The following is a 49,571-nucleotide window of genomic DNA, read 5'->3' as shown; positions in this document are numbered from 1 at the left end:
ATCGGCGAGATCGGCGGCCCGCAGGAAGCCGAAGCCGCGATCTGGGCGCGCGACAATATGAGGAAGCCGCTGATCGCCTACATCGCCGGCCTCTCCGCCCCGAAAGGCCGCCGCATGGGCCATGCCGGCGCCATCATCTCCGCGTTCGGCGAGTCGGCGCAGGAAAAGGTCGAGATCCTCAAGGAAGCCGGCGTCGTCATCGTGCCGACCCCTGCGTCCTTCGGCGAAGTGGTGGCCGATACGCTGGCACGGACGAAGAAGGCGGCTTGACGGCCGACCAGGCGAAAGTCGGGGAAGCAGAAAGTGAAGCCAGTCTCGTGCCGGCGATCTTCGCGATCGCCGGCCCCCGATCGGCTCGCCTTGCGGTCGACGCCGCCTTGGCAAAAAAGCAATTCGAAGAAACTGCGCAGCAATTTTTGTCGGGAATTGCGAACACTTAGCGCGGCTACAGCGGCGATCGACGAACGTTCGGACCAGCGGCTTTGGAACAGAGCAAACCCATCAAGTTTCGTGAGGACGAGCGCAGCCTGCTGTTGCGCCTGCTGCTTCAGGTCGCGAGCGCACGCGAGCCCGAGATCGCCGCAGTCCTGAGCGGCCGCAGGTCGCTCGTCTCGCTGGCCCTCGAGCAGCGCATCCCGGCGCTTCAGGCGAGCGGCGTCTGGTTTCAGTTGCTGGCGATTGCCGACGAGTTGCTTGCCATGCGGGCGCGGCGCGAGCTCGAGCAAGGCGCGGGCGCCGACGAAGTGCCTGGGTCGTTCGCCAGCGTGATTGCCGAGATGGCAGCGAACGGCCACTCGGCGGCCGAAGCTCAGGCGGCGCTCGACGAACTTTGCGTCGGCCCGACCATGACCGCGCATCCGACGGAGGCAAAACGCGTCACCGTGCTGGAGATCCACCGCCGAATCTATCGCAAGCTGACCGAGCTCGACCAGCCGCGCTGGGCGCCGCGCGAACGCGATCTCCTGGTCGCCGACCTGGAGAGCGAGATCGAGCTTTTGTGGATGACGGGCGAGCTGCGGCTGGAGCGCCCGACGGTCGAGCGCGAGATCGCCTGGGGACTGCATTTCTTCCGCGAAGTCATCTTCGAGGCAACGCCGCAGCTCTATGGCAAGCTTCAGGACGCTTTCGAGCGTCACTATCCCGGCGAGCCAATCAAAATTCCCTCCTTCATGCGCTATGCCTCGTGGATCGGCGGCGACCGCGACGGCAATCCGAATGTGACGGCCGAAGTCACCGCCTACGCCATGGCCGAATACCGCAACACCGCCATAGGCTGGTATCTGGCGCAGCTGCAGCGGCTGGTGTCGGTGCTCAGCGCCAGCACGAACGTCATCGAGCTGCCGGCCAGTTTTAAGCAGGTGCTGCAATCAGCGCTTGAGAGGAGCGGAGAGTCGCAAGCGATCGCCGCGCGCAACCCTGACGAACCGCTCCGCCAGTTCGCTTCGGCCCTGCTTGCCCGACTGGTCGCCACGCGCGACGGCGGCAAGGCGGCGTACCTCTCGGCGGAGGCGTTTCGGGCCGATCTCAACGCGCTGTCTTCGGTTCTGGAAGCGATCGGAGGGCGCGCGGTGGCCAGGCGTTTCGTCCAGCCGCTGCTTTGGCAGGTCGGAAGCTTCGGTTTCCGCACGGTCGCGCTCGACATCCGGCAGAACTCCACGGTCGTCAACCGAGTGCTGGCCGAACTGTTCGCGCTGACCGATCCGGCCGATCCCGTCGCCCCCGGCACGCCGCAATGGTCGGCGCGTATTCGCGCGGCGCTGAGCCAGGGTGAGCGGCTGGAGATCGACGAAAGACGGCTCTCGCCCGAAGCAGCCGAGCTGCTTTCGACATTCTCGGTTATCGCCAAGCAGATCTCGGGCCCCGATGCCGATGCGGTCGGCTCTTTCGTGCTCAGCATGACCCGCTCGGCCGACGATCTGCTCGCGGTCTACCTGCTGGCGCAATATTGCGGACTGTCGACCGCGCCCGGTGGCGGCGGCACGATCAGGCTGCGGATCGTGCCGTTGTTCGAGACCATCGCCGATCTGCAGGCAGCCCCTGCCATCCTGAACGGGTTGCTCGGCGTCTCGCTGGTGCGGCGGACGGTGCGCGATTTCGGCGCGCGCCAGGAAATCATGCTTGGCTATTCGGATTCCAACAAGGATGGCGGCTTCCTCGCTTCGAATTGGGAGTTGGCCAAAGCGCAAAAGCGCCTCGCCGCCATCGGCCGCAAGCACAACACCAGGATCAGCTTCTTTCACGGCCGCGGCGGCTCCGTCAGCCGCGGCGGCGCGCCGACCGGCCGGGCGATCGCGGCGCAGCCGCAGGGCACCGTCGCCGGATCCATGCGGGTGACCGAGCAGGGCGAGGTCGTGTCGTCGAAATTCGCCAATCGCGGCACCGGCCTCAACCAGCTCGAGGTTCTCGCCGCCGCCGTGCTGGCGCATGGTGTCCGATCCACCGGCAATGCTAGGCCTAAGGAGACGCCGGAGTTCGACGAAGCGCTGGAAGCGCTGGCGGGCATGTCGCAGGCGTCCTACGCCGGATTGATGGCCGAGCCGGGCTTCCTCGACTATTTCAACCAGGCGAGCCCGGTCGCGGAACTGGCGCTCTTGAAAATGGGCTCACGCCCGGATCGTCGCTTCGGCGCCAGCGGCATTGCCGACCTACGCGCCATTCCATGGGTGTTCGCCTGGAGCCAGAACCGACATCTGCTGACCGGCTGGTATGGCATCGGCAGCGCGTTGAACGCCTTCGTCACGGTGCGCGGCGAGGCCGGGCGCGAGCTTCTGGCCCGCATGTTCGAGCACTCGCGCTTCTTCCGCCTGATCGTCGACGAGGCCGAGAAGACGCTCTACCAATCCGACATGGAAATCGCGCGGCTCTATGCCGGCCTGGTATCCGACGGCGATGCCGCGCGACGAATCCACGCCCGCATCGCCGCCGAATACGAGCTGACACGGCGCCTGATCGGCGACCTCACGGGAGGCGATCTTTCCGCCCGCTTCCCGATGTTCAAGCGGCGTTTCGACAATCTGCGCCGGCAGATGGACGATATTCACCGGCTGCAGATCGAGCTGCTGCGTGAGGTCCGGACAAGCACGGGCGCAGATCAGAAGCGGGCGACCGACGCCCTGCTGGTGTCGATCAACTGCATCTCGGCTGGACTGGGGTGGACGGGGTAGGCACCGTTTGCCGAGTTGCCGGGATCGCCTCGCGTCAAAGCCTTCGGCGGTGTGGTCTCATCGCCCGCCGCCGCTTGACTTTGATCCAATGAACCGCAGGCAGCAACGAGAACGGTCGCGCCGATGCCAATTCTACAGGGTCAGGGAGAATGGTGCGGTCGAGAAGACTCGAACTTCCACGGGTTGCCCCACAGCGACCTCAACGCTGCGCGTCTACCAATTCCGCCACGACCGCACGTGGTAGGAGCCGGAACCGTCCGGCCCGGGGCCTGTAGCAAATCGTTTCCGGCGAAACAAGTGCGCTGAGCGGAATATTCGCGAATGCGTATCACCCACAACTGCACAGCGGTTTTGGGAGGCCGACGTGCATCGGACACAGCGGCTGGCACAAGCCACCGTGGCCCGGCTTCACGTTGGCGGAACTGGACGTTTTGGCCGATTGCCGCCATATGAGAGCAGCATCGAGAAAGTTCCATGACAGAACGCAGCCAGATCGCCACGTCGTTCCTTCCCCTGCCTGGTTCGGCGCCGGTGGAATGGGTGATCGAACCCGGCCTTACGTCCTATCCGGATGCGCTCGCCTTCATGGAGGCACGCGCGGAGGCGATCCGCAGCGGTGCCGCCGGCGAGATGGTCTGGTTGGTCGAGCATCCGCCGCTCTACACCGCCGGAACCAGCGCGCGAATTGAAGACCTGATCGATCCCGACCGCTTTCCCGTCTTTGCCGCGGGCCGCGGCGGCGAATACACCTATCACGGTCCCGGCCAGCGCGTGGCCTATGTGATGCTCGACCTGAAGCGCCGGCGCGAGGATGTGCGCGCCTTCGTCGCGGCGCTGGAGCAATGGATCATCGCCACGCTCGCCGCCTTCAACGTGCGCGGCGAGCGGCGCGAGGATCGTGTCGGCGTCTGGGTGGTACGGCCGGACCGGCCGGCCCTGCCCGACGGCTCACCCGCCGAAGACAAGATCGCGGCCATCGGTATCCGGCTGCGGCGCTGGGTGAGCTTTCACGGCATCGCCATCAATGTCGAGCCGGATCTCGGCCATTTCAGCGGCATCGTGCCCTGCGGCGTCTCGGACCATGGCGTGACCAGCCTCGTCGATCTTGGCATTCCCGTCACCATGGCCGATCTCGACCTGGCGCTGAAATCCGCTTTCGAGGATCTGTTCGGGCCTGCCGCTGTTCCGGCTGCGGAGCCTGCTCGCAAGGTCGGCTGAGGCAACCCTCTCGCCAGGACAATCTGACCAGCGCCGTCCCTTCGCCGTCCAAGGGCTCGGCGGAGAGGATTTCGCCGGACCATCCCGCATTGCCGCCGAATGGCGTCAACCTTTCCTTAACCCTGCCCAAACGGATCGCCCGAAATCAATCTGGCGCACCCAGGCGGTCGTTGACATTCGAACAAAATTAGAACAAATTACGAACATTCCAACAACGGAGGCTGTTATGTCTGATCTGGTTCAGGATGTCGTCTCGCTGGTTTGCATGAGCACCTTTCTCGTTTCCATGGCGATTTGGATCGGCGCCATGTGATCGGGCGGCTTCGCCGCTACCGGGACGGGCAACGGCCCGCCCGTTGTTCGGGCCGGTAACAAGACCGCTCGTAGGACAGGCAAAGCCCGCCTGGGACGGGCAAGAGCCCGTCCATTATTGTTAAGTCTTTCTTGGCCGGGCTGACGCCAGGCTGCTCCTTCAAGACAGAGAGCCAAGGCAAGTGTCGGTCACCCTCGTGGCCGGCAATCTCGGACTGATCTTCCTTTTGATGACCGTGCCGCTCGGATTGCGCACGGTCACCGTCAGCCGCGTGATCAAGGCCGATCGCCAACGCCTCTGGCAGGCGCTGTGGCCGGCGGATTAGGCTCTTTGCGCAGAGCCAGGGCAAGCCAAGATTCGGATCAGGCTGAGCCGAGGACGGTAGTTTCCGAGAACCGGCCTACGCCGGCCGTAGCCTTCATAAAGCAAAGACACTTATGAGGGCTTCGGCCGGCGAAGGCCGGAACGGAGCGTACTTAAAGTACGTGAGTACCGGAAGCGCAGGAACCTGCCGTCCGCAGGCCAGCCTTATCCGAATATCGGTTTGGCCTTAGAGCGGCACGACCTTGCCCTCGGCCAACGTCACCCGCCGGTCCATGCGTCCGGCGAGCTCGTGGTTGTGGGTGGCGATCAGCGCCGCGAGGCCCGACTGCCTGACCAGCGCCTCCAGCGCATCGAAGACATAGGAAGCGGTGACCGGATCGAGATTGCCGGTCGGCTCGTCGGCCAGGAGCACCAGCGGCGCGTTGGCGACGGCGCGGGCAATGGCGACGCGCTGCTGCTCGCCGCCGGAAAGCTCGGCCGGCCGGTGCTGCGCGCGCTTGCCGATCTGCATATAGTCGAGAAGCTGCACCGCCCGCTCGGATGCTTCCTTGCGGCCGAGCCCCTTAATCAGCTGCGGCATCATGATGTTTTCGAGCGCGGAGAACTCCGGCAGCAAATGATGGAACTGATAGACGAAGCCGACATCGTTGAGGCGGATCGCGGTGCGCTCCTCGTCCGACAGCCGTCCGCAGGCACGGCCGGCAAGGATCACGTCACCCGCGTCGGGGCGCTCCAGCAGGCCGGCCGTGTGCAAAAGGGTCGACTTGCCGGTGCCCGACGGCGCCACCAGCGCCACCATCTCGCCGCGCCTGAGCGAAAAATCGGCGCCGTTCAGAATGGTAAGCTTGCGCGGCCCCTGGACATAGTGCCGCTCGACGCCCTTCAACTCGATAATGGCCTCGGCCATCATTCGTACCTCAAGGCTTCGACGGGATCGAGCCGGGCGGCACGCCAAGCCGGGAACACCGTCGCGAGGAACGACAGGCCAAGCGCCATGATGACGACATACGTCGTCTCGCGCGGATCCATCTTCGCCGGCAACTGGCTGAGGAAATAGAGCTCGGGATTGAACAGGATCCTGCCGGTCATCCAGGAGAAGAACTGGCGGATCGATTCGATGTTTAGGCAGATGACGACGCCGAGCAGAACGCCGGCGATCGTGCCGGTGACGCCGATCGCAGCGCCCGTCATCAGGAAGATGCGCAGGATCGCGCCGCGCGAGGCGCCCATCGTGCGCAGGATGGCGATGTCGTGGCCCTTGTCCTTCACCAGCATGATGAGGCCGGAAATGATGTTGAGCGCCGCCACCAGCACGATCAGCGTGAGAATCATGAACATGACGTTGCGCTCGACCTGCAGCGCCGAGAAGAAGGTCTCGTTGCGCTGGCGCCAGTCGACGAGCTCGACCGGCCGCTGCGCCGCCTGCTCGACCAGCGGCTTCAGCGCATCGACATTGTCGGGATTGTCGACATAGATCTCGATGGTCTGCGCGCGCCCGTCCATGTTTAAATAGAGCTGCGCTTCCGAAAACGGCATGTAGACGATCGAGCTGTCATATTCCGACATGCCGACCTCGAAGATCGCCGCCACCTTATAGCCCTTCATGCGCGGCGTGGTGCCGAGCGGCGTCACGTCGCCGTCCGGCGAGATCAGCGTGATGGTGTCGCCGAGCACCAGCCCGAGGCTTTCGGCCATGCGCTTGCCGATCGCCACGCCGTCGCCGGTGTCGAAACCGTCAAGCGTGCCCTGCTTGATGTTGCTGGCGACGATCGAAATCTTGCCGAGGTCCTCGCCGCGGATGCCCCGCACCAAGGCGCCCGTGCCGCCGCCGACATTGCCTTGCGCCAGGACCTGGCCGTCGATCAGCGGGATGGCGTATTTGACGCCCGCGACGCCGTTGATGCGGTTCGCCACCTGGGCGTAATCCTCCAGGGGCGAATCGAGCGGCTGCACGATGAGATGGCCGTTGACGCCGAGGATGCGGGTCAGCAATTCGGCGCGGAACCCGTTCATTACGGCCATGACGACGATCAGCGTCGCGACGCCGAGCATGATGCCGAGGAAAGAGATCGAGGCGATGACCGAGATCACCGTCTCCTTGCGGCGCGAGCGCAGGTAACGCCACGCCACCATGCGCTCGAAGCCGGAGAAAGCGCCTGCCGCTGATCTGGCCGCTGCCGCCGGCTTACTCATGCGGCGATACCCAGACGCTTCTTGGCCTCGGCGATCGGCAGCGTCTCGCGCTCGCCCGATTTGCGGTTCTTGATCTCGACCTCGCCGGCGGCCACGCCGCGCGGGCCGACGATCACCTGCCACGGCAGGCCGATCAGGTCGGCGGTGGCGAATTTGCCGCCGGGACGCTGGTCGGTGTCGTCATAAAGCACGTCCTTGCCCGCCGAAGTCAGAGCCGTATAGAGCTCGGCGCAGACGCGGTCGCATTCGCCGTCGCCGACCTTCATGTTGATCAAGCCGATATCGAAGGGCGCCACCGCTTCCGGCCAGATGATGCCGTTCTCGTCATGGCTCGCCTCGATGATCGCCGCGACCAGCCGCGACGGACCGATGCCGTAGGAGCCGCCAGAGGCGAAGTGATCCTTGCCGTCGGGTCCGGTCACCTTGGCGTTCATCGGCTTGGAGTATTTCTCGCCGAAATGGAAGATGTGGCCGACCTCGATGCCGCGCGCCGAGACCTGCTCGCTTGGCGGAACGTTCGCCCAGGCCGCCTCGTCATGCATCTCGTCGGTGGCGGCATAAGGCGTCGTCCACTTCTTCACGATATCGCCGATCTCGGCGTCGTTTGAGAAGTTCGTTCCGGCGCCCGGCACGTCGAGCGTGAGATAGGCGCGGTCGCAGAACACCTGGCTCTCGCCGGTTTCGGCCAGGATGATGAACTCATGGCTGAGGTCGCCGCCGATCGGACCGGTATCGGCCCGCATTGGAATGGCCTGCAGGCCCATGCGTGTGAACGTCCTGAGGTAGGAGACGAACATACGGTTGTAGGCGGCCTTGGCGCCCTCGAAATCGAGGTCGAACGAATAGGCGTCCTTCATCAGGAATTCTCTGCTGCGCATGACGCCGAAACGCGGACGCACCTCGTCGCGGAACTTCCACTGGATGTGGTAAAGATTGAGCGGCAGGTCCTTATAGGACTTCACGTAAGCGCGAAAAATCTCGGTGACCATCTCTTCGTTGGTCGGCCCGTAGAGCATGTCGCGGTCCTGGCGGTCCTTGATGCGCAGCATCTCCTTGCCGTAGTCGTTGTAGCGGCCGCTTTCGCGCCACAGATCCGCCGACTGGATGGTCGGCATCAGGATTTCCAGCGCGCCGGCGCGGTTCTGTTCCTCGCGGATGATCTGGCAGACCTTGTCCAGCACGCGCTTGCCCAACGGCAGCCACGAAAAGCTGCCCTGCCCCTGCTGGCGGATCATGCCGGCGCGCAGCATCAGCCGGTGCGAGACGATCTCGGCCTCGCGGGGATTTTCTTTGAGAATGGGCAGGAAGTAGCGCGACAAACGCATGAACTGGTCCGTGAGTGAAATGGCGGCGCGGGGAATCGGCGCGCCTCAGGCTGCTTGCCCGGGCTTCATAGCCATTTCAAGGCCGAATGGAAACCCGAGTGCCCCAAAGTATCGGGCCTTCTGCACCTTACCAAAAAGGCGATTTTGGCCGCGAAGTGCCGCAAATCGCTATTTGATCGATTCACAAGCAAGCCCTGCCGCACTATTGTGCAGTGCAGCACGATATTGCCCGTTTCGGGGCAAAATTCTTCGTGACATTTTCACCTGCCCTGGTCTAGTGTGCGCCGATAACCGAGAGGGCGGAGAAAAATCTGCTCTCCTACGCGGTCAAAGTCTTGGGAGGATGCGATCTAGGCGCGGTAACTCGCTGCCGCCGGACACCGGAAACGGATCGGACGCGTTTAAATTGCAAGGCCTCGTGCCTTGCATTTTTTTTGTGCAATCATCTGCTTAGCACGACCATCTGCCAAACAGCATCGCCATTCGTTAGCCACCGAATTCGGAAGCCGGCTTCCGAATTCAACTTTGGCGCGCGTATGCTGCTTAATACTTCGGGAGACTGTATTCTCGGCGTCAGTGATGGGCATTCGGACTAAAGTCCGGCATGATCCGCATGATGTCGTCGAAGCTGAATCCCAGCCCTATCGTAAGACCGTAGAGAATGCCCATGACGACCACCGTCACGATCGTCGCGCGGGTGAAAGCGCGCAACATGTGCGGTCCGCGCGGAGCGCTGGAAACGGTGCCCAGCGTGACATCCTGATCGTCGTCCTGCGTGCGCAGGCTGAACGGCAGAACAACGAACAGAACCAGCCACCAGGTGACGAAGAACAGCGCGGCGAACAGGATCCAGTTCATGCCTGCTCCAGTTCGACCAGCGTGCCGAAGAAATCCTTGGGATGCAGGAACAGCACCGGCTTGCCATGCGCGCCGATCTTCGGATTGCCGTCGCCCAGCACGCGCGCGCCGCTTGCTTTCAAATGATCCCGGGCAGCCATGATATCGTCGACCTCATAGCAGACGTGATGCATGCCGCCCGAAGGGTTCTTCTCGAGGAAAGCCGCGATGGGCGACGTCTCGCCCAGCGGCTCCAGCAACTCGATCTTGGTGTTGCCGACATCGACGAACACCACGGTCACGCCATGCTCCGGCAGCGCCTGCGGCTCGCTCAGCCGCGCGCCCAGCACATCGCGATAGGCAGCCACCGCCGCGGCCAGATCCGGCACGGCAAGCGCGACATGGTTCAGGCGTCCAAGCATCAAGCGCTCCGCTTTAGGGGAATAGGGGAGTAGGGCAGTAGGGGAATAGGGGAAAAATAGGCAATTGCTCGTCCTTCGCTACTGCCCTACTGCCCTACTCCTCATTCGTCACCGCGTGACGAATACCGTCACCAGCGGCTTCTTGCCCCAGGCTTCGTTGGCGGCGCCGCGCACGGCGCGACGCACCGCCTCCTGCACCAGGTCGAGGTCTTTTCGGCGCTGGCGCGGAATGGAGTCCACCGCGCCGATTGCCGCATCGAGCATCAGGTCCTCCAGCGTCTCGCCGCGGGCATCCGCCTCCGCGACGCCGATCGCCACCAGATCAGGGTCACCGGCAAGCTCATATTTGTCGTCGAGCACGACGTTGACCGCGACATGCCCGGCGAAGGAAAGCTTGCGGCGGTCGCGTATCCCCATCGCCTGGTCGGTGCCGATCAACAGGCCGTCCTTGTAGAGCCGGCCGAACGGCACCTGGTCGATGATCGTCGCAGGACCAGGCCATAGCCTCAGCATGTCGCCGTCGCGCACCTGCGCCACCTGGCCGATGCCCGACATCGACATAAGCGAGCCCTGCGCCACCAGATGCGCCGCCTCGCCATGCACGGGAACGCCGATCTGCGGCCGGACCCATTCATACATCTTGCGCAATTCGCTGCGGCGCGGGTGGCCGGAGACATGCACCAGCGCGTCGCCGTCCTCGATGATCTTCATGCCGAGATCGATCAGCCGGTTCTTGATCTCGAGAATTCCTTTTTCGTTGCCGGGAATGGTGCGCGAGGAAAACACCACCGTGTCGCCGGCCGTCAGCGCCACCGACTTCATCTCGTCACGCGAAAGCTTGGCAAGGGCAGCCAGCGGCTCGCCCTGGCTGCCGGTGCAGATGATCACCAGGTTCTCGCGCGGGATATAGCCATAGTCCTCCTCGGCGATGAACTCCGGCAGCCCGTCCATGTAGCCGAGCTCGCCCGCCACATCGATAACGCGCTTCAGCGAACGGCCGAGCACCAGGCACTGCCGGCCGGCATCGCGTGCCGCCCTGGCGATCGAGACGATGCGCCCGACATTGGAGGAGAAGGTGGTGACCGCGACGCGTCCCTTCGCACTCTCGATGACGCCCTTGAGACCCTCGCCGACAGCGACTTCCGACGGCGACTCCCCTTCCCTCAGCGCGTTGGTGGAATCGCAGATCAGCGCCAGCACGCCCTTGTCGCCATAGGCGCGGAAGCGTGCCTCGTCGGTCTTCGGGCCGATCGTCGGCGCCGGGTCGATCTTCCAGTCGCCGGTGTGGATGACGGTGCCGGCGGGCGTGGTGATCGCCAGCGACATCGGCTCGGGGATCGAGTGCGCCACCGGAATGGCCTCGATCTCGAAAGGCCCGATGGTGAATTTCTCGCCGGCCCGATAGATCGACGCCGGGATCTTCGGCGCGCCCTGTTCGCCCTGCCGCTTGGCCTCGAGCAGGCCGGCGGTGAACGGCGTCATCCAGACCGGCGCCTTGAGCTTCGGCCAGATATCGAGCAGCGCGCCGTAATGGTCTTCATGCGCGTGGGTGATGACGATGCCGCGCAGCCCGTCGATATTCTCCTCGATGAAGCGCGTATCGGGCAGGATCAGGTCGACGCCGGGATGCGCGCTGTCGGGGAAGGTCACGCCTACATCGACGATGATCCATTCGCGTGCGTCGGCAGGCCCATAGCCATAAAGGGCGAAGTTCATGCCGATCTCGCCGACGCCGCCCAGCGGCGCGAAGACGAGCTCGGCGTTTTCTCTATTCGCCATCAATTCTTTCCTTCCTGGCCGCTTTGGCCAAGCCGTTGGCGCAATTCCGGGAAAAGCGCGTCACGGCTTTCCGTCCGGAATTGCACAAAAACAAAATTATACCCGGGCCGAGGCAACCGCGCCGAAATGCACGTCGCCGGCCGCGATCGTCAAAACCGATCCATCATCGTCGCGGATCACAAAACGGCAGTCCTCGTCAATGGTTTCGAAGACGCCGCGCACCACATTGCCGTCAATTCTGACAGCAACCTCGCCGCCGAGCCCTGCCGCGCGGGCAAGCCAGCGCTTTCTGATGGCATCGAGCCCGCGCCCATCATCCCACAGCCTGGCATTCTCGCTCCAGGCATCCGAAAGCGCCAGGAACAGCGTTTCGGCATCGCAAGTGGCGCCGAGCGCCTGCAGCGACGTCGCCGGATAAGGCAAATCCTCAGGATAAGCCACGACATTGACGCCGATGCCGATAGCGACGGCAAAGCGCCCGCCATCGAGCATCGCCGACTCCAACAGGATGCCGGCAAGCTTGGCGCCAGAGGCCAGCACGTCGTTCGGCCATTTCAATTCGAAGCGGTTGCGGCCCTGGCCTGCGCCATCCAGGGCGACGGCGATCCGGCCTTTCGGCACGACGGCGTCGAGCGTGTCGGCCAGCGCAAGCCCCGCGACGAAGCCGAGCGTCGCGGCCAGCCGAAGCTCGCCGCCGGGAACCAGGAGCAGCGTCGCCGCGAGATTGCCTTCCGGCGTCGCCCAGGCACGGCCACGCCGGCCGCGACCGCTCTCCTGCTTCTTCGAAACGACCCAGAGCTTGCCGGGATCGCCGGCGCGCGCGTGTTCCAGCGCCAGCGCATTGGTGGAGCCGACGCTGTCATGCGCCTCGAGCCGGAACCCCTCCGACGCCGCCGTTGGAGCCAGTCGAAACGCCATCCCGTCAGAAGAAGGTCTTCGCGGCGGCTTCGGCATAATTGCCGATCGGCCCGCCGATCAGCACATAGAACAGCACGAAGGCGCCGCTGACGCCGAGCACCAGGCGCAGCTCGCTCGCCATCGGCACGAAGCCGCCGACGGGCTCGTCAAACCACATGATCTTGATGATGCGCAGGTAATAATAGGCGCCCACCACCGAGGCCAGCACGCCGATGATCGCCAACGCGTAGAGATGCGCGTTGATGGCGGCCAGGAACACGTACCACTTCCCCCAGAAGCCGGCGAGCGGCGGGATGCCGGCCAGCGAGAACATCAGGATGGTGAGGATGGTGGCCATGATCGGGTTGGTCGAGGCGAGACCGGAGAGATCGCTGATCTGCTCGACATTGCCTTCCTTGCGCCGCATGGCGAGGATGAAGGCGAAGGTGCCGAGCGTCATCACCAGATAGATCAGCATGTAGATGGCGACGCCGCGCACGCCGGCCTGGCTGTTGGCGGCAAGGCCGACCAGCGCGTAGCCCATATGGCCGATCGAGGAATAGGCCATCAGGCGCTTGATGTTGGTCTGGCCAATGGCCGCGAAAGCGCCAAGCGCCATCGAGGCGATCGAGATGAAGACGACGATCTGCTGCCAGTCCGAGGCGATCGGCTTGAAGGCGCCCATGGTGACGCGCACGATCAGCGCCATCGCCGCCATCTTCGGCGCGGCGGCTAAGAAGGCGGTGATCGGCGTCGGCGCGCCCTCATACACGTCCGGCGTCCACATATGGAACGGCACGGCCGAAATCTTGAAGGCGAGGCCGGCAAGCACGAACACCAGGCCGAAGACCAGGCCGAGCTGACGCTCGCCGCTGCCAAGCGCCGTTGCGATCTCCTGGAAGCCGGTGTTGCCGGTGTAGCCGTAGACGAGGCTGATGCCGTAAAGCAGCATGCCCGACGACAGCGCGCCGAGGACGAAATATTTCAGACCCGCCTCGGTCGAACGCAGATTGTCGCGGTTGATCGCCGCCAGCACATAGATCGCCAGCGACTGCAGCTCAAGCCCGAGATAGAGCCCGATCATGCCGTTGGCCGAGATCATCAGCATCATGCCGAGCGTGCACAAGAGCACCAGAACCGGGAATTCGAACTTGTCGAAATGTTCTTGGCGCGCAAAGCGCATCGACATGACCAGCGTCACCGCCGAGCCGATCAGCGCCAGCATCTTCATGAAGGCGCTGAAGGAATCCTGCACGAAGGCGCCGCCATAAGCAGCGCCCTGCGTGCCGGAGAAGGCGAGCCACAGGCCGGTCACCACCAGCACGATGACGGCCAGGCCGGTCACGGTCATGGTGCTGTTGGAGCGCGAATAGGCCCCGATCATCAGGAGCACCAGCGCACCGACGGCGAGGATCAGTTCCGGCGTCGAGAGCGAAAGGCTGGAGAGAAGGTCCGGCGTCATGTCTATTCCCCAGTCAGTTCGCCGCCGCGGTCTGCGCGGAATTGATGGATGCGGTGACGTTGGTGACGAGCGTCTTGACCGATTGGGCCGTCGCGTCGAACACCGGCGCCGGATAGACGCCGAAGAAGATGACCAGCACCACCAGCGGATAGACGATCGCCTTCTCGCGCGGCGAGAGATCCAGCAGGTTCTTCAAGCTGTCCTTGGTCAGCGCGCCGAAGATCACCCGGCGGTAAAGCCACAGCGCGTAGGCCGCCGACAGGATGACGCCGGTGGCGGCGAAGAACGCCACCCAGGTGTTGACCTTGAACACGCCGAGCATAGTCAGGAACTCGCCCACGAACCCGCTGGTGCCGGGAAGACCGACATTGGCCATGGTGAAGATCATGAACACCGTGGCGTATTTCGGCATGTTGTTGACGAGGCCGCCATAGGCGTCGATCTCGCGCGTATGCATGCGGTCATAGATGACGCCGACGCACAGGAACAGCGCGCCCGAGACGAGGCCGTGGCTGAGCATCTGGAAGATCGCGCCCTGCACGCCTTCCTGGTTCATCGCGAAGATGCCCATGGTGACGAAGCCCATATGGGCGACCGACGAATACGCGATCAGCTTCTTCATGTCCTCCTGCATCAGCGCCACCAGCGAGGTGTAGATGATGGCAACGACCGAGAGCGTGAACACGAGCGGCGCAAACATCGCCGACGCTTCCGGGAACATCGGCAGCGAGAACCGTAGGAAACCGTACCCGCCCATCTTCAGGAGGATGCCGGCCAGGATGACGGAGCCCGCGGTCGGCGCCTCGACATGCGCGTCGGGCAGCCAGGTATGCACCGGCCACATCGGCATCTTCACCGCGAAGGAGGCGAAGAAGGCGAGCCATAACCAGGTCTGCATGTTGGCCGGGAAGTGATGCGTCAACAGCGTCGGTATATCGGTCGTACCCGACTGGAAGAACATCGCCATGATGGCGAGCAGCATCAGCACCGAGCCGGCGAGCGTATAGAGGAAGAACTTGAACGAGGCATAGACGCGCCGCTTGCCGCCCCAGACGCCGATGATGATGAACATCGGGATCAGGCCGGCCTCGAAGAAGACGTAGAACAGGACGATGTCGAGCGCGCAGAACACGCCGATCATCAGCGTCTCGAGGATCAGGAAGGCGATCATATAGGCCTTGACCCGCTTCTCGATCGCATCCCACGAGGCCAGGATGCAGAGCGGCATCAGGAAGGTGGTCAGGATGACGAACAGCATCGATATGCCGTCGACGCCCATATGGTAGGAAATGCCCGAATCCAGCCAGGCGTGCTTCTCGACGAACTGGAAGCCGGCCTGCGAATTGTCGAAGCCCGTCCAGATGAACAGCGAGACGACGAAGGTGAACGCTGTCGTGATGAAGGCGATGGCGCGGATGTTGCGGCGCGCGTTTTCGCTGTCGTCGCTGATGAACAGGATGAGCAGAACACCAACCAGCGGCAGGAAGGTGACCAGCGAGAGAATTGGCCAGTCGGTCATCAGAGCATCATCCAGGTGACGAGAGCGGCAACGCCGATCAGCATGGCGAAGGCATAGTGATAGAGATAACCGGTCTGCAGCTTGACGACGCGGTTGGTGACGTCGACGACGCGCGCCGAGATGCCGTCGGGGCCGAGGCCGTCGATGACGGCGCCGTCTCCGGTCTTCCACAGGAACCTGCCGAGGCGCTTCGCCGGCCGCACGAACAGGAAGTCGTACAGCTCGTCGAAATACCACTTGTTGAGCAGGAAAGCATAAAGCAGCCGATGATTGGCGGCGACGCTTCGGGGAAGTTCTGGCGAGCGGATGTAGAATTTCCAGGCCACCGCGAGGCCGATCACCATGGCGACGAAGGGCGCCAGTTCCACCCAGAGCGGCAGCTCGTGGATCTCGTGCAGGATGTGATTGTCAGGCAGCGTGAACAGCGACGCCTTCCAGAATTCAGCATAGCCCTCGCCGATGAAGGCACCGTGGAAGAGAACGCCCGCGAATAGCGCGCCGGCGGCCAGCACATAGAGCGGCACCAGCATCACCGGCGGCGATTCATGGACATGGTGCATGACCTCGTGGCTGGCGCGCGGCTCGCCGTGGAAGGTCATGAAGATCAGCCGCCAGGAATAGAAGCTGGTGAAGCAGGCGGCGACCACCAGCAGGATGAAGGCGAAGCCGGCGACCGCATTGTGGCTGGCAAAGGAGGTCGCGATGATGGCATCCTTGGAGAAGAAGCCGGCGGTGCCGATCACCGTTGCCGGAATGCCGACGCCGGTCAGCGCCAGCGTGCCGACGATCATCATCCAGTAGGTCGCCGGGATGAGCCTGCGCAGGCCGCCCATCTTGCGCATGTCCTGCTCGTCGGACACGGCGTGGATGACCGAGCCGGAGCCGAGGAACAGCAGCGCCTTGAAGAAGGCATGCGTGAACAAATGGAAGATCGCCGCGCCATAAGCGCCGACGCCGAGCGCCACGAACATGTAGCCGAGCTGCGAGCAGGTCGAATAGGCGATGACGCGCTTGATGTCGTTCTGGACGAGGCCGACGGTCGCCGCGAAGAAGGCGGTGAAGGCGCCGATGAAGGTGACGACGGTCAGCGCCGTATGCGAAAGCTCGAACAGCGGCGACAGCCTCGCCAGCATGAAGACGCCGGCGGTCACCATAGTCGCCGCGTGGATGAGCGCGGAGACCGGTGTCGGGCCTTCCATGGCGTCGGGCAGCCAGGTGTGCAGCGGCACCTGCGCCGACTTGCCCATGGCGCCCATGAAGAGCAGCAGGCAGACCACCGTCAACGCCGTCTGCTTGTCGAGCGCATGGCCAAGGAAGGTAAGCACGGCAACACCCGCCGGCGCGCCTTCTGCGGGCACGAACGAGGCCGCATTGGCGAAGACGGTGCTCAGATTGACCGAGCCGAACAGCACGAACACGCCGAAGATGCCGAGCGCGAAGCCGAAGTCGCCGACGCGGTTGACGACGAAAGCCTTGATCGCCGCGGCATTGGCCGACGGCTTCTTGTACCAGAAGCCGATCAGCAGATAGGAAGCAAGACCGACGCCTTCCCAGCCGAAGAACATCTGGATGAGGTTGTCGGCCGTCACTAGCATCAGCATGGCGAAGGTGAAAAGCGACAGATAGGCGAAGAAGCGCGGCCGGTTCGGATCGTGGTGCATGTAGCCGATCGAATAGATGTGGACCAGCGCCGATACGGTGTTGACGACGATCAGCATCACCACCGTCAGCGTGTCGATCCTGAGCGCCCAGGACGCGTCGATGCCGCCCGATTGAATCCAGCGCAGCACCGGCACGGTGAACACCTCGCCATGGCCGAAGCCGACGGTGAAGAAGGCAACCCACGACAGCACCGCCGCGATCACTAGGAAGCCGGAGGTGATGTATTCGGAAGCCTTGGCGCCGAGCGAATTGCCGAACAGACCGACGATCAGGAAGCCAAGCAGCGGAAGGAAGACGATAGCCTGATACATGATGGTTCCCGTCAACCCTTCATCGCGCTCACGTCTTCGACCGCGATCGAGCCGCGGTTGCGGAAGAAGACGACAAGAATGGCAAGACCGATCGCGGCTTCAGCGGCCGCGACCGTCAGCACGAACAGGGCGAAGACCTGTCCGACGAGGTCATGCAGCGCCGCCGAGAACGCGACGAAATTGATGTTGACCGCAAGCAGGATGAGCTCGACCGACATCAGGATGACGATGATGTTGCGGCGGTTCAGGAAGATGCCGAACACGCCGAGCGTGAACAGGATCGCCGATACGGTCAGGTAATGTGCAATGCCGACGACCATCTCAGATGCCCTCGCCCGATTTGACTTTGCGGATTTCCATGCCCGTCGCCGGCGTGCGGGCGACCTGCGCGGCGATCGACTGCCTCTTGACGCCTTCCTTGTGGCGCAGCGTCAGCACGATGGCGCCGATCATGGCGACCAGCAGCACAAGGCCGGAAATCTGGAAATAATAGAGGTAGTCAGTATAGAGGATGTCGCCGAGCGCCGCCGTGTTGGAGCGGGTGGCGAGATCCGGCGTTGCCTTGGCCACCGTCGAGGCAAGCTGCGGCGCGAATGTGTAGCCGCCGAGCACGACGATCAGCTCGGCCGCCAGGATCAGCCCGACCAGCGCGCCGATCGGCGCGTATTGCAGCGCACCCTCTTTCATCTCGGCGAAGTCGACGTCGAGCATCATGACGACGAACAGGAACAGCACCATCACCGCGCCGACATAGACCACGAGCAGGATCATCGCCAGGAACTCGGCGCCGGTCAGCATGAAGAGGCCCGCGGCGTTGAAGAAGGTGAGGATCAGGAAGAGCACCGAATGCACGGGGTTGCGCGACGAAATGACCATGAAGGCCGACGCCACGGCGATAAAGGCGAAGAGGTAGAAAAAGGCCGCCTCTAGTCCACTCAGCATGGGTTCCCCCGGGGTTCCTGTCCGGACATTGGGCCCTGAGCCCTTGTCCGATATTCGCCGCCGCCTCCGGCTGGCAAAGTTGCGTGTTCCTAGCGCATGTTCCGATCGGGTTGAAAGACCCGATCGAAAGAAACATGCGCCACTTTTTCATTCCGGAGGATGATCTTGTCCGAAAAGTCTGCAACTTTTCGGGATCGTCCTCTGGACGAAGCCCCTCGCCCCGTCCATGCGTCAAATGTCAGCGATAGGGCGCATCCAGCGCGATGTTGCGCACCAGCTCACGCTCCCAGCGATCGCCGTTCGCGAGCAGCTTTTCCTTGTTGTAGTAAAGCTCCTCGCGCGTCTCGGTCGCGAATTCGAAATTCGGCCCCTCGACGATGGCATCGACCGGGCAGGCTTCCTGGCAGAAGCCGCAATAGATGCACTTCACCATGTCGATGTCGTAGCGCACGGTGCGGCGGGTGCCGTCATTGCGGCGCGGGCCAGCCTCGATGGTGATCGCCTGCGCCGGGCAGATCGCCTCGCAAAGCTTGCAGGCGATGCAGCGTTCCTCGCCGTTCGGATAGCGGCGCAGCGCATGCTCACCGCGGAAACGCGGGCTGGTCGGCCCCTTCTCATGCGGATAGTTGATCGTTTCCTTCGGCGCGAAAAACTGGCGCATCGACAGGAAGAAGGCGCTGACGAAATCCTTCAGCAGCAGCGATTTTGCGGCCTGGGCCAGAGCGGACATCACGCAAACCCCGTGATCTTGAGGAAGGCCGCGGTGGCGACGACCATGAACAGCGAAATCGGCAGGAAGACTTTCCAGCCCAGCCGCATCAGCTGGTCGTAGCGGTAGCGCGGCACAAAAGCCTTCACCATTGAGAACATGAAGAACATCAAGCAGATCTTCAGCACGAACCAGATCACCCCCGGTACCCAGGTGAAGGGCGCGAAGTTGAACGGCGGCAGCCAGCCGCCGAGAAACAGGATTGTCGCCAGCGCGCACATCAGCACGACGGCGACATATTCGCCGAGGAAGAAGAGCAGGAACGGCGTCGACGAATATTCAACCATATGGCCGGCGACGAGTTCCGATTCTGCTTCCACCAGGTCGAAAGGCGGGCGGTTCGTCTCGGCAAGCGAGGAGATGAAGAACACCACGAACATCGGCAACAGCGACAGCCAGTGCCAGTCGAGGAAGGTATTGGGCAGGCCGAGCCTGGTGCCGAGACCGTCCTGCTGCGACATGACGATGTCGGAGAGGTTGAGCGAGCCGACGGTGAGCAGCACGGTGACGATGACAAAGCCGATCGAGACTTCGTAGGACACCATCTGCGCGGCCGAGCGCAGGGCGCCGAGGAACGGGTATTTCGAGTTCGACGCCCAGCCACCCATGATCACGCCGTAGACCTCGAGCGAGGAGATGGCGAAGACATAGAGGATGCCGACATTGATGTTGGCGATCGCCCAGCCCTCATTGACCGGAACCACCGCCCAAGCCGAGATCGCCAGCACCGCGGACACCAGCGGCGCCAGAAGGAACACGCCCTTGTTGGCGCCCGACGGGATCACCGGCTCCTTGAAGACGAATTTCAGAAGGTCGGCAAAGGCTTGCAGCGTACCCCACGGACCGACGACGTTCGGGCCGCGACGCAGCTGCACTGCTGCCCAGATCTTGCGGTCGGCATAGAGCAGGTAGGCGACGCCGATCAGCAGCACGACGATCAGCACGACCGACTTCAGAAGGATCAGCAGCGCCGGCAGCACATAGATTGAGAGGAAGGTGTCCATGCTTATTCCGCCGCCTGCTTGAAGCCGCTCTTGGCCAGCGCCGAGCATTCGGCCATCACGGCCGACGCCCGCGCGATCGGGTTGGTGAGATAGAAGTCCTTCACCGGCGAGGTGAAGGTGCCCTTGTTCAGCCGGCCGCCGAGCTTCGCCACCTTGGCGATATCGTCGCCACTGCCGGCCTGCACCTGGTCGATGCGGGCGAGATGCGGGAATTCGCCATAGAGCTTGGCGCGCAGCTGCGCCAGCGAATCGAAGGGCAGCTTCTTGCCGAGCACATCCGAAAGTGCCCGCAGGATCGCCCAGTCCTCGCGCGCCTCGCCAGGGGCGAAGCCGGCGCGATTGGTCTGCTGCACGCGGCCTTCCGTGTTGACATAGGTGCCCGACTTCTCGGTGTAGGCCGCGGCCGGCAGGATGACATTGGCGCGGTGCGCGCCGGCATCGCCATGCGTGCCGATATAGACGACGAAGGCGCCGCCGGTCTTGGCCATGTCGATCTCGTCGGCGCCGAGCAGAAAGAGCACATCGGTGTCACCCAGCATGCCGGCGACGTCCTTGCCGCCCTCACCCGGCACGAAGCCGACATCGAGGCCGCCAACTCTTGCCGCGGCGTTGTGCAGCACCGCAAAGCCGTTCCATTCGGCCGTGACCGCGTTGACGGCAGCCGCGAGCTTCGCCGCCAGACCGAGCACGGCCGCGCCATCGGAGCGCGCCAGCGCGCCCTGGCCGACGATGATCAGCGGATGCGTGGCCTTGCTCAGCACCTCGAAGAACTTGCCGTTGCCGTCGGCAATGTCCTTCAGCGATTCCGGGCCGGCGCCGATCAGCTCATAGTCGTAGCGTGTGTCGCCGATCTCGCCGATGACGCCGACCGGCAGATTGCCGACGCGCCAGCGCTTGCGGATGCGAGCGTTGAGCACCGAAGCCTCGAAGCGCGGATTGGCGCCGATGATCAGCACCGCATCGGCCTGCTCGATGCCTTCGATCGTCGGGTTGAAGATGTAGCTGGCGCGGCCGAGCGAGGGATCGAGCGCTGCGCCATCCTGGCGGCAGTCGATGTTCTTCGAGCCGAGCGCGGCCATCAGCTGCTTGAGCGCGTAGATTTCCTCGACTGCGGCGAGGTCGCCGGCGATCGCGCCAATCCGCTCGGGCGCGGTCTTTGCAACCTCGTCCCTGATCGCGGTGAAGGCTTCCCCCCAGCTCGCCGAAACAAACCTGCCGTTCTTGCGCACATAGGGGCGGTCGAGGCGCTGCGTGCGCAGGCCATCCCAGATGAAGCGGGTCTTGTCGGAAATCCACTCCTCGTTCACCGCCTCGTTGACGCGCGGCAGGATGCGCATCACCTCCCGGCCTCTGGAGTCGACGCGGATCGCCGAGCCGACGGCATCCATGACGTCGATCGATTCCGTCTTAGTCAGCTCCCACGGCCGCGCCTGGAAGGCGAACGGCTTGGAGGTCAGCGCGCCGACCGGGCACAAATCGATGACGTTGCCCTGCAGCTCCGACGTCATCGCCTGTTCGAGATAGGTGGTGATCTCGGCATCCTCGCCGCGGCCGATCAGGCCGAGCTCGGAAATGCCGGCGACCTCGGTGGTGAAGCGGACGCAGCGCGTGCAATGGATGCAGCGGTTCATCACCGTCTTGACCAGCGGGCCGATATACTTGTCCTCGACCGCGCGCTTGTTCTCGTGATAGCGCGAGGAATCGACGCCGAAGGCCATCGCCTGGTCCTGCAGGTCGCATTCGCCGCCCTGGTCGCAGATCGGGCAATCGAGCGGATGGTTGATCAGCAGGAACTCCATCACGCCTTCGCGGGCCTTCTTGACCATCGGCGTGTTGGTGAAGATTTCCGGCGGCTCGCCATTCGGGCCCGGGCGCAGGTCGCGCACGCCCATGGCGCAGGAGGCCTGTGGCTTGGGCGGACCGCCCTTCACCTCGATCAGGCACATGCGGCAATTGCCGGCGATCGACAGCCGCTCGTGGAAGCAGAAGCGCGGCACTTCCGCGCCGGCGTCCTCGGCCGCCTGCAGCAGCGTGTAATGGTCGGGTACCGTGATCTCTTTCCCGTCGACCTTCAGCTTTGCCATTCGCCTCAAACCTCTGCGGATGTCCCGCAATCTATCCTTCCGGGCGCGACTGAAGCCGCGCCCGGCATTTCAATTCACATCTTCGCGGCGAGTGCCGCGGCCTGGGCAGTCCAGTTGTCGCGGCCGATGCGGCCGGCGAGCGACAGGTAATCTTCCACCCAGGCGATCTCTTCCGACGTCCAGGCGGCGATCTGGCCATAGGTCCAGATGCCGAGACCGTTGAGCACCTTTTCCAGCTTCGGTCCGATACCCGAAATCGCCTTCAGGTCCGACGGCTTCGCCGGCTTGTCGATTGCCTTCGGCTGCCTGAAATCCTCGGGCATCAGCCCCGTTGCGGCCGGTTGGGCGACAATATCGGCCCCGGTCGCGTCGAGCGCCTTCTCGGTCGCGTTCGCCGCTATATCGGTCACATCCTGGGCGAAGGTCTGAGCTCTGGCGATCAACGTCTCGGTCGCCTTGCGCGCCTTGGAGGCGTTGGCGGCCGCTTCGTGCTGCGCCTCGAGATCGCCGAGGAAAGGCTGGAACATGCGCTGCGAAGCCTCCAGCGCGCCGGTGAACGCGCCCATCCACATGCCGACGGCGTGGTTGGCCAGACCGATGCCGAGCGCCGACATCGCGGCGGCACCCGCGACCGGATGCGCCAGAAGGTTGACGGCGCTGGCCATCTCCTTCGGCATCATCTTGGTCAGGTCCTGGTTCATTTTCTCGAGTTGGTCCAAATCAGGCATGAACGGGTAAGGTATCGAATACAGCGCCATAGAGATCTCCTGGTCGTTTCTTCGTATGCCCCGCCCCTGCTTTTTAGTCTTCGGGCCAAGCCCGTATTTCGAAATTCTTATTCCGCCGCCACCATCACCGGCTCGACCCGGTGCGCGTTGCGCGAAAACTCGTCGATGCGACGTTCCACCTCGCCGCGGAAATGCCGCATCAGGCCTTGGATCGGCCAGGCCGCCGCGTCGCCCAGAGCGCAGATCGTGTGACCCTCGACCTGCTTGGTGACGTCGAGCAGCATGTCGATCTCGCGCTTCTGCGCCTCGCCGCGCACCAGCCGCTCCATCACCCGCCACATCCAGCCGGTGCCTTCGCGGCACGGCGTGCACTGGCCGCAGCTCTCATGCTTGTAGAAGTAGGAAAGCCTGGCGATCGCCTTCACGATATCCGTCGACTTGTCCATGACGATGACAGCCGCCGTGCCGAGGCCGGATTTCAAGTCGCGCAGCGCGTCGAAATCCATCGGCGCATCGATGATCTGCTCGGCCGGCACCAGCGGCACCGAAGCGCCGCCCGGAATGACCGCGAGCAGATTGTCCCAGCCGCCGCGAATGCCGCCGCAATGCGTCTCGATCAGCTCGCGGAACGGGATCGACATCGCTTCTTCGAAAGTGCACGGATTGTTGACGTGGCCGGACACGCAGAACAGCTTGGTGCCGGCATTGTTCGGGCGGCCGAAGGACGAGAACCAGGCGGCGCCCCGGCGCAGGATGGTCGGCGCCACCGCGATCGATTCGACGTTGTTGACGGTGGTCGGGCAGCCATAGAGGCCGACATTGGCCGGGAATGGCGGCTTCAGCCGCGGCTGGCCCTTCTTGCCTTCGAGGCTTTCGAGCAGCGCAGTCTCCTCGCCGCAGATATAGGCGCCGGCGCCATGATGCATGTAGATGTCGAAATCGTAGCCGGACGTGTTGTTCTTGCCGATCAGCTTGGCTGCATAAGCCTCGTCGATGGCGCGCTGCAGCGCCTCGCGCTCGCGGATGAACTCGCCGCGCACATAGATGTAGGCGGCGATCGCGCCCATGGCGAAGCCGGCGACCAGCGCGCCTTCGACCAGCGTGTGCGGATCGTTGCGCAGGATATCGCGGTCCTTGCAGGTGCCGGGCTCGGATTCGTCGGCATTGATGACCAGATAGCTCGGGCGCCCGTCGCTCTGCTTCGGCATGAACGACCATTTCAATCCGGTCGGGAAGCCGGCGCCGCCGCGCCCGCGCAGGCCCGACGCCTTCATCTCGTTGACGATCCAGTCGCGGCCCTTGGCGATGAGGCCCGGCGTATCGTCCCAAATGCCGCGCGACTGCGCGCCGGCCAACGACTTGTCGAAGAGGCCGTAGATGTTGGTGAAGATGCGGTCTTTGTCCTGAAGCATTTATCGTCCCTCAGACCGGCTTCTTACCGAAGACACGGATGTATTCGGCGACGCCGCCCTTGGCGAGCGCCTTGGCCTGCTTCACCCAGTCGTCGCGCTCGATGCCGCCGCGGAAATTGAGATAGCCGTCGACCCATTCGCGCTCGGCCTTCTTCCAGGAGGCGACCTGCGCGAAGGTGTAGATGCCCAGCGAATGCAGGGTTCCTTCGATCTTCGGGCCGACGCCGGAGATCAGCTTGAGATCGTCGACGGTGGCAGGTCGCTCGATGCCGGCCGGCCGGTTCTTGTCGTCCAGCGAAGGCTTCGCCGTCTTGGCGACGGGCTGCTTGGTTTCCGGCACCTTGAAAGCCGTGGCCGGTTCGGCCTTCGTCTTCGGCCCGCTGCGCGGCTTGGAAACGGCCTCGACTTCCGGAGAAGCCTGATTGGCGTTGGCAGCCGAATGGCGCGGCGCCCTGACGCTGGCGCCGTTCTCGGTGGCCGAGGCGACCTTGACCGGCGACGGCGTGTTGAGCGCCGGGCTGGTTTCAGCCGCATGGGTCTTCGGCTTGCTGGATTTTGACGGTCCGACCGGGCCTGAGGCGGCCGGAGCCGGCGCCGAACTTGCAGGCGCAGCGGGTGCCGGGGCTACCGCGGGAGCAGCAGCCGGCGCCGACGCGAGAGCTTCCTTGGCCGCTTTCGCCGCCGCCTTGGCTTCCTTGTCGCGCGTCGACTTCAGGATCGCCTTTTCGCTGGTCAGCGTCGTCAGCCCGGTAGCCGGCTCGGACCCGTGGCGGCCGTTCTGCGGGCCAGGCTTCACCTCGGCGCCCTTGCCGGCATCGTAGAGATCGATGATCTCGGCCAGCCGCTCAGGCGTCAGGTCCTCGAAAGTGTCCTTGAAGATCATGACCATCGGCGCGTTGACGCAGGCGCCGAGGCATTCGACCTCCTCCCACGACAGCGTGCCCTTGTCGTTGGTATGGAACTGGTCGTGATGGATTTTCGAACGGCACACATCCATCAGCGCTTCGGAGCCGCGCAGCATGCAGGGTGTGGTGCCGCAGACCTGGATATGGGCGCGCGTGCCGACCGGATTGAGCTGGTACTGCGTGTAGAAGGTCGCGACTTCGAGGCCACGGATGCGCGGCATGCCAAGCATGTCCGAAATCGTCTCGATCGCCGCTTTGGTGACCCAGCCTTCCTGCTCCTGCGCGATCATCAGCAGCGGGATGATGGCCGACTGCTCGCGCCCCTTCGGGTATTTAGCGATCCACTGCTGGGCGGCTGCCGCGTTCGCCTCGCTGAAGGCGAACGAGGCTGGCTGGAGGCTGGCTTCTGCAAGACGGCGGACTGACATTTAGCGATCGACCTCACCAAACACGATGTCGAGGGAGCCAAGCACGGCGGTGACGTCGGCCAGCATGTGGCCGCGGCACAGGAAATCCATGGCTTGCAGATGCGCGAAACCAGGCGCGCGCAGCTTGCAGCGGTAGGGCTTATTGGTGCCGTCGGAGACCAGGTAGACGCCGAACTCGCCTTTCGGCGCCTCGACGGCCGCATAGACCTCGCCGGCCGGCACGCGATAGCCCTCGGTATAGAGCTTGAAGTGATGGATCAGCGCTTCCATCGAGCGCTTCATCGCGGCGCGCTTCGGTGGCACCACCTTGCCGTCGAGATTCGACACCGGGCCGGCGCTTTCCTTGCCGAGCAAGAGATCGACGCACTGGCGCATGATCTTGGCCGACTGGCGCATCTCTTCCATGCGCACAAGGTAACGGTCGAAGCAGTCGCCGTTCTTGCCGATCGGAATGTCGAAATCCATCTCGGAATAGCATTCATAGGGCTGCGATTTGCGCAGGTCCCAGGCGGCGCCCGAGCCGCGCACCATCACGCCCGAAAAGCCCCAGGCCCAGGCGTCGGCCAGCGACACCGTGCCGATATCGACATTGCGCTGCTTGAAAATGCGGTTGCCGGTCAAGAGCGCGTCGAGATCGTCGATCGACTTCAGGAACGGGTCGATCCACTTGCCGATGTCCTCGACCAGCTTCTGCGGCAGGTCCTGGTGCACTCCGCCCGGCCGGAAATAGGCCGCATGCATGCGCGAGCCCGAGGCGCGCTCGTAGAACACCATCAGCTTTTCGCGCTCGACGAAGCCCCAAAGCGGCGGCGTCAGCGCGCCGACATCCATCGCCTGCGTCGTCACATTCAAGATGTGCGACATGATGCGGCCCATCTCGGAATAGAGCACGCGGATCAGTTGGCCCCGCTTCGGCACCTCGACGCCGAGCAGGCGCTCGGCCGCAAGCGCGAAGGCATGCTCCTGGTTCATCGGCGCGCAATAATCGAGCCGGTCGAGATAAGGCACGGCCTGCAGATAGGTCTTGGCCTCCATCAGCTTCTCGGTGCCGCGATGCAGCAGGCCGATATGCGGGTCGACGCGGTCGACCACCTCGCCATCCAGCTCCAGCACCAGGCGCAAAACGCCATGCGCCGCAGGATGCTGCGGACCGAAGTTGATGTTGAAGTTGCGGACGGAGGTTTCAGCCATGGGTCGCCCTACTACTTCGCCTTCTCATCCCCGGGAAGGACGTAATCCGTTCCTTCCCACGGGCTCAAGAAGTCGAAGTTTCTGAATTCCTGCTTCAATTCCACCGGCTCATAGATGACCCGCTTGGCCTCGTCGTCGTAGCGAACCTCGACGAAACCGGTCAGCGGGAAATCCTTGCGCAGCGGATGGCCTTCGAAACCATAGTCGGTGAGAATGCGGCGCAGGTCCGGATGGCCCGAAAACAACACGCCGTAAAGGTCGTAAGTCTCGCGCTCGAACCAGTCGGCACCGGGATAGACGCCGGTCAGCGACGGCACCAGCGTCTCCTCGTCGGCCTGGACCTTGAGCCGGATGCGCACATTCTGCTTCGGCGACAGAAGGTGATAGACGACATCGAAGCGCTTGGCGCGCGAGGGATAGTCGGCGCCGCAAATGTCGACGATCGAGATGAACTGGCAGCGCGGATCGTCGCGCAGGAAGGTGGCCACCTCGATAAGATTGCCCGGCTCGACCGGCACCGTCAGCTCGCCATAGGCAAGCACGGCTTCGCCGATGCGGCCGGAGAGCTTCTCGCCGAGATAGGTGGAGAGTTCGTTCAACGCCAGGGTCATCGGCTCACCGCTCGATCGTGCCGGTGCGGCGGATCTTCTTCTGCAGAAGGAGAATGCCGTAGAGCAGCGCTTCCGCGCTCGGCGGGCAGCCGGGCACATAGATGTCGACCGGCACGACGCGGTCGCAGCCGCGCACCACCGAATACGAATAGTGGTAGTAGCCGCCGCCATTGGCGCAGGAGCCCATCGAGATGACGTAGCGTGGCTCCGGCATCTGGTCATAAACCTTGCGCAGCGCCGGCGCCATCTTGTTGGTCAGCGTGCCGGCGACGATCATGATGTCGGACTGGCGCGGCGACGCGCGCGGCGCGACGCCGAAACGCTCCGAGTCATAGCGCGGCATCGAGGTGTGGATCATTTCGACCGCGCAGCAGGCGAGGCCGAAGGTCATGAACATCAGCGAGCCGCTGCGCGCCCAGGTGATCAGCGCTTCGGTCGAGGTGACAAGAAAACCCTTGTCGGCCAGCTCATTGTTGATTTCGAGGAAGAAGGGATCGTCTTCCCCTACCGGCCTGCCGGTGTTGGGGTCGATGATGCCCTTGGGCTTCGGCGCGACGAGGGTGCCTGAACTGTCGTTCAATCCCATTCCAGCGCTCCTTTTTTCCATTCATAGGCAAAACCGATGGTCAGCACCGCCAAGAAGACCATCATCGACCAGAAGCCGAGCATGCCGAGCTTCGAGAAGGACACCGCCCACGGGAACAGGAAGGCGACCTCGAGATCGAAGATGATGAACAGGATCGACACCAAGTAGAAGCGGATGTCGAACTTCATGCGGGCGTCGTCGAACGAGTTGAACCCGCATTCATAGGCGGAAAGCTTTTCCGGGTCGGGATTGCGGTAGGCCACCAGGAACGGAGCAACGATGAGTGCCAGACCGACGATCATCGCCACGGCGATGAACAGCACGATAGGCAGGTACGAACTTAGGAGTGCGCTCATGCGGCGACTTTCCTTCGGTGGGGGCAGTTCATTTTGATTACAGCAACGAACTCTAATGCGGAAGCGTGACAGATTAACCGCTGAACCGTTTTAACGGGCCCATGCTGCAACGCGGCGAGGGTTAGCGCAGCGGTTTCGGTGACGCAAGTCAAACCTTGTTCAAATCGCGGCCCTGGACGGCTTATCGGAAGAAACTGGTCCGATCCGCTCCTGTTTGATTTCCTTCGCTTTTTACTCCACTTTTCTCTCCTGACATATCTCCCGCCATTTGCCTGCTAGCATGGCCGGAATCACGGCTGAAGATCTAACGGACGATCGGGGCAAGGACACCTGATGAAGGACAAGATTTCGCTGGCCATGGCGAGGCGCATTGCGCTCGGCGCGCAAGGGTTCAACGACCCTCGCCCCGCAGGAGTTCCGGATCGCCGGCACCTTGCCCGGGTGCTTTCGCGAACCGGCCTTCTGCAGATCGATTCCGTGAGCGCGGTGGTGCGCGCGCATTATATGCCGCTCTATTCGCGTCTCGGCCCCTACCCGCTTACGCTGCTCGACAATGCCGCGGTCACCCGCAAGCGCGCCGTGTTCGAATACTGGGCGCATGAGGCGTCGTTCCTGCCCGTCGAGACCTATCCTCTGATGCGCTGGCGCATGCAGCGCGCCGAGCAGGGCGACGAGATGTATCTCGGCCTGGCGAAATGGGGCCGTGAACGCAAGGAAATGATCGACGAGATATATAGAGAGGTCGCTGATCGCGGTCCGATCGCCGCCTCCGATATCGATGGCCACAAGGGCAATGGCGGCTGGTGGGGCTGGAGCGAGGCCAAACACGCGTTCGAATGGCTGTTCTGGGCCGGACGCATTACGACCGCCTACCGCCGCGGCTTCGAACGCTATTACGACCTGCCCGAGCGCGTTTTGCCGCAGGCGGTGCTCGACCTTCCCGTACCCTCGGTCGAGGACGCGCATCGCGAATTGCTGCGCATCTCAGCCCGCGCCCACGGTATCGCCACCTATGGCGACCTGCGCGACTATTTTCGACTCGCGCCGGGCGACACGAAGGACCGCATCGAGGATTTGGTCGATGCCGGCGAATTGCTGCCGGTGAAGGTCGAAGGCTGGGACAAGACCGCCTATCTCCACAAGGACGCCCGTTCCCCGCGCCGGATAGAGGCGCGCGCCCTGCTCGCCCCCTTCGATCCCGTCGTCTTCGAACGCACCAGGACGGAGAAACTCTTCAATTTCCGCTACCGCATCGAGATCTACACGCCGGCCGAAAAACGCCAATATGGCTACTACGTTCTGCCCTTCCTGCTCGGCGATCGGATCGTCGCCCGCGTCGATCTGAGAGCTGACCGCCCGGCCAGCATCTTGCGCGTCCACGCCGCCTATGCCGAGGCCGGCGCCCCGCCCGAAACGGCCGCCCAGCTTTTCGATGAGCTGAAGCAGATGCAGGGCTGGCTCGGCCTGGAGTCGATCGAAGTGACGCCGGCCGGCGACCTCGGACCGGCGCTGGCCGACATCAAGGTGTCGTAGCTGCGCGTTGACAGGGACCTAACCGTAAGCCTAAATCCTGACCCAGACGGTCTTCTCCCGGCAAAGGGAGGAGCCAAGAGGGAATGCGGTGCGGGCCAACACCCAAATCCGCGGCTGTCCCCGCAACTGTAAGCGACGAGCCTCTGCCGAAAACCACTGGGATGTTCCCGGGAAGGCGGCATTCAGGGCGACGACCCGTGAGCCAGGAGACCTGCCGTCTGAGACTTTAAGTATCCGAATACCCGGCGGGTTTTCCGGGCAAGGAGCATGGTTTTGGATCGCAACGGCAGTTTCCCGGCAAACAGTGCGGATAATCCGTCCGAGCCCGACGCTTTGGCCGGTGTGACCGTCATCGTCTGCTCATCCTGCCGCGACGAGACGGGTTCGGATGCGCATCCGCGCGCCGGTGCACTGCTTGCCGAAGACACGCGTCGGGCTGCCTCCGGCGAAAAGATCAGCATCCGTACCGTCGAATGCCTCGGCAACTGCAAACGCCGGCTGAGCGCCGTGCTGCTGCGCGACGGCTGCTGGAGCTACGTCTTCGGCGATCTGAACACGACCAGCGGCGCTGATCTCGTCGCCGGCGCAAAGCTCTTCGCCACCTCGACCGATGGCCTCATCCCCTGGCGCGGCCGGCCCGATTCCCTCAAGCGCGGCCTGGTTGCCCGCATCCCCCCTCTCGACATGCTGAAGGACTGACCATGACCGCATCCGTTTCCCGTGTTCCCTGCACCGTCGTCACCGGCTTCCTCGGCGCCGGCAAGACGACGCTGATCCGCAATCTGCTCGAGAACGCCAAGGGCAAGCGGCTGGCGATCATCGTCAACGAGTTCGGCGATGTCGGCATCGACGGCGAGATCCTGAAAGGCTGCGGCGTCGACTCTTGTCCGGAAGAAAACATCGTCGAGCTCGCCAATGGCTGCATCTGCTGCACGGTTGCCGACGATTTCGTGCCGGCGCTCGACCAGATCCTGTCGCTCAACCCCAAGGTAGACCATATCCTGATCGAGACCTCGGGCCTCGCTCTGCCGAAGCCGCTGGTGCAGGCATTCCAGTGGCCGACGGTGAAGAGCCGCGTGACGGTCGACGGCGTCATCGCCGTGGTCGACGGCCCGGCGCTCGCCGACGGCCGCGTCGCCTCCGATATGGATGCGTTGCAGGCGCAGCGTGCAGCGGACGATTCCCTCGACCATGACGATCCGGTCGAGGAGGTGTTCGAGGACCAGATCGCCTGCGCCGACCTGATCATCCTGTCGAAGAGCGACCTGATGGATGCGGCGGGCTCCGCCCGCGCCAACGCCGTCATCGGCGAGCATGTCGCGCGCGCCGTCAAGGTCGTGCCGACAGCGCAGGGCAAGGTTGACCCGTCCGTGCTGCTCGGCCTCGGCCTTGCGGTGGAGGACGACATCGAGAACCGCAAGACCCATCACGACGACGAGCTCGACCATGAGCATGATGATTTCGATTCCTTCGTCCTCGACATTCCGTCGATCGCCAATCCCGACGAGCTGGCCAAGCGCGTCGCCATTGCCGCCGAGCAGGAAAACGTGCTGCGCGTTAAAGGCTTCGTCGAGGTCGGCGGCAAGCCGATGCGGCTTCTGCTGCAGGCCGTCGGCCCACGCGTGAACCACTATTACGACCGCGCCTGGACAGCCGATGACGACCGCCGCTCGCGGCTCGTCGTCATCGGCCTCAAGGGGCTGAACCGCCCGGCGATCGAGCGTATCCTCGCCGGCTGAGGCAAATCCGGACTCCGATGCACATCCTCGCCACCACATCCGCTTCGCTCGACGATCTCGCCGAGCCGATCGACCTCAGGCAGACGCCTGCGGATGTCGTGGCATTGTCTTTCACCGACAGCGATCTCGCCGGCCTTGCCACGGCCTGGAAGGCGGATGCGGCGCGGCTGCCTTCGATGCGGTTGGCGGCGCTGCGCGACCTTCGCCACCCGATGTCGGTGGACCTGTGGATCGACAGCGTCGCCCGCCACGCCCGGGTCATCCTCGTCCGCATCCTCGGCGGCTATGACTGGTGGCGCTATGGCTGCGACCAACTCGCCGCGGTGGCGCGCGAACGCGGCATCAAGCTGGCATTGCTGCCCGGCGAAAGCCATGACGAGGACCTGCGGCTGATCGAAGGCTCAACCCTACCGCGCGCCGAGCTCGACGCCCTGCTCGGCTATTTCCGCGAAGGCGGCCTGCCCAATATGCGCGCGCTGGTGCAAAGGCTGGCAAGGTTGGCGGGGTCGGATGCGGCCGTGGCCGAACCGGTCAGCGTGCCGAAGGCGGGGCATTATGAGCCGGGATTGGGAGTTGTCGAAAAGCCTACACTTTCAAAGGTCGGCGATCCTTCGCACCCCCCTCTGTCCTGCCGGCCCCCGCAAGGGGGAAGATCAGCCGTCATCGACCGTGGCGCCTCTTCTGCTAACTCAACAATAGAACACATTGCAGCATCCGCGATTGGCGAAACCATCGACGGCAGCTCAATCTCCCCCCTTGCGGGGGAGATGTCCGGCAGGACAGAGGGGGGGGCGACAGAACTCGACGCTGACAACCTCAGCACCCCGGTCATCCCCATCCTCTTCTACCGCTCGATGCTGCTTGCCGCCGACGTAGGGCCCATCGACGCACTCGTTGACGCCCTGTGTTCGCAAGGCCTGGCCCCCATACCGATCTTCGTCTCCAGCCTCAAAGATCCGGCATCGCTGGCCTTCGTCGAGAATGCCGTCGCAACATTGAACCCCGCCGCCATCGTCACCGCCACCGCTTTCGCCTCCGGCGCGGAACCCGGCGCCGAGACCCTGTTCGACCGCGCCGGCGTGCCCGTCTTCCAGGTCATCGTCGCCACCACCAGGCGCGAGGTCTGGGAAAAGAACCAGCGCGGCCTGGCGCCCGCCGACCTCGCCATGCATGTCGTGCTGCCCGAGCTCGACGGCCGCATCCTCGCCGGCGCGATCTCCTTTAAGGGCGAGGTCGAGACCGATCCGGCGCTGGCCTTCCGCGCCTTCGCCAACCGGCCCGAGGCGGACCGCGTGGCGCAGGTGGCCAAGCGGATCGCCGCGTTTATCCGCCTGCAGCGGACGAAGCGGGCGGAGCGCAAGCTCGCGATCCTGATCCCTGATTATCCGAGCGCGCCCGGACGTACAGGTTATGCCGTCGGGCTGGATGTGCCCTCCAGCGTGCTTGCGATGCTGCATGACCTGAAGGAACAGGGCTATGCGGTTAAGGGGATTCCGCAATCGCCGCGCACGTTGCTGGATGCGCTGCAGGTGGGTGGGCACTGCCTCTCGGGAGGGGACTACTCCGCCTTTTCAGCCGAACTGCCGGAAGCAGCGCGAGCTTCTGTTGAGGCCGCGTGGGGCAAGGCAGACGGGATCGGTTCGCGCGAGGCACCCCCCTCTGGGCCAGAGGGGGGTGTTCAAGCGCCGACCTCGGTAACCTTCCCCTTCCGCGCCGCGACATTCGGCAACGTCACCGTGGCGCTGGCCCCCGACCGCGGCCGCTCGGCCGACCGCCGCGCCGACTATCACGACCCGACGCTGCCGCCGCGCCACGAGCTGATCGCTTTCGGCCTCTGGCTGCAGAAATCGCTCGGCGTGCATGCCATCATCCATGTCGGCGCGCATGGCACGCTGGAATGGCTGCCGGGCAAGACGGTGGCCCTCTCCGGAACCTGCTTCCCGGAGATCGTCACCGGATCGCTGCCCGTCATCTATCCATTCATCGTCTCCAATCCGGGCGAGGCGGCGCAGGCCAAGCGCCGCATTTCGGCCGTCACCCTCGGCCATCTGCCGCCGCCGCTGACCGGCGCCGGCCTCGACGAGGCGCAACAGAAACTCGAGCGGTTGGTCGACGAATATGCGCAGGCCGACGGCCTCGACCGCCGCCGTCGCGACCGTCTGGCCAAATTGATTGTCGAGACGGCGCAAAAGACTGGCCTTGCGTCCGAAGCCGGCGTTGCCGGCACAGACGCTCCTGACGAAGCGCTGCGCCGCATCGACGCCTGGCTCTGCGACCTCAAGGATTTCGCCGTCAAGGACGGGCTGCATGTCTATGGCCGCGCGCCGGAAGACGAAGCCGACCCGCTGCGCCGGCAAAGCGCGGCGGCCGAAAAATCCAACCTGCTCGCCGCGCTCGATGGCCGCCATATCAAGGCCGGCCCTGCCGGCGCCCCGGCGCGCGGTCGCTCCGATGTGCTCCCCACCGGCCGCAACCTCTTCACCTCCGATCCGCGCACAATGCCGACGCCAACCGCCTATGACCTCGGCCAGGCGGCGGCGGAGGAAGTGGTGCGCAGCTATATGCAAAGCCATGGCGACTGGCCGCGCTCGCTGGTCATCGACCTCTGGGGTTCCGCCTCGTTGCGCACCGGCGGCGAGGAGATCGCGCAAGGTCTGGCGCTGATGGGCTGCCGGCCGCAATGGGATGCCGCCACCGGCCGCGTCACCGGCATCGAGGTGCTGCCGCCGGCCACGCTCGGCCGCCCGCGCGTCGACGTCACCTGGCGCATCTCCGGCCTGTTCCGCGACATGTTCCCGACCCAGATCGCGTTGATCGACGCCGCTGCCAACGCGGTCGCCAGCCGCGACGAGGACGATACCGAGAACCCGCTCGCCGCAGCGACGCGCGCTCAGGGGAAGATCAGCCCGCGCATTTTCGGCACCTCGCCCGGCACCTATGGCGCCGGCGTCGAGGACCTGCTGTCGCGCGGCGAATGGGGCGCGCGCGAAGAGATCGGCCGCGCCTATCTCGACGCCACCTCGCACGCCTATGCCGGCGCCGATGGCGAAGCGATCTCGGCGCCCGGCGCTTTCGAAGGCCGCATCGCCGAAGCCGATCTCCTCGTCCACACCGGCGATGACCCTGGCCGCGACATCCTTGAAGGTTCGGCCGACGTCGCCTTCATCGGCGGCTTTTCGGCCGCCCTTGCAGCACTTGGCAGGAATGCCGACGTCATCGTGCTCGACACGACCGACCCGAAAAAGCCGAAGCCGCGTTCGGTCGGCGAAGCGGTATCGCGCGTGGTTCGCGCCCGCGCGGTCAACCCGCGCTTCATCGCCGGCCAGATGCGCCACGGCCCGCGCGGCGCCTCCGAATTCGCCGAGACGGTCGACCGTCTGGTCGGCTTCGCGGAGACTACCCATGCCATTTCGGGCGCGCTGATCGAGGCCGTTCACGACGCCTATGTTGGCGATCCGGACGTCCGTGCCTTCCTGCTGCGCGAGAATCCGGCGGCTGCCAAGGTCATCGCCGAACGGTTCCTCGCCGCCCGTCGGCGCGGCCTGTGGCACCCGCTGCGCAACTCCATCGACGACGACCTCGCGGCCTTGATTGCCGAGGCCCAGGCAGGTGGAGTGGCGGCATGAACGCGTTTTCGCGCCGTGGCGCTTGCCCTGCTCTAAGCGCGCCGATGCAGACCGGCGACGGGCTGCTGGTGCGGCTCAACCCAGTCGCTGGAGGAATTTCGCCCAAGTCGATGATCGGTCTCGGCGAATCCGCCTTGCGCCACGGCAACGGCATCATGGAGGTGACGGCGCGCGGCAGCCTGCAGATTCGTGGTTTGACGGCCGAAAGCGCCCGGTTGCTGGCGGACGAAGTGGATGCGCTGGGCATCGCGGTGCGCACCGGAGTGCCGGTCGAGACGGGGCCGCTGGCTGGGATCGATCCGGAAGAGAACGCCGATCCGCGCCCGCTGGCTGAGCAGATCAGGGCGGCGATCGGGGAAGCCGGGCTGACGGCAAGGCTGGGGCCGAAGGTGTCCGTGGTTGTCGATGGCGGCGGACAGCTTACGATGGATGCCGTGACGGCCGATGTAAGGCTGAAGGCTGTATGGGCTGGCGATGATGTTCTTTGGAGCCTGTCGGTTGCCGGCGACGAGCGCAGTGCAAGGCCGCTCGCGACGGTCGATGCTGATGCTTCCCGCGACATTGCTGTGGCGGCGTTGAGGATGGTGGCTGAGCGAGGTCGTGAGGCCCACACAAGAGATTTGTCTGAGAGACAACTCAATTCACTCGCACGATGGCATTCCGTCACACCCCCCTCTGTCCTGCCGGACATCTCCCCCGCAAGGACAGAGGGGGGTGTGAAGAAACGCCAGCCTAAGATCCATCCCATTGACACCTTCGCTCTCACGGGCGGCGACGCCCTCGGCATCGCCCTGCCCTACGGCAGCATGCCGGCGCAAAACCTCATTGACCTCGCCGCGCAATCCGCAAACCTCGGCGCCACCGAAATCCGCCTTGCCCCAGGTCGCGCCTTGCTCTTCCTCGGCCTCTCCGCCTCCTCCTTGCTCAAAGCCTCCGCCGCCGCGCTCGGCTTCGTCACCGACCCGGCCGACCCGCGCACCCGCATCGCCGCCTGCCCAGGCGCGCCGGCCTGCGCGTCCGGCCGCATCGCCACCCGCGCCATCGCCGAAACCATCGCAAAGGAAAGCGCGGACCTTCTCGATGCCTCGTTGACCCTACACATCTCCGGCTGCGCCAAGGGCTGCGCGCATCCCGGCACCGCCGCGCTCACCCTGGTCGGCGACGAAAACGGAGCCGGACTTGTCGTGGACGGGACGGCAAAGGCTCTTCCTGCCGCGTACAGGCCGGGCTATGACGCCGCGCGCGGGGTCGCCGGCATTCTTGCCGCGATCCGCGACGGACGACATCAGGGCGAAACCGCCGCCTGCCTGAAAAGACTTGGCGCGGCCAGCATCGCCGAACTCTATCGACGGAACCAGTGAATGGCCGCCTACGACTATATCCATGACGGGACGGCGATCTACGAGCGCTCTTTCGCCATCATCCGCGCCGAGGCGGATCTGTCTCGCTTCTCGGAAGCGGAGGCCGATGTCGCGATCCGCATGATCCATGCCTGCGGCCAGGTCGAAGCCGCCAGCCATTTCGTTTTCTCCGATGGTTTCGTCGACGCCGCCCGCACCGCGCTCGCCGCCGGCGCGCCGATCTTCTGCGATGCCGAGATGGTGGCGCACGGCATCACCCGCGCCCGGCTGCCCGCCGGCAACGAGGTGATCTGCACGCTGCGCGATCCGCGCACGCACGACATCGCCAAGCAAATCGGCAACACGCGCTCGGCCGCCGCGATCGACCTCTGGGGCGAGCTCATGGCCGGCTCTGTCGTTGCCATCGGCAACGCGCCGACCGCGCTCTTCTATCTGCTTGAGAAGCTGCGCGACGGCGCGCCGAAGCCGGCCGCGATCATCGGCATGCCGGTCGGCTTCGTCGGCGCCGCCGAATCCAAGGATGCGCTGGCCGAGAACTCCTATGGCGTGCCCTACGCCATCGTGCGCGGCAGGCTGGGCGGCAGCGCCATGACCGCCGCCGCGCTCAATTCTCTGGCGAGGCCCGGCCTGTGAACGCGATCATGAAAGGCCGTCTGGTCGGCGTCGGCACCGGCCCCGGCGATCCGGAGCTTCTGACGCTGAAGGCAGCGCGCGCGCTGGCCGAGGCCGACGTCGTCGCCTATTTCGCCAAGCGCGGCAACAACAGCAATGCGCGCGCCATCGTCGAGGCGCGCTTCCGGCCGGACATGATCGAGCTGCCGCTGCTCTATCCGGTGACGACGGAAATCGACAAGGATGACGACGACTACCGCTCGCAGATCACCGATTTCTACGAGCAGTCGGCCGAGCAGGTGGCCGACCATCTCGGCGCCGGCAGGATGGTGGCGGTGCTGTCGGAGGGCGATCCGCTCTTCTACGGCTCCTACATGCATCTGCATGTGCGCCTGGCGCATCGTTTTCCGACCGAGGTCATCCCCGGCATAACCGCCATGTCCGGCTGCTGGTCGGCCACCGGCCTGCCGATCGTCCAGGGCGACGACGTGCTGAGTGTGCTGCCCGGCACGATGAGCGAGTTCGAGCTGACCCGTCGCCTCGCCGACACCGACGCCGCCGTTATCATGAAGGTCGGCCGCAACCTGCCAAAGATCCGCCGCGCGCTGGAAGCCACCGGCAAGCTGGCCAAGGCCGTCTATGTCGAGCGCGGCACCATGCCGGGCAGCGTCTCGATGCGGCTCGCCGAAAAATCGGACGACAGGGCGCCCTATTTCGCCATCGTGCTGGTTGCCGGCTGGTCGGCCCGCCCAGGGGCCCCTGGGGCAAAGCCATGAGCGGCCGCCTTACCGTCATCGGTCTCGGACCCGGCAATGCCGATCAGGTCACGCCGCAGGCTGCCACTGCCGTCGCCGAGGCTTCCTTCTTCTATGGCTACAAGCCCTATCTCGACCGGCTGGAGCTGCGGCCGGACCAGACCCGCATCGCCTCCGACAACCGTGAGGAACTCGCCCGCTCGAACGAGGCGCTGGCCAAGGCTGCCGAGGGACACAACGTCGCCGTCGTCTCCGGCGGGGATCCGGGCGTTTTTGCCATGGCCGCCGCCGTATGCGAGGCGATCGAAGCCGGCCCTGAAGAATGGCGTGCCATCGACATCTCGGTTGTCCCGGGCGTGACTGCGATGCTGGCCGTAGCCGCCCGCATCGGCGCGCCGCTCGGCCATGATTTCTGCGCCATCTCGCTCTCCGACAATCTGAAGCCGTGGGAGCTGATCGAGCTGCGCTTGTTGGCGGCGGCCGGGGCCGGCTTCGTCATCGCGCTCTACAATCCCATCAGCAAGGCTCGCCCCTGGCAGCTTGGCCGCGCCTTCCAATGCCTGAAGGCGGTGCTGCCCGGCACCACGCCGGTGATCTTCGGCCGCGCCGCCGGCCGGCCCGACGAGCGTATCGAAGTCTCTCTGCTGGCGGATGCCGATGCGGCAAAAGCCGACATGGCGACCTGCATCATCATCGGCTCGCCGGAAACCCGCATCATCAAGCGCGGCGAAAAACCAGCGCTGGTCTACACCCCGCGTTCTGCAACGGGGTCGAAATGATGATCGACCTTTGCCGCCAGCGCATCGACGGTCTCAGTCGAAGGAACGTCCGGCAAAGACGGTCGGCGGATCATGATCACCTCGATACCAAGCGCCCGCGCAGCGGCGACCTTGCCATAGGTCGCCTCGCCGCCGCTGTTCTTCGAAACGACGGCATCGATGCCGTATCTCTCGAGCAATGCCCTTTCGTCCGCTTCCGGAAACGGTCCGCGCGCCAGCAAGTAGAGCGCATCGGGCACGCCAAGCTCCGGCTCGACCGGATCGACGCTGCGGATCAGGTAGCGGTGCTGCGGAGCGGCCTCGAACGCGCCCGCCTCCTGCCGGCCGATCGCCAGGAAGACGCGACGCGGCGCCGTGCCGAGCGCACGTGCCGCCTCGGTGACATTGTCAACCAGCGTCCAGCGATCACCCGTCACGGGTTCCCAGCCGGGACGGCGCAGCGCCAGGATCGGCACGTCCGTCTGCCTGGCCGCTTCGGCGGCATTGGTCGAAATACGCGCGGCGTATGGATGCGTGGCGTCGATCAGCAGATCGATATGTTCCTCGCGAAGATGGGCAGCCAGCCCATCTGCGCCGCCAAAGCCGCCGACACGCACCGGCACGCCTTGCGCGACCGGGCTTTCAGTGCGGCCGGCCAGCGACAGCCTGACCGAAAAATCGTCGCGACGGGCGAGCTTCCCGGCCAATTGCCGGGCTTCCGTCGTTCCGCCGAGGATCAGAATATGGTGGGTCATCATGCCTGCTAAGGGTCCGCGCGCCGCCAAGCCAGCCTCAAAATGGCTCACCATCGTCGGCATCGGCGAGGACGGTGTAGCGGGTCTCGGCGACGAGGCCAAGCAGCGGATTGCCGAGGCCGAGATCGTCTTCGGCGGCAAGCGGCATCTCAGCCTTGTCGCGTCGCTGGCCAAGGGCGAAGCGCGCCCGTGGCCGACGCCCTTCGATGCCGAAATGCGCGACGTGCTGGCGATCGCGGGCAAAAAGGTCTGCGTGCTGGCGTCCGGCGACCCGTTTTTCCATGGTGTCGGCGCCACGCTGGCCCGCAAGGTCAAGCCGGAGCAAATGCTCGTCCTGCCGGCGCCCTCGTCTCTGTCGCTGGCCGCGTCCCGTCTCGGCTGGGCATTGCATGACGTGGAGACAATCTCGCTGCACGGCCATTCGATCGACCTGATCCGGCCTCTGCTCCATTCCGGCGCGCGTATCCTGGCGCTCACCTCCGACGCCGACGCGCCGGCGGCCATCGCCGCACTGCTCGACGAGCTCGGTTTCGGCCCTTCGCGACTGACGGTCCTCGAAGCACTCGGTGGGCAGGATGAGGCACGCCGCACCGCTCGCGCCGAAGCCTTCGATCTCGAAAACGTCAATCCGCTCAACGTGCTGGCGATTGAAATTGAATCAACACCGGATGCCCGCGTCCTGCCTCTGACCGTCGGCCTTGCCGATCATCTGTTCGAGCATGACGGCCAGATCACCAAGCGCGAGATCCGCGCTATCACGCTGTCGGCACTGGCGCCGCGGCGCGGCGAATTGCTCTGGGATATCGGCGCCGGCTCGGGCTCGATCGGTATTGAATGGATGCTGGCGCATTCCTCGCTGCGCGCCATCGCCATCGAGGCTAACGCAGAACGCGCCGCCCGCATCGCCCGCAACGCCGCGCATTGCGGCGTGCCCGGCCTCGTCGTGATCGAGGGCGCCGCGCCTAAGGCGCTGGCAAAATTGGAGACGCCCGATGCCATCTTCATCGGCGGCGGCGGCAGCGATGCCGGCGTGCTGGAGAAGGCAATCAAGGCGCTCCGTCCCGGCGGCCGGCTCGTCGCCAATGCGGTGACGCTGGAGATGGAGGCGCTGCTGCTCGACCAGCACAACAGACGCGGCGGCGACCTGACCCGCATCGCCCTGTCACGCGCGGCGCCTGTCGGCTCGATGCAGGCGTGGCGACCGGCCATGCCGGTCACGCAGTGGAGCTGGGTCAAGCCATGATGGTCGCAGGTATCGGCAGCCGCAAAGGTGTGACGGCGGGCGACGTTCGCGCCGCGATCGAGACCGCGCTTGAGGCGCATGGGCTTACGATGACGGCGCTTTCTGCATTGGCGACGGGTGAAATCAAGCGCGATGAGCCGGCGATCTTCCTTGCCGCCCGAGACCTCGACCTCCCCGTGCTCGTCATCTCCGACGCCGCACTGCAATCCGTCTCGTCCGGCACAGTCAGTCGCTCCGACGCGTCGCAGGCCGAGGCCGGCACGCCTTCGGTTTCGGAAGCCTCGGCCCTGGCCGCGGCCGGAAAAGGTGCGAAACTGTTTGGACCGCGCATCGTGCTCGGTCCGGTCACCTGCGCCATCGCCATCAGCGGAGATGCGCCATGACCATCCATTTCATCGGCGCCGGTCCAGGTGCGGCCGATCTCATCACGCTGCGCGGCGCGCGGCTCCTGGCCAGTTGCCCGGTCTGCCTCTATGCCGGCTCGATCGTCGCGCCGGAGCTGCTAGAGCATTGCGTGCCAGGCACCAAGCTGATCGACACCGCGCCGATGTCGCTTGACGAGATCGAGGCCGAATATGTCGCCGCGCACAAGGCCGGCCACGACGTCTCGCGCCTGCATTCCGGCGATCTTTCGGTGTGGAGCGCGGTGGCCGAACAGATCAGGCGCCTGGAAAAGCACGGCATCCCCTACTCGCTGACCCCAGGCGTGCCCTCGTTCGCGGCAGCGGCGGCAGCACTTCGCCGCGAGCTCACCATTCCCGAACTCGCGCAAAGCCTGGTGCTGACCCGCGTCTCCGGCCGCGCCTCGAAAATGCCGCCGGGCGAGACGCTGGCCGGCTTCGGCCGCACCGGCGCTACGCTTGCCATTCATCTCGCCATCCATGCCATCGACCGCATCGTCGCGGATCTGACGCCGCTTTACGGCGCCGAATGTCCGGTCGCGGTCGTCTTCCGCGCCTCCTGGCCGGACGAGCGCATCCTGACCGGCACGCTGGGCACCATCGAAGCGCAACTGGCGGAGAGCCCGATGGAACGCACCGCGATCATCTTCGTCGGCAGCGCTCTCGCCGCGCAGGATTTCGGCGAAAGCTCATTGTACGACGCCCACTACCAGCGGCGTTTTCGCGGACGGGATGGATTGTGAACGGCAGCGCCAATACGAACGGACGGGCTAATGTGGAGCAGGCGCTGGCGCGGCTGAACTTCAAGCCGCGCGAGCTCGAGCCCGGCCATGTCTGGCTGGCCGGCGCCGGTCCCGGCGACCCCGGCTGCCTGACGCTGGAAGTGCTGGCGGCGCTCGGGCAATGCGACGCGCTGGTCTATGACGCGCTGGTCTCGCCCGATGTCGTGGCTGTCGCTCAAGGCGCAGAACTTTTCTACGCCGGAAAACGCGGCGGCCAGCCCTCGATGAAGCAGGACGACATCAACGCCCTCCTTGTGCGGTTGGCGCGCGAAGGCCGCCGCGTCGTGCGCCTGAAGGGCGGCGACCCTTATATTTTCGGCCGCGGCGGCGAGGAGGCTCTGGCGCTCGCAGGCGAAGAAATTCCGTTCCGGGTGCTCTCCGGCCTCACCTCCGGCCTCAGCGCGCTGGCTGCCACCGGCATTCCCGCCACCATGCGCGGCATCAACAAGGCGGTCATCCTCGCCACCGGCCACGCCGCCGGCACCGATGACGACATCGACTGGACCGCGATCGCCCGCACCGGACAGCCGGTCGTCGTCTATATGGGCATGGCCAACCTGCCGGTGATCGCGGCAAAGCTGCTCGAGGGCGGCCTCGCGCCATCGACCCCGGCCGCCGTGATCGTCGCGGCAACCACGCCGCAGGAGCGCATCGTCGTCGCCACGCTCGCCACCATCGCTGACGAGGCCGCGGCCGCCGGGCTCGCTTCGCCGGCGCTGATCGTGGTCGGCGGCATCGTCGCCATGCGCGCGGCATTGGCTGGCGGCGCATGACGGCGCGCGCGATCATCATCGGCGCGCCGCGCTCCGGATCGGGCAAGACCAGCGTCACCATAGGCCTGTTGCGCGCGCTTGCCAGGCGCGGCCTGAAAGTGCGCGGCGCAAAGTCCGGACCGGACTATATCGACCCGGGCTTCCACGCCGCCGCGACCGGACTCTCGGGCGTCAACCTCGACAGCTGGGCGATGTCGCCTTCCCTGCTCAACGCGCTGGCCGCGGAGGCTGCGGACGACGCCGAATACATTATCCTTGAAAGCGCGATGGGCCTGTTCGACGGCATCCCCGCCCCGCAAGGCCGCTCAGGCTCGGCCGCCGATCTGGCGCGGCTCTATGGCCTCCCGGTGCTTCTGGTGCTCGACGTTTCCGGCCAGTCGACCACGGCGGCGGCGGTGGCCAAGGGTTTCGCCACCTACGACCCGGCTGTGCGCATGGCCGGCGTCGTGCTCAATCGGCTAGGCAGCGAACGCCATCGCCGCCTGTCCGGCGACGCCATCGAGGCGATCGGCTTGCCCGTGGTCGGCGCCATCCTGCGCGATCCGACGCTCAACCTGCCGGAACGGCATCTCGGCCTCGTCCAGGCCGGCGAATACGAAAACCTGATGGCGCATCTCGACCGGCTGGCCGACATGGTCGAGAAGTCGCTCGACATCGACGCCATCCTGGCGCTGGCATCCCCGCTGCAACCAGCGGCTGGCGACTTCGGCGATGCCTTGCAGTCGCCCGGGCAGCGCATCGCGCTGGCGGAGGACGCCGCCTTCACCTTCCTCTATCCGCATGTCGCCACGCATTGGCGCAAGGCCGGCGCCGAGATCGTGCCTTTCTCGCCACTGGCCGACGAGGCGCCCTCGCAGGACTGCGATGTTTGCTGGCTGCCTGGCGGCTATCCCGAACTGCATGCCGGCAGGCTCGCGGCCGCGACGAACTTCCAGGCCGGAATGGCGCGGTTTGCGGCGACGAAGCCGGTTCACGGCGAGTGCGGGGGCTTCATGGTGCTGGGCGAAATGCTGGAAGACGCAGACGGCGAGAGCCACAACATGCTTGGCCTGCTCGGCCATTCGACCAGCTTCGCCAAACGCAAGATGAATCTCGGCTACCGCGAGGCGCGGCTGCGTGCCGCCTGCCCATTGGGGCCGGAGGGGACGCTGATCCGCGGTCACGAGTTCCATTATGCGCAGATGCTTGCTGCCGGCAATGACGAGCCCTTGGCCGATCTTGCCGATGGCCGGGGCAATCCGCTCGGCGCCTCAGGCTACCGGCGCGGCCATGTCAGCGGCACCTTCTTCCATGCCATTGCGAGAGGCGCATGAGCGGTCCCTCCGCACCCCGGCAAGTGCTTGACGATATCGGCCTCAGCCTCGTCTTTTTCACCCGGCTGAGATTGCCTTCGAGCGATTTCGGCGGCCGCAGCCTGGCGGATGCGATCTGGGCGGCGCCCTTCGCCGGTCTCGCGGTGGCGATCATCGGCGCGCTCGTCTATGCCATCGCCGCCGTTTTCGGCCTCGCCACAGCACCGGCCGCGGCGCTCACGCTCGCCGCGACGATGCTCGTTACAGGCTGCCTGCACGAGGACGGGCTTTCCGATATCGCCGATGGCTTTTGGGGCGGCAGGACGCGCGACAAGAAATTGGAGATCATGCGCGACAGCCGCATCGGCGCCTATGGCGCCGCAGCGCTTGGGCTGTCGCTGCTCATCCGCTGGAGCGCTCTTTCAGAACTCGCCGGTCCGGGCCACGTATTCCTGGCGCTGCTTGCCGCGCATGCCGGCTCGCGCGGCCTGTTCGGCGCCTTCATGCATCTTCTGCCGCCGGCCCGCAGCGACGGCCTATCGGCGGGCGCAGGCACCGTCACCACCGAGACCGCCATCATAGGTGCTGCGCTTGGTGCCGTGGCACTGCTGGCGCTCGGTCTTGGCGGCGCGATCGCGGCGCTGATCCTGCTCGGCCTGGTCTTCATGGCGTTCCGTGCGCTTTGCCTCAGCCAGATCGGCGGCCAGACCGGCGACACGATCGGCGCGCTGCAGCAGCTTGGCGAGATCGCGGTGCTGCTCGTCGCATCCGTTTGCCTTTCCTGATTCTCTTTCGGAGACCTTGCCCCCATGAGCTTCAAATCCCTCGAAGACCTTCGCGCCGCATGCCTCGATCTTCCGGCCGGCAGCGACGCCGCCGCCAGCGCCGTCGCCCGCCGCCAGGACACTCTGACCAAGCCTCAAGGCAGCCTCGGCCGGCTGGAAACGATCGCCGCCTGGCTCGGCCGCTGGCAGGGCCGCGACGTGCCGAAACTCGACCATGTGAAGGTCTTGGTCTTCGCCGGCAATCACGGCGTCACCGCGCAAGGCGTCTCGGCCTATCCATCCGAGGTCACCGTACAGATGGTGGCGAACTTCGCCGGCGGCGGCGCGGCCATCAACCAGCTGGCCCGCATCGCTGGCGCCAAGCTGAACGTCATCCCGCTTGACCTCGACCATCCGACCGGCGATTTCACGCAAGTGCCGGCGATGGACGAAAAGGCGTTCCTCGCCGCCGTCTCGACCGGCTACGACACGGTAACTAAGGATCTCGACCTCGTCTGCTTCGGCGAGATGGGCATCGGCAACACCACGCCGGCGGCGGCGATCTCGACGGCGCTTTTCGGCGGCGGCGCGGAAAAATGGACCGGCCGCGGCACCGGCGTCGACGATGCCGGGCTGCTGCGCAAGGTCGTGGCCATCGAGGCCGGCCTCAAGCGCCATGCCGATGCGCTCTCCGACCCGCTGAAGATCGCTGCCGCCCTGGGCGGGCGCGAGCTGGCGGCAATCCTCGGCGCCACACTCGCCGCGCGCAAGAATAACGTGCCGGTGCTGCTTGACGGCTTCGTCTGCACCGCAGCCGCAGCACCTCTGGCGAGGCTGCATCCGACCGGGCTGGCGCACACCATCGCCGCCCATGTCTCGGCCGAAGCCGGCCACCGCCGCCTGCTCGAGGCCCTCGGCCTGCCCCCGCTGCTCGATCTCGGCATGCGGCTCGGCGAAGGCTCCGGCGCCTGCCTTGCCGTCAACATCGTGCGTTCGGCACTGGAATGCCACGCGAAGATGGCGAGCTTTGCCGAGGCCGGCGTTTCGGAAAAATGAATGCTCACAAATGTCTTCAAGGGGCCGCTGAGTTGAATATGGCCGCCATTAAGGCGGCCACAATTCCCCAGAGCCGTCGCACAATAAAAAACCCCGCGTAGGCGGGGTTTGAAAGAGGTAATCGGAAATCAGAATTTGTAGCTAAGCCCAACGCGGACATCGTTGGTGTTCAGATCAAGCCTGGCAGCCTGTGTCGGGAAAGAGAACGGCGAAGATACCGATTCACGGCCATAGTCGGAATAGCGGTATTCGACGCGCCCGATCAAATTGTCGGTCATGGCGTATTCAAGTCCAGCGCCTATCGTCCAGCCCGCCCTGGTGCCGCTGATCTCGCTTGAACCGCCCGGAAAATTGGATGCGCCGGAATATCTGGCGAATGCGACACCGCCAGTTACAAATGGCAAGAAACGATCGAACGCGTAGCCGGCGCGCAGGCGTGTCGATCCGAACCATTTCAAATCACTGCTTCCGGAGACACCTGGGAACCCAGGAAACGCATTGTTGTCCGACTTTGCGTCGGCGAAATTCACGTCCGCTTCAACGCCAACGACATAATTACCACCGAACTGGTAGTTATAGCCGACGTATGCACCGCCAAAACCGCCGTTGGGATCGACGGACGTGCTAATGAAGGGCGGGCCTGCAGGGGACCCCGCGCCGTCGTAAGTTGAATTTCCCCAAACGTACCCGGCCTGCGCACCTACATAGATGCCAGACCAATCATAAGCCACGGGCTGGATCGGTTGGGGGGACAGGTCCGCCGCCAATACGGGAGTAGCAATCGCAAGCGAAGAAAGCAGGGGCAAACTTGAGCGCGCGCATCGGGCATTCCTGTGAGAAAATCGGTGCGTCTATTTTTAGCTCAGTTCTTTGACAAACCATGTAACCTTTCTGCCACAAATTCGGATATTCCTTGATCAACCGTGGCGGCGGCGCTGTTGCTGTGGCTATCGGCGATCTCATCATAGAAAATCGGCATATACGGACAGACCGGGCTTGCTATGCCAGCCAAGCTAAGACAGTATCCAATAGCCCAAGCAGCCGGTCGACTGGGCAGCGGGGCTTCCATCTAATCAAAGGAAAATTGGTGGGTGTGCACAGGATCGAACTGTGGACCCGCTGATTAAGAGTCAGCTGCTCTACCAACTGAGCTACACACCCACACCGCCGGGAAAACCAGCGTCGGCGGCGCATATAGCCGCCGCTTTCGGCTATGTCTAGGCCCCGCCGGATCATTTCCCGACAAATCGCTGAATTGCCGCAGGTGTCACACGAATAGCTTGCCTTCAGCCACCTTGATCGCATGGCCGCCAATGCGCGCGGATGCCAGTTTTCCGGCTTCGACATTGAGCTCGAGCCGGATGCGCGAAGGCCGGCCCATTTCCAGCCCCTGCTCGATCCAGAGTTGCGAAATGCCGTCGGTCGGGGCGTCGAAATGCATGATCGCACCGGCAAAGGCCGCCGCGGCCGAACCCGTTGCCGGGTCCTCATAGGAAGGGGTGCCGGGCACGATCATGCGCACATGGAAGGCGCTGTCGTGATGCACCGTCTCGCGGCAATAGACATAGGGGCTGGCGAACGCCCATTCGCTCTTGCGGGGTGCCAATTCCGACCATGCCTGGTTGTCGAGCCTGATCTTGGCCGCCTCCTCCAACCCGGCAACCGGAATCGTCACATAAGGCACGCCGGCCGACCAGAAGGCGACACGGTGATTCTCGAAGCCGATCTCGTGCGGGGCAAGGCCGAGCGCCGCGCCGATCGCTTCCGGGTCAGCCTTGAGTTCCAAGGGTTCCGGCAGTTTCGCCAGGTCGAACTCGGCGAAGGTCGAGCCGCCATGCTTGCTCACCGCGCAGCGCACCGGTCCGATATTCTCCTCCAGCACGAAAATGCCGGCGGCCTCCCCGGCGAGTTCGGCCAGCGCGATCGCCGAGCCGACCGTCGGATGCCCCGCAAAAGGCATCTCATAGTCGGGCGTGAAGATGCGGATACGGTTGCGGTGCTTTGGATTGTCGGGAGGCAACACGAACACCGTCTCGGACAGGTTGAATTCGCGCGCGACCGCCTGCATGCCGGCAGTGTCGAGCCCGTCGCTGTTCAGCACCACCGCGAGCGGATTTCCGGCCAGCCTTTCGGTGGTAAACACATCGTAAAGCAAGTAATTGCGCGCCATGGAGAAAACCTTTCGCCTCGCCCCGAATTTCGGCCTCACTCCCAACATGAGGGAAATTTAATTTGAAATTCGAACCTTAAGGCCTGATTTGTGGACGGATAGGGGACATCCATTTTCAGCATAGGGGTCCGGCGTGGACCAGCTTGTCAATCCGCCAAACGCGGAATCCGGTACTTCCATAGAGGCAGCGCTCGGGCTCGACCGCAAGGGCGTAAGCCGCAAGCGTCGCCGCTTCTGGCTCTACGCGCTGCTGGCGGTGGCAATCATCGCCGCCGGCATTGCCCTCTATCGATGGTATGCCGCAGTACCTCCCAGGATCGAATACACCGCCGTGCCCGCGGCGATCGCCGACCTCACCGTCGCGGTATCGGCCACCGGCACGCTGCAGCCGCTGACCCAGGTCGACATCTCCAGTGAGCTTTCCGGCATCGTCCGCTCGGTCGCGGTCAATGAAAACCAGCAGGTCAAGAAGGGCGACGTGCTGGCGAGGCTCGACACCGCCAAGCTGGAGGTCCAGATCGAGCGCGCCACCGCCTCCGCCAAGGCGGCGGCAGCAAGCGTCGAGAACGCCAAGGTGACCTTGCAGGAGAACGAGAACGCGCTTGCGCGCGCAAGCGCGCTGACCAAGCGCGGCATGGCGACGGACCAATCGCTAGAAGCGGCGACGGCGACGCGCGACCGCTCGAAGGCGGCGCTCGACAGCGCCGAAGCCAATCTCGCCATCGCCCAGGCCGATCTCAAGGCGCAGCAGACCGATCTCGCCAAGAGCACCATCTATGCGCCGATCGACGGCATCGTGCTGACGCGCTCGGTCGATCCCGGCCAGACCGTCGCGTCCTCGCTGCAGGCGCCGGTGCTCTTCGTCATCGCCGCCGACCTGAGGAACATGGAATTGCAGGCCGCCGTCGACGAGGCCGACATCGGCCAGGTCAAGTCCGGCCAGCACGCCCGCTTCACCGTCGACGCTTTCCCGGACCGACCCTTCGATGCCGAGATCCGCGACATCTCCTACGCCTCGGTCACCACCGACGGCGTCGTCACCTACAAAGCGCGGCTCGAAGTCGACAATGGCGAGCTTCTCTTGCGGCCCGGCATGACGGCGACGGTCTCCGTCGTCACCCGGCAGGCCAAGGAGGTGCTCACCGTCCCGTCGACCGCCTTCCGCTACCGCCCGATGCAACAGCAGGCACGCGGCTGGAGCCTGCGCGACCTCTTCACCGGCCGAATGGGCCGCCCCAACCGGCAAGCCGAGGCAACGAAGGCGCCGACCGACGGCTCGCGCACGCTTTATGTGCTGGAGAACGGCCGGCCGCATCCGGTCAACGTCAGAATCGGCTCGACCGACGGCGAGTTGACCGAGATCACGTCCGGCCTCGATGAAGGCGCTGAGGTCATCACCGGCGCGCAGCAGCGGAGCTGACGAAATGTCGGCTCCCCTGCTCATCACCTTCGACAAGGTCTGGAAAAGTTATGGCGAGGGCGAGGCCCGCGTGCACGCGCTGGCCGGCG

At 64.7% G+C, this 49,571-nt stretch carries 46 protein-coding genes, 2 tRNA genes, 1 pseudogene and 1 riboswitch (1 of these 50 running past the window's edge); of the genes and pseudogenes, 22 read left to right on the top strand and 27 right to left on the bottom strand.

All coding sequences use genetic code 11. The features are described 5' to 3' along the window. The 3 genes and pseudogenes from LB528_RS07775 to LB528_RS07765 form a co-directional block, all read left to right on the top strand. Nucleotides 1-270: pseudogene (locus LB528_RS07775) on the top strand (succinate--CoA ligase subunit alpha); the annotation flags it as partial. Further along, nucleotides 267-440, top strand: a complete 174-nt coding sequence (locus LB528_RS07770) for a hypothetical protein (protein ID WP_224714415.1) — start codon at nt 267-269, stop codon at nt 438-440. The pseudogene LB528_RS07775 and the gene LB528_RS07770, both read left to right, overlap by 4 nt. Before the next feature lie 42 nt (nt 441-482). Continuing rightward, on the top strand, nt 483-3,164 hold the full coding sequence (locus LB528_RS07765) for a phosphoenolpyruvate carboxylase (RefSeq protein ID WP_224714414.1): 2,682 nt from the start codon (nt 483-485) through the stop codon (nt 3,162-3,164). A 150-nt stretch (nt 3,165-3,314) separates the two neighbouring features. Here the strand turns inward: LB528_RS07765 and LB528_RS07760 are convergent. Further along, nucleotides 3,315-3,399: transfer RNA gene (locus LB528_RS07760), tRNA-Leu, on the bottom strand. A gap of 239 nt (nt 3,400-3,638) precedes the next feature. On the opposite strand from LB528_RS07760, the gene lipB reads away from it, so the two are divergent. Beyond that, nucleotides 3,639-4,382 (top strand): lipoyl(octanoyl) transferase LipB, encoded by a 744-nt coding sequence (gene lipB, locus LB528_RS07755; protein WP_224516272.1) that lies wholly within the window; start codon nt 3,639-3,641, stop codon nt 4,380-4,382. Between the two features lie 494 nt (nt 4,383-4,876). Then, nucleotides 4,877-5,020 carry a hypothetical protein gene (locus LB528_RS07750; protein WP_224516273.1) on the top strand — a complete coding sequence of 48 codons (144 nt, stop codon included), beginning with the start codon at nt 4,877-4,879 and terminating at the stop codon, nt 5,018-5,020. Between the two features lie 225 nt (nt 5,021-5,245). On the opposite strand, the gene LB528_RS07745 is transcribed toward LB528_RS07750, so the two are convergent. The 22 genes from LB528_RS07745 to LB528_RS07640 form a co-directional block, all read right to left on the bottom strand. Further along, a complete protein-coding gene (locus LB528_RS07745) occupies nt 5,246-5,929 on the bottom strand; it encodes an ABC transporter ATP-binding protein (RefSeq protein WP_224714413.1) in 684 nt (227 codons plus the stop codon). Next, complete coding sequence (locus LB528_RS07740; RefSeq protein WP_224714412.1) at nt 5,926-7,212, bottom strand: lipoprotein-releasing ABC transporter permease subunit; 1,287 nt, start codon at nt 7,210-7,212, stop codon at nt 5,926-5,928. Before LB528_RS07740 ends, LB528_RS07745 begins: the two co-directional genes overlap by 4 nt. Continuing rightward, entirely contained in the window at nt 7,209-8,537 is a 1,329-nt protein-coding gene (gene proS, locus LB528_RS07735; protein WP_224714411.1) for a proline--tRNA ligase, read from the bottom strand. The genes LB528_RS07740 and proS overlap by 4 nt, the downstream gene beginning before the upstream one ends. A gap of 573 nt (nt 8,538-9,110) precedes the next feature. Beyond that, entirely contained in the window at nt 9,111-9,395 is a 285-nt protein-coding gene (locus LB528_RS07730) for a DUF1467 family protein (protein ID WP_224714410.1), read from the bottom strand. Continuing rightward, entirely contained in the window at nt 9,392-9,796 is a 405-nt protein-coding gene (gene mce, locus LB528_RS07725; protein ID WP_224714409.1) for a methylmalonyl-CoA epimerase, read from the bottom strand. Before mce ends, LB528_RS07730 begins: the two co-directional genes overlap by 4 nt. Before the next feature lie 108 nt (nt 9,797-9,904). Then, nucleotides 9,905-11,575, bottom strand: a complete 1,671-nt coding sequence (locus LB528_RS07720; protein ID WP_224714408.1) for a ribonuclease J — start codon at nt 11,573-11,575, stop codon at nt 9,905-9,907. A 96-nt stretch (nt 11,576-11,671) separates the two neighbouring features. Further along, nucleotides 11,672-12,493 carry a biotin--[acetyl-CoA-carboxylase] ligase gene (locus LB528_RS07715; RefSeq protein WP_224714407.1) on the bottom strand — a complete coding sequence of 274 codons (822 nt, stop codon included), beginning with the start codon at nt 12,491-12,493 and terminating at the stop codon, nt 11,672-11,674. A gap of 4 nt (nt 12,494-12,497) precedes the next feature. After that, on the bottom strand, nt 12,498-13,934 hold the full coding sequence (nuoN, locus tag LB528_RS07710; RefSeq protein ID WP_224714406.1) for an NADH-quinone oxidoreductase subunit NuoN: 1,437 nt from the start codon (nt 13,932-13,934) through the stop codon (nt 12,498-12,500). Nucleotides 13,935-13,947: 13 nt separating this feature from the next. Then, nucleotides 13,948-15,453 (bottom strand): NADH-quinone oxidoreductase subunit M, encoded by a 1,506-nt coding sequence (locus LB528_RS07705; protein WP_224516282.1) that lies wholly within the window; start codon nt 15,451-15,453, stop codon nt 13,948-13,950. After that, nucleotides 15,453-17,426: an NADH-quinone oxidoreductase subunit L gene (gene nuoL, locus LB528_RS07700; RefSeq protein WP_224714405.1), complete on the bottom strand. Its 1,974-nt coding sequence runs from the start codon at nt 17,424-17,426 to the stop codon at nt 15,453-15,455. The genes LB528_RS07705 and nuoL overlap by 1 nt, the downstream gene beginning before the upstream one ends. 11 nt (nt 17,427-17,437) lie before the next feature. Continuing rightward, the gene (nuoK, locus tag LB528_RS07695) at nt 17,438-17,746 is read right to left on the bottom strand and encodes an NADH-quinone oxidoreductase subunit NuoK (protein WP_040982022.1); all 309 of its coding nucleotides are present in this window, start codon (nt 17,744-17,746) and stop codon (nt 17,438-17,440) included. Nucleotide 17,747: 1 nt separating this feature from the next. Then, the gene (locus LB528_RS07690) at nt 17,748-18,368 is read right to left on the bottom strand and encodes an NADH-quinone oxidoreductase subunit J (RefSeq protein WP_140545674.1); all 621 of its coding nucleotides are present in this window, start codon (nt 18,366-18,368) and stop codon (nt 17,748-17,750) included. A gap of 238 nt (nt 18,369-18,606) precedes the next feature. After that, nucleotides 18,607-19,098, bottom strand: a complete 492-nt coding sequence (nuoI, locus tag LB528_RS07685; RefSeq protein WP_224714404.1) for an NADH-quinone oxidoreductase subunit NuoI — start codon at nt 19,096-19,098, stop codon at nt 18,607-18,609. Then, the gene (nuoH, locus tag LB528_RS07680) at nt 19,098-20,141 is read right to left on the bottom strand and encodes an NADH-quinone oxidoreductase subunit NuoH (RefSeq protein WP_224714403.1); all 1,044 of its coding nucleotides are present in this window, start codon (nt 20,139-20,141) and stop codon (nt 19,098-19,100) included. Before nuoH ends, nuoI begins: the two co-directional genes overlap by 1 nt. 2 nt (nt 20,142-20,143) lie before the next feature. Beyond that, on the bottom strand, nt 20,144-22,225 hold the full coding sequence (gene nuoG / locus LB528_RS07675) for an NADH-quinone oxidoreductase subunit NuoG (protein WP_224714402.1): 2,082 nt from the start codon (nt 22,223-22,225) through the stop codon (nt 20,144-20,146). A gap of 74 nt (nt 22,226-22,299) precedes the next feature. Then, the gene (locus LB528_RS07670) at nt 22,300-22,983 is read right to left on the bottom strand and encodes an NADH-ubiquinone dehydrogenase (protein ID WP_224714401.1); all 684 of its coding nucleotides are present in this window, start codon (nt 22,981-22,983) and stop codon (nt 22,300-22,302) included. Nucleotides 22,984-23,060: 77 nt separating this feature from the next. Next, nucleotides 23,061-24,365: an NADH-quinone oxidoreductase subunit NuoF gene (gene nuoF, locus LB528_RS07665; protein ID WP_224516288.1), complete on the bottom strand. Its 1,305-nt coding sequence runs from the start codon at nt 24,363-24,365 to the stop codon at nt 23,061-23,063. Nucleotides 24,366-24,375: 10 nt separating this feature from the next. Beyond that, nucleotides 24,376-25,698 (bottom strand): NADH-quinone oxidoreductase subunit E, encoded by a 1,323-nt coding sequence (locus LB528_RS07660; RefSeq protein WP_224714400.1) that lies wholly within the window; start codon nt 25,696-25,698, stop codon nt 24,376-24,378. Then, on the bottom strand, nt 25,699-26,889 hold the full coding sequence (locus LB528_RS07655; RefSeq protein WP_224516290.1) for an NADH-quinone oxidoreductase subunit D: 1,191 nt from the start codon (nt 26,887-26,889) through the stop codon (nt 25,699-25,701). An 11-nt stretch (nt 26,890-26,900) separates the two neighbouring features. Continuing rightward, nucleotides 26,901-27,500, bottom strand: coding sequence for an NADH-quinone oxidoreductase subunit C (locus LB528_RS07650; protein ID WP_224714399.1), 600 nt, complete (start codon nt 27,498-27,500; stop codon nt 26,901-26,903). 4 nt (nt 27,501-27,504) lie between these two features. Beyond that, the gene (locus LB528_RS07645; RefSeq protein ID WP_015317338.1) at nt 27,505-28,086 is read right to left on the bottom strand and encodes a NuoB/complex I 20 kDa subunit family protein; all 582 of its coding nucleotides are present in this window, start codon (nt 28,084-28,086) and stop codon (nt 27,505-27,507) included. Continuing rightward, nucleotides 28,077-28,442, bottom strand: coding sequence for an NADH-quinone oxidoreductase subunit A (locus LB528_RS07640; RefSeq protein WP_040982049.1), 366 nt, complete (start codon nt 28,440-28,442; stop codon nt 28,077-28,079). Before LB528_RS07640 ends, LB528_RS07645 begins: the two co-directional genes overlap by 10 nt. Nucleotides 28,443-28,775: 333 nt before the next feature. Here LB528_RS07640 and LB528_RS07635 point away from each other — a divergent pair, with 333 nt between their 5' ends. The 8 genes from LB528_RS07635 (at nt 28,776) to LB528_RS07600 (ending at nt 38,847) form a co-directional block, all read left to right on the top strand. Beyond that, complete coding sequence (locus LB528_RS07635) at nt 28,776-29,975, top strand: winged helix-turn-helix domain-containing protein (RefSeq protein ID WP_224516292.1); 1,200 nt, start codon at nt 28,776-28,778, stop codon at nt 29,973-29,975. A gap of 30 nt (nt 29,976-30,005) precedes the next feature. Continuing rightward, nucleotides 30,006-30,209: riboswitch (cobalamin riboswitch) on the top strand. A 39-nt stretch (nt 30,210-30,248) separates the two neighbouring features. Beyond that, nucleotides 30,249-30,674: a DUF1636 family protein gene (locus tag LB528_RS07630; protein WP_224516370.1), complete on the top strand. Its 426-nt coding sequence runs from the start codon at nt 30,249-30,251 to the stop codon at nt 30,672-30,674. A 2-nt stretch (nt 30,675-30,676) separates the two neighbouring features. After that, a complete protein-coding gene (gene cobW, locus LB528_RS07625; protein ID WP_224516293.1) occupies nt 30,677-31,714 on the top strand; it encodes a cobalamin biosynthesis protein CobW in 1,038 nt (345 codons plus the stop codon). 17 nt (nt 31,715-31,731) lie between these two features. After that, nucleotides 31,732-35,340, top strand: coding sequence for a cobaltochelatase subunit CobN (cobN, locus tag LB528_RS07620; RefSeq protein ID WP_224714398.1), 3,609 nt, complete (start codon nt 31,732-31,734; stop codon nt 35,338-35,340). Further along, complete coding sequence (cobG, locus tag LB528_RS07615) at nt 35,337-36,701, top strand: precorrin-3B synthase (protein ID WP_224714422.1); 1,365 nt, start codon at nt 35,337-35,339, stop codon at nt 36,699-36,701. The genes cobN and cobG overlap by 4 nt, the downstream gene beginning before the upstream one ends. Next, nucleotides 36,702-37,334: a precorrin-8X methylmutase gene (locus LB528_RS07610; protein ID WP_224714397.1), complete on the top strand. Its 633-nt coding sequence runs from the start codon at nt 36,702-36,704 to the stop codon at nt 37,332-37,334. An 8-nt stretch (nt 37,335-37,342) separates the two neighbouring features. Then, nucleotides 37,343-38,089, top strand: a complete 747-nt coding sequence (locus tag LB528_RS07605) for a precorrin-2 C(20)-methyltransferase (protein ID WP_263487061.1) — start codon at nt 37,343-37,345, stop codon at nt 38,087-38,089. Then, nucleotides 38,086-38,847: a precorrin-3B C(17)-methyltransferase gene (locus LB528_RS07600; protein ID WP_224714395.1), complete on the top strand. Its 762-nt coding sequence runs from the start codon at nt 38,086-38,088 to the stop codon at nt 38,845-38,847. The genes LB528_RS07605 and LB528_RS07600 overlap by 4 nt, the downstream gene beginning before the upstream one ends. Here LB528_RS07600 and LB528_RS07595 read toward each other — a convergent pair. Continuing rightward, nucleotides 38,814-39,581, bottom strand: coding sequence for a cobalt-precorrin-6A reductase (locus LB528_RS07595; RefSeq protein WP_224516299.1), 768 nt, complete (start codon nt 39,579-39,581; stop codon nt 38,814-38,816). The genes LB528_RS07600 and LB528_RS07595 overlap by 34 nt on opposite strands. 1 nt (nt 39,582) lies before the next feature. Here LB528_RS07595 and cbiE point away from each other — a divergent pair, with 1 nt between their 5' ends. Genes cbiE through cobT form a run of 7 tightly spaced genes read left to right on the top strand, consistent with a single transcriptional unit; the run spans nt 39,583 to nt 45,892 of the window. Further along, entirely contained in the window at nt 39,583-40,824 is a 1,242-nt protein-coding gene (gene cbiE / locus LB528_RS07590; RefSeq protein ID WP_224516300.1) for a precorrin-6y C5,15-methyltransferase (decarboxylating) subunit CbiE, read from the top strand. Next, entirely contained in the window at nt 40,821-41,207 is a 387-nt protein-coding gene (locus LB528_RS07585) for a cobalamin biosynthesis protein (protein WP_224516301.1), read from the top strand. Before cbiE ends, LB528_RS07585 begins: the two co-directional genes overlap by 4 nt. Then, entirely contained in the window at nt 41,204-41,968 is a 765-nt protein-coding gene (gene cobM / locus LB528_RS07580) for a precorrin-4 C(11)-methyltransferase (protein ID WP_224714394.1), read from the top strand. Before LB528_RS07585 ends, cobM begins: the two co-directional genes overlap by 4 nt. After that, complete coding sequence (cobA, locus tag LB528_RS07575) at nt 41,965-42,780, top strand: uroporphyrinogen-III C-methyltransferase (RefSeq protein WP_224714393.1); 816 nt, start codon at nt 41,965-41,967, stop codon at nt 42,778-42,780. The genes cobM and cobA overlap by 4 nt, the downstream gene beginning before the upstream one ends. Then, entirely contained in the window at nt 42,777-44,093 is a 1,317-nt protein-coding gene (locus LB528_RS07570; protein WP_224714392.1) for a cobyrinate a,c-diamide synthase, read from the top strand. Before cobA ends, LB528_RS07570 begins: the two co-directional genes overlap by 4 nt. Continuing rightward, complete coding sequence (gene cobS, locus LB528_RS07565; RefSeq protein WP_224714391.1) at nt 44,090-44,857, top strand: adenosylcobinamide-GDP ribazoletransferase; 768 nt, start codon at nt 44,090-44,092, stop codon at nt 44,855-44,857. The genes LB528_RS07570 and cobS overlap by 4 nt, the downstream gene beginning before the upstream one ends. Before the next feature lie 24 nt (nt 44,858-44,881). After that, nucleotides 44,882-45,892: a nicotinate-nucleotide--dimethylbenzimidazole phosphoribosyltransferase gene (gene cobT / locus LB528_RS07560; protein WP_224714390.1), complete on the top strand. Its 1,011-nt coding sequence runs from the start codon at nt 44,882-44,884 to the stop codon at nt 45,890-45,892. A 128-nt stretch (nt 45,893-46,020) separates the two neighbouring features. Here cobT and LB528_RS07555 read toward each other — a convergent pair whose 3' ends face one another. The 3 genes from LB528_RS07555 to LB528_RS07545 all read right to left on the bottom strand — a co-directional run bounded on the left by LB528_RS07555 (nt 46,021) and on the right by LB528_RS07545 (nt 48,062). Then, on the bottom strand, nt 46,021-46,698 hold the full coding sequence (locus tag LB528_RS07555; protein WP_224714389.1) for an outer membrane protein: 678 nt from the start codon (nt 46,696-46,698) through the stop codon (nt 46,021-46,023). A gap of 279 nt (nt 46,699-46,977) precedes the next feature. Next, nucleotides 46,978-47,053: transfer RNA gene (locus tag LB528_RS07550), tRNA-Lys, on the bottom strand. A gap of 106 nt (nt 47,054-47,159) precedes the next feature. Continuing rightward, nucleotides 47,160-48,062 carry a PhzF family phenazine biosynthesis protein gene (locus LB528_RS07545; RefSeq protein WP_224714388.1) on the bottom strand — a complete coding sequence of 301 codons (903 nt, stop codon included), beginning with the start codon at nt 48,060-48,062 and terminating at the stop codon, nt 47,160-47,162. A 133-nt stretch (nt 48,063-48,195) separates the two neighbouring features. Here LB528_RS07545 and LB528_RS07540 point away from each other — a divergent pair, with 133 nt between their 5' ends. Continuing rightward, on the top strand, nt 48,196-49,482 hold the full coding sequence (locus LB528_RS07540) for an efflux RND transporter periplasmic adaptor subunit (protein WP_224714387.1): 1,287 nt from the start codon (nt 48,196-48,198) through the stop codon (nt 49,480-49,482). Between the two features lie 4 nt (nt 49,483-49,486). Continuing rightward, nucleotides 49,487-49,571: the 5' portion of an ABC transporter ATP-binding protein gene (locus tag LB528_RS07535; protein ID WP_224714386.1), read on the top strand. It continues 623 nt past the right edge of the window; the window shows 85 of its 708 coding nt (coding positions 1-85); its start codon is at nt 49,487-49,489; its stop codon lies beyond the right edge, outside the window.

The organism is Mesorhizobium sp. CA4, assembly GCF_020165075.1.
Lineage (GTDB): Bacteria > Pseudomonadota > Alphaproteobacteria > Rhizobiales > Rhizobiaceae > Mesorhizobium.
The sequence above is the reverse complement of the archived record's forward strand: the minus strand, read 5'-3'. Positions and strand labels throughout refer to the sequence as shown.

What these genes read in the sequence shown, in the direction of transcription:
- lipB (WP_224516272.1), top strand. Translation starts at nt 3,639, where the DNA reads ATGACAGAACGCAGCCAGATCGCCACGTCGTTCCTTCCCCTGCCTGGT.
- LB528_RS07745 (WP_224714413.1), bottom strand. Translation starts at nt 5,929, where the DNA reads ATGATGGCCGAGGCCATTATCGAGTTGAAGGGCGTCGAGCGGCACTAT.
- LB528_RS07740 (WP_224714412.1), bottom strand. Translation starts at nt 7,212, where the DNA reads ATGAGTAAGCCGGCGGCAGCGGCCAGATCAGCGGCAGGCGCTTTCTCC.
- proS (WP_224714411.1), bottom strand. Translation starts at nt 8,537, where the DNA reads ATGCGTTTGTCGCGCTACTTCCTGCCCATTCTCAAAGAAAATCCCCGC.
- LB528_RS07730 (WP_224714410.1), bottom strand. Translation starts at nt 9,395, where the DNA reads ATGAACTGGATCCTGTTCGCCGCGCTGTTCTTCGTCACCTGGTGGCTG.
- mce (WP_224714409.1), bottom strand. Translation starts at nt 9,796, where the DNA reads ATGCTTGGACGCCTGAACCATGTCGCGCTTGCCGTGCCGGATCTGGCC.
- LB528_RS07720 (WP_224714408.1), bottom strand. Translation starts at nt 11,575, where the DNA reads ATGGCGAATAGAGAAAACGCCGAGCTCGTCTTCGCGCCGCTGGGCGGC.
- LB528_RS07715 (WP_224714407.1), bottom strand. Translation starts at nt 12,493, where the DNA reads ATGGCGTTTCGACTGGCTCCAACGGCGGCGTCGGAGGGGTTCCGGCTC.
- nuoN (WP_224714406.1), bottom strand. Translation starts at nt 13,934, where the DNA reads ATGACGCCGGACCTTCTCTCCAGCCTTTCGCTCTCGACGCCGGAACTG.
- LB528_RS07705 (WP_224516282.1), bottom strand. Translation starts at nt 15,453, where the DNA reads ATGACCGACTGGCCAATTCTCTCGCTGGTCACCTTCCTGCCGCTGGTT.
- nuoL (WP_224714405.1), bottom strand. Translation starts at nt 17,426, where the DNA reads ATGTATCAGGCTATCGTCTTCCTTCCGCTGCTTGGCTTCCTGATCGTC.
- nuoK (WP_040982022.1), bottom strand. Translation starts at nt 17,746, where the DNA reads ATGGTCGTCGGCATTGCACATTACCTGACCGTATCGGCGATCCTGTTC.
- LB528_RS07690 (WP_140545674.1), bottom strand. Translation starts at nt 18,368, where the DNA reads ATGCTGAGTGGACTAGAGGCGGCCTTTTTCTACCTCTTCGCCTTTATC.
- nuoI (WP_224714404.1), bottom strand. Translation starts at nt 19,098, where the DNA reads ATGTCCGCTCTGGCCCAGGCCGCAAAATCGCTGCTGCTGAAGGATTTC.
- nuoH (WP_224714403.1), bottom strand. Translation starts at nt 20,141, where the DNA reads ATGGACACCTTCCTCTCAATCTATGTGCTGCCGGCGCTGCTGATCCTT.
- nuoG (WP_224714402.1), bottom strand. Translation starts at nt 22,225, where the DNA reads ATGGCAAAGCTGAAGGTCGACGGGAAAGAGATCACGGTACCCGACCAT.
- LB528_RS07670 (WP_224714401.1), bottom strand. Translation starts at nt 22,983, where the DNA reads ATGGCGCTGTATTCGATACCTTACCCGTTCATGCCTGATTTGGACCAA.
- nuoF (WP_224516288.1), bottom strand. Translation starts at nt 24,365, where the DNA reads ATGCTTCAGGACAAAGACCGCATCTTCACCAACATCTACGGCCTCTTC.
- LB528_RS07660 (WP_224714400.1), bottom strand. Translation starts at nt 25,698, where the DNA reads ATGTCAGTCCGCCGTCTTGCAGAAGCCAGCCTCCAGCCAGCCTCGTTC.
- LB528_RS07655 (WP_224516290.1), bottom strand. Translation starts at nt 26,889, where the DNA reads ATGGCTGAAACCTCCGTCCGCAACTTCAACATCAACTTCGGTCCGCAG.
- LB528_RS07650 (WP_224714399.1), bottom strand. Translation starts at nt 27,500, where the DNA reads ATGACCCTGGCGTTGAACGAACTCTCCACCTATCTCGGCGAGAAGCTC.
- LB528_RS07645 (WP_015317338.1), bottom strand. Translation starts at nt 28,086, where the DNA reads ATGGGATTGAACGACAGTTCAGGCACCCTCGTCGCGCCGAAGCCCAAG.
- LB528_RS07640 (WP_040982049.1), bottom strand. Translation starts at nt 28,442, where the DNA reads ATGAGCGCACTCCTAAGTTCGTACCTGCCTATCGTGCTGTTCATCGCC.
- LB528_RS07635 (WP_224516292.1), top strand. Translation starts at nt 28,776, where the DNA reads ATGAAGGACAAGATTTCGCTGGCCATGGCGAGGCGCATTGCGCTCGGC.
- cobW (WP_224516293.1), top strand. Translation starts at nt 30,677, where the DNA reads ATGACCGCATCCGTTTCCCGTGTTCCCTGCACCGTCGTCACCGGCTTC.
- cobN (WP_224714398.1), top strand. Translation starts at nt 31,732, where the DNA reads ATGCACATCCTCGCCACCACATCCGCTTCGCTCGACGATCTCGCCGAG.
- cobG (WP_224714422.1), top strand. Translation starts at nt 35,337, where the DNA reads ATGAACGCGTTTTCGCGCCGTGGCGCTTGCCCTGCTCTAAGCGCGCCG.
- LB528_RS07610 (WP_224714397.1), top strand. Translation starts at nt 36,702, where the DNA reads ATGGCCGCCTACGACTATATCCATGACGGGACGGCGATCTACGAGCGC.
- LB528_RS07605 (WP_263487061.1), top strand. Translation starts at nt 37,343, where the DNA reads ATGAAAGGCCGTCTGGTCGGCGTCGGCACCGGCCCCGGCGATCCGGAG.
- LB528_RS07600 (WP_224714395.1), top strand. Translation starts at nt 38,086, where the DNA reads ATGAGCGGCCGCCTTACCGTCATCGGTCTCGGACCCGGCAATGCCGAT.
- LB528_RS07595 (WP_224516299.1), bottom strand. Translation starts at nt 39,581, where the DNA reads ATGACCCACCATATTCTGATCCTCGGCGGAACGACGGAAGCCCGGCAA.
- cbiE (WP_224516300.1), top strand. Translation starts at nt 39,583, where the DNA reads ATGCCTGCTAAGGGTCCGCGCGCCGCCAAGCCAGCCTCAAAATGGCTC.
- LB528_RS07585 (WP_224516301.1), top strand. Translation starts at nt 40,821, where the DNA reads ATGATGGTCGCAGGTATCGGCAGCCGCAAAGGTGTGACGGCGGGCGAC.
- cobM (WP_224714394.1), top strand. Translation starts at nt 41,204, where the DNA reads ATGACCATCCATTTCATCGGCGCCGGTCCAGGTGCGGCCGATCTCATC.
- LB528_RS07570 (WP_224714392.1), top strand. Translation starts at nt 42,777, where the DNA reads ATGACGGCGCGCGCGATCATCATCGGCGCGCCGCGCTCCGGATCGGGC.
- cobS (WP_224714391.1), top strand. Translation starts at nt 44,090, where the DNA reads ATGAGCGGTCCCTCCGCACCCCGGCAAGTGCTTGACGATATCGGCCTC.
- cobT (WP_224714390.1), top strand. Translation starts at nt 44,882, where the DNA reads ATGAGCTTCAAATCCCTCGAAGACCTTCGCGCCGCATGCCTCGATCTT.
- LB528_RS07545 (WP_224714388.1), bottom strand. Translation starts at nt 48,062, where the DNA reads ATGGCGCGCAATTACTTGCTTTACGATGTGTTTACCACCGAAAGGCTG.